The sequence below is a fragment of the Rhodopseudomonas sp. G2_2311 genome, from assembly GCF_047501505.1.
GTDB classification, from domain to species: Bacteria; Pseudomonadota; Alphaproteobacteria; order Rhizobiales; family Xanthobacteraceae; genus Rhodopseudomonas; species Rhodopseudomonas palustris_H.
Map to the genome: position 1 here is coordinate 1 of NZ_JAZDRK010000020.1, position 57,102 is coordinate 57,102.

Sequence of the window (57,102 nt, forward strand, 5' to 3'; positions counted from 1 at the left end):
CCCCACCCCTCCCCCGCAAGCGGGAGAGGGAGCGCGCTGTGCTCGGGGCAAGTCAGCGGCCAAAGTCAAATGCATCACGCCACCTGCCCATACGCCTTCATCACCTGCTCGCGCAGCACGGCCCAGATCTCACGATGCAGCGTGTGGAAGTCGTGGGTCAGGCGGATTTCGAAGATGTCGCGCGGGCGCGGCAGTTCGATGCGCCAATCGCCGACGATGCGCGAGGATGGCCCGGCCGACATGATCACCACCCGGTCGGCGAGCGCGATCGCCTCCTCCAGATCGTGGGTGACGAACAGCACCGCCTTCTTGTGCGCGCTCCACAGCTGCAGCAGCAGATTGCCCATGATCTGCCGCGTCTGCGCATCGAGCGGGCCGAACGGCTCGTCCATCAGCAGGATCTTGGGATCGCGGATCAGCACCTGCGCAAGCCCGACGCGCTTGCGCTGGCCGCCCGACAGCATATGCGGATAGCGCTGCGCAAACGCGCCGAGCCCAACCGTCTCCAGCCAGCCCTGCGCACGGCTCAGCGCATCGCTGCGCGGCGTGCCGGCGATTTCCAGCCCGATCGCGACATTGTCGATTGCCGTCTTCCACGGAAACAGCGCATCGGCCTGAAAAAGATAGCCGGCCTGCGGGTTGAGGCCGTCGAGCGGCGCCCCGAAGATCCGCACCGCGCCGGCGGCGGGACGCAGCAGCCCGGCCGCGACGTTGAGCAGGGTCGACTTGCCGCAGCCGGTCGGCCCGACGATGGCGACGAACTCACCATCGGCCACCGTCAGCGTCGCATGCTCCACTGCCGTATAGGTCCGCGCATCGGCGAGGCGGAACGCCACCGTGGCGTCCTGCAGCGCCACCGCCGCATTGTCCGTCTGATTCACGCCGTCTCCCCGCTTGCCTGCTCGCCGCGACCATTCAACGCCGCGCGCCGACATGCAAGTCTGGCTTGCGCCCTGCCGTCTCCGGCGGCCATGCTGCGACCATGACGAGCTCAGCTTCGCCGATGATCGCCTATGACCGGATCACCAAGAGTTTCGGCGGCGGCCGGATCAAAGCGATCGACGACGTGTCGCTTGCGGTGCAGCGCGGCGAATTGCTCGCCATCGTCGGCGGCTCGGGCTCCGGCAAAACCACGCTGCTGCGGCTGACCAATCGCCTCATCGACTCCGATGCCGGCGCGATTGCAATCGACGGCCGCGATATCCAAACCGCCGATCCGATCGCGCTCCGCCGCGGCATCGGCATGGTGTTCCAGAATGGCGGGCTGTTCCCCCACCTCACCGTGGCACGCAATATCGGGATCACGCCGAAGCTGCTGAACTGGTCGAAGACCGAGATCGCCGCTCGGGTCGATGAGCTGCTCGAGTTGGTGCGGCTCGATCCCGCCCAGCATCGGGACCGCTTCCCGCACGAGCTCTCCGGTGGCCAGCGCCAACGCGTCGGCGTCGCCCGCGCGCTCGCGGCCGGACCGGAGATCGTACTGATGGACGAGCCATTCGGCGCGCTCGATCCGCTGACCCGCGATGCGCTCGGTGAAGACTTTCGCGCGCTGCACGACCGGCTGAAGCTCACCACCGTGCTGATCACCCACGACATCACCGAGGCGCTGCTGCTGGCCGACCGGATCGCCGTGATGCACCGCGGACACCTGCTGGCGCTCGGCAGCGCAACCGAACTTGCAGACAGCCGAGACGCCTACGTCGCCGAACTCTTGCAGACGCCGCGCCGACAGGCGCAGCGGCTCGGCGCGTTGCTGCCGCGGGACGGCGCGGCATGAGCCTGTTCGCCGACCCGCGCTGGCATGACGCGATGAGCAATCTACCCGACTATCTCGGCGCGCATATTCGCGTCAGCCTGGCGGCTCTCGCGCTCGGGCTGATCATCAGCCTGCCGCTAGCGATCTTCGCCCGGCATCGGCCGGTGCTTCGCGGCGCCCTGCTCGGGGTTGCCGGCGTGGTGCAGACCGTACCTGGCCTTGCGCTGCTGGCGCTGTTCTATCCGCTGCTGCTGGCACTCGCGGCGTTGTCGATGAGCGCGTTCGGCGTCGGATTCTCCGCCTTCGGCTTCCTCCCAGCGGTGCTGGCGCTGGCGCTGTATTCAATGCTGCCGGTGCTGCGCAACACCATCACCGGGCTCGATGGCGTCGACCCGGCGCTGATCGAAGCGGCACAGGGCGTCGGCATGACCGAGCGCCAGGTGCTGACCATGGTCGAGCTGCCGCTGGCGCTGCCGGTGATCATGGCCGGCATTCGTACCGCCGCGGTGTGGGTGATCGGCACTGCGACGCTGTCGACGCCGATCGGCCAGACCAGTCTCGGCAACTACATCTTTGCCGGCCTGCAGACTCAGAATTGGATTCTGGTGCTGTTCGGCTGCGCCGCCGCCGCCGTGCTGGCGCTCGCGGTCGATCAGTTGCTGGCACTGGTGGAAACAGGGCTGCGGTGCGGCAGCCGCTGGCGGATCGGACTGGGGTCAGCAGGCATCGCCGCAATCGTGATCGTGACGTTGCTGCCGGCCGCCGCGGCGCGCAGCTCCTACGTGATCGGCGCCAAGACCTTCACCGAGCAGTATGTGCTCGCCGCGTTGCTGCAGCAGCGCCTCGAGGCCAGCGGCCAGACCGCGACGACGCGCGCCGGCCTCGGCTCCAGCGTGATTTACGACGCGCTCAAAAGCGGCGACATCGACGCCTATGTGGACTACTCCGGCACGCTGTGGGCCAACCAGTTCAAGCACCCCAGCATCGCCGCGCGCGATCAGGTGCTTGCCGACCTGAAACAGGATCTCGCCAAAGACGGCGTCACCCTGCTCGGCGAACTCGGCTTCGCCAATGCCTATGCGCTGGTGATGCCGCGCGCCAAAGCCGAGGCAATGAACATCCGTTCGATCGCCGACCTCGCCGCTCGCGCACCGTCGATGACGATCGCCGGCGACTACGAGTACTTCTCGCGGCCGGAATGGGCCAATCTGCGCAGCGCCTATGGCCTGGCATTCAAGACTGAACGGCAGATGCAGCCCGACTTCATGTATGCCGCCGTCGCCTCCGGCGACGTCGATCTCATCGCCGGCTACACCTCGGACGGGCTGATCGCCAAATACGACCTGGTCGTGCTCGACGATCCGAAACAGGCGATCCCGCCCTACGACGCGGTCCTGCTGCTCACGCCGAAACGCGCGAGTGACAGCAAGCTGCGTGCAGCCCTGCAGCCCCTGCTCGGCCGCATCGACATCGAGGCGATGCGCGCCGCCAACCTGCAGGCGGGATCAGGCAGCACACCGGACGTGGCGGCACGCGCGCTGTGGGAGCGCGTAAAACCACGCTGATCAACTCGCCGAGTGGTGCGCTACGTCTTCGGCTTCAGTCCCAGCCGTTTCGCAACGATCTTGTCGATCCAGCGCGGCGGCAGTTTGGTCGAGAGCCAGAACTGCAGCGGTCCTGGCGTGATCACGTCGTGCGCCTTGGGTGACGGCGCGGTCAGTGCGTCATAGACGTGCTGGGCGATCGTCTCCGGCGGCAGGCCGCTTTCGTCCATTTCAGGCAGCAGCGCGCGCAGCTTCTGCAGCGCCGGATAGAACGGTGAGTTCGCAAACCGCGACACGTCCTCCCGCTCGGCCTTGCCCCAGATCGGCGTCTTCACGGCGCCCGGCATGATCACCACCACATCGATGCCGAACAGCATCAGCTCACGCCGCAGCCCGTCCGACAGGCCGTTCAGCGCGTGTTTGGAAGCGGAGTACGCAGCCATCAGCGGATTGCCGAACTTGGCGGCGATCGACGACATCATCACGACCCGCCCCGGCTCGCCGCGCAGCGACCGGTCGGTGCCGAGCAGCGGCCCGAACGCCTGGGCCGCGAGAATCGGCCCGATCACATTGACCTCGAACTGGCGGCGGAATTCGTCGGCCGGCAGATCGAGCACAGGACCAGCCACCGCGATGCCGGCATTGTTGACGAGCCCGGCCAGCGTCTCGCCGTCCAGCGCCGCTCGCACCTCGTCCGCCGCGGCGCGGACCGCGGCTTCATCCGTAACGTCGAACACCAGCGGGGTGAAGCCGGACCCCAGTTCGACAATCAGCCGCTCGGCATCGCTGTGCTTGCGCACGCTGCCAAATACCCGAAATCCCTTGTCCAGCAGCATCCGCGCAATGGCATGACCGATCCCGGTGGACACGCCGGTGATGACGATAGACTTCATGGCTTGCTCCGTTCGAACGCCGGGCATCCTACCACAGCAAAACGGGACCGCGTCACCGCGATCCCGTTATATGACAGTTGGTAGAGCACGCCGCGAGGCTAAGCGCGCGGCGTGCCGAAGCTGCGTTACCGCCCCGCTTCCGCGACCTCGCCCTTGATGACATCGCCGAAGCGCTGCCAGCGTTCGCCCTTGAAGGTCATCATCTGGAACTGATCGATCGGCGCGAAATCGGTCGGCGAGGTGTTGACGGTGACGCCGGGCAACAGGCCGTCGAGCTGCACGCCCTTCATATTGGCCGCCTGCTTCATCAGGTTCTCGCGGGACAGATCGTCGCCGCACATCCTGAGCGCCTGCTCCATGGTCTGAGCGATGCTGTAGCCGGACAGCACGGTACTTTCCATCGCCTTGCCTTCGGGAATGTATTTTTCGACAAAAGCATGGAATTTCTTCATGCCTGGGTCGTCGTTCCACTGCGGATCGGTCGGATCCTTGGCGAAGGTGGCGGACACCAGATCCTGCGCGTTGTCGAGGCCGGCCGGCTTCAGCACGGTGCCGAGCGACGACGAGGCGTTGGGCACGATGTGCAGCGGCTTCCAACCGAGTTCGGCGACCTTCTTGATCGACTGCGCGGCAAACTTGCCGGTGGCGAACGAGAACAGCGTGTCGGCGCCGGAGGCCTTCAGCTTCACAATCTGCGAGTCGATGGTGGGCTCGGCGACTTCGTAGCTGGCATCGGCAACGAGCATCGCCGCGGCTTTGTCGCCGAGCCCTTCCTTCAGGCCACGAATGTAGTCCTTGCCGAAATCGTCGTTCTGATAGAGCACGCCGATCTTGGCGTTCGGCTTCTCCTTCAACAGATACTTGGCATAGGCAGTGGCTTCGGCCTGATAGCTCGGCAGCCAGCCCATGGTCCACGGAAACTGCTTCGGGTCGTTCCAGCGGGTGGCGCCGGTGGCGAGGAACAGCTGCGGCACCTTGCGGGCGTTGAGATACTTCTGGATCGCGACGTTCGACGCAGTGCCGACGTTGCCGACGATCGCCATCACCTCGTCGCTCTCGACCAGCTTGCGAGTCTGCTCGACCGTCTTCGGCGGCGAGTACGCGTCGTCATAGGAAATCACGTTGATCTTGCGGCCGTTGATGCCGCCTTCTTCGTTGATCTTCTTGAAATACGCCGCGTAGGTCTTGCCCAGGATGCCGTAAGCCGAGGCCGGACCGCTATACGGCACGGTGTTGCCCAGCTTGATCTCGGTATCGCTGGCACCGGGGCCGTATTTCTTCTGAGCAAGCGCCGGCCCTGCAGCCAGCATCGCGATCGCAGCCGCCAGGGCAGCCACGGAAGTTGTCGTCATACGCATTTTTGATCCTTCTTCTTGCGTTTCCTCGATACGGCAGACGCCGCGCGAAGCTCTCCCGTTGACCGGGGCTGTTGTGGCGCGTCAGCGACGCGGATGTTTCAGGTTGTATTCGCCGCGGCGGAGCCGCCCTGCTCCGCCAGTGCGCGAACGTCGGCCGCGGCGGTCTCGACGTGGCGGCGCACTAGGGTCGCGGCCACCGTTTCGTCACGCGCCTCGATCGCAGCCACGAAAGCGCGATGATCATCGAGCGAGCGGCGGCGGATCGTGTCGGACTCGAAGTAGCGCTCCCGCCAGCGCCGGCTCATCAGCATCAGCGGCGTCAGCGTCCGAACCAGAATGCGGTTCTGGCCGGCGGCGACGAGCGCGAGATGGAATTCGACATCGGCTTCGGCCATGTCGCCGCCGGCTTGGATTGTCGCCGCGTAGGCTTGCAGTGTTTGATGCAGCTTGGAGAGATCGGCGTCGGTCCGCCGCCGGCAGGCCAGCCGCAGCGCCTGCTCTTCGCAGATGATGCGGGCCTCGGTGACGTCGCGGGTGACTTGCGGATCGAAGGTCAGTCCGAGATCGGCCTGCAGCACCAGGGCCTCGAGCCCGCCATCCTCGACGGCGTTGCGCAGATAGATCCCCGATTTCGGCCGGCGTTCGGTGATGCGCATCGCATCCAGCACCGCCAGCGCCTCGCGCACCGAGCTGCGCGCCACTCCGAACCGCTCCGACAGTTCCCGCTCCGACGGCAGCCGATCGCCCTTCGCCAGCCGGTGATGCTGCACGAACTCGAGCGTCTTGCGGACCGTGTGCGACGTCTCGGAGTTGAGCGGAGTTGCCATAAGTGACCCTACCAATCTGGTCAGACCAGATCAAGCAGGCCGGGCTGCGGCGGATTGCACCGGCGCCAAACGAAAAACGGGACCGCGTCGCCGCGATCCCGTTGATGACCTGTCATTGCGAGGAGCGAAGCGACGAAGCAATCCAGTCTCTGCTCAGAGCTCTGGATTGCTTCGCTGCGCTCGCAATGACGCAGCAGAAGCTGCTTAGTTCTTCGACTTGTCGACCAGCGCGCCCTTCTTGATCCAGGGCATCATGTCGCGGAGTTTCGCGCCGACTTCCTCGATCGGGTGCTGCGCCAGCTTGGCGCGGGTCGCCTTGAACGAGGTCTGATTGACCTTGTTCTCGAGCATCCAGTTGCGGGTGAAGATGCCGTTCTGGATGTCTTCCAGCACCCGCTTCATCTCCGCCTTGGTCTCGGCGGTGATGATGCGCGGACCGGTGACGTACTCGCCGTATTCCGCGGTGTTGGAGATCGAGTAGTTCATGTTGGCGATGCCGCCTTCATAGATCAGGTCGACGATCAGCTTCACTTCGTGCAGGCACTCGAAGTAGGCCATTTCCGGCGCATAGCCGGCTTCGACCAGAGTCTCGAAGCCTGCCTTGATCAGCTCGACCAGACCGCCGCACAGCACCACCTGCTCACCGAACAGGTCGGTCTCGCACTCTTCCTTGAACGAGGTCTCGATGATGCCGGCGCGGCCGCCGCCGATCGCCGAGGCGTAGGACAGGCCGAGGTCATGGGCGTTGCCCGAGGCGTCCTTGTGGATCGCGATCAGGCAGGGCACGCCGCCGCCGCGCTGATACTCGGAGCGCACGGTGTGGCCCGGGCCCTTCGGCGCGACCATCAGCACGTCGAGGTCGGCACGCGGCTCGATCAGGTTGAAGTGGACGTTGAGGCCGTGGGCGAACAGCAGCGCAGCGCCCTGCTTCATGTTGTCGTGCAGATGCTCGCGATAGATGTCGGCCTGCAATTCGTCCGGCGTCAGCATCATCATCACGTCAGCCCACTTGGCGGCTTCGGCGACGTCCATGACCTTGAAGCCGGCGTTCTCGGCCTTCTTGGCCGACGCCGAGCCCTTGCGCAGCGCGATCGCGACGTCCTTGACGCCCGAATCCTTCAGGTTCAGCGCGTGGGCATGGCCCTGGCTGCCATAGCCGATGACGGCGACCTTCTTGCCCTTGATCAGGTTCAGATCGGCGTCGCGATCGTAGTAAACTCGCATCCTCGTTCCTCTTTCTCGGCGGCCCGTCCCGCCCGTGCTGGTATGATCGGGCCATGCCGGCCGACCGTTGAATTGCCGCTGGTTTTTAGGGGTCCGGGTGCCCGGACACAAGCCCGCGGCGGCGATTTGTGGCGGTTAGGACAGCATGGCTGCCGCGATGCGGAAAACCGCCAATCCTACGACTTTCGGCGCTCAGCCCACCTCCGGCAACGGCGGCCGGGCGCGGCCGAACAGCAGCATGATCGCAAGGCCCGCGACCACGATCAGCATCCCCGTGAGCCGCAGCGGCCCGAACGTCTCCCCGAACACCAGGCTCGACGCCCCCGCCCCGATGAACGGCACCAGCAATGCAAAGGGCACAACCTGGGCAGCGCTATAAGCGTGCAGCAGCCGCCCCCAGATCCAATAGCCGATGGTGGTCGATCCGACCGACAGCGCCAGCATCGCGCCCATCACGCCGGGCGACAGATGCGTCAGCGACTGGACGATCGCCGGGACGCCATCGCTGACCCAGGCCGCCAAGGCGAGCGGCGGCAGCGACGCCAGGCTGATCCAGGCAAACAGATCGAGCATCGGCACGTCGCGGGCGCGGCGCAGCAACAAATTGGTGAAGGCGAAGCTGATCGGGGCGGTCATCGTCACGGCGAAGGCCAGCACAGTGAAGTCATAACCCACCGTCAAACAGATCATCAGCAGACCGCAGGCGGCGACCGCAATGCCGGCCAATTGTGCCCCGGTGGGCCGCTCGCCCAGCAACACCGCCGCGAACCCGACCGTAAACAGCGCCTGGCTCTGCACGATCACCGCGGTCAGACCGGCCGGCACGCCGTGCGCGATGCCATAGGTCTGGGTGAGATACTGCCAAACCAGCAGCAGGCTGATGCCGATCCACACCGGCCACGCCAGTTTGGGTGGCGGCAACAGCAGGCACGGCAGCGCCGTGATGGCGAAACGCAGCAGGTTGAGCAGCGACGGAGACATTTCGGTCAGCGCGTAGCGCGTGAACACGAAGCCGAGGCCCCAGATCACCGCCACCAGAACGGCGAGCGCCGTATCGGCGGGCTTCATCGTCGTTTCCGTCCCCTCGTCCGGCACCAACCGCGCCGCGTTCCCTGGGTCGTAGCTGATCCGTTCGCACCCGGTAACCCGCCCCGCACGCGGAGCTGTATCCCGCGCAACGATGCCGCAGCCGGGAACGAAACATCGGGGCAGCCGGTTGGCGAATGGACGCCCGGCCAACACCCGCGCCGGGCGCTGCTATCGAAAGGACGATCCGGATATGACGCTGATTCCGCACAACACGCTCGTCGTCGTCGCTGATGGCCGCGGCGCCTTGCTGCTGCGCAACACCGGCAAGCCGGCCGACGTGACGCTGCGCCAGGAGCGCAAGCTCGAGCCGACCAACTTGGACGACGACGGCCCGTCGGGCTCGCGCCCCGAGGATCAGACCAAGAGTCAGACCGACGAGGCGACCTTCGCCAAGCAACTCACCAACACGCTGAACAAGATGAAGCTCGACGGCGAGTTCGACCAGCTGGTGTTGGTCGCCGACCCGCAGACGCTCGGGCAGATCCGCCCGATCCTGCACAAGACCGTCGAAGCCTCGCTGATCCGCTCGCTGGCGAAGGATCTCACCAACCACCCGCTTGATCAGATCGCCGAGGCGATCGCGGCGTAGCGGTTACATCCCCTCCGCGCCGCGGCCGATGGCGGCGACGCCGGTGCGGACCACTTCGACCAGGCCGAGCGGGCGCATCAGTTCGATGAACTGATTGATCTTCGACGAATTGCCGGTGATCTCGAACACGAAGCTCTCGGTCGAGGCGTCGATCACCCGGGCGCGGAAGGCCTCGGCGAGCCGCAGCGATTCGACGCGATGCTCGCCGACGCCCCGTAGCTTCACCATCGCAAGCTCGCGTTCGATCGAACGGCCGCTCAGCGTCATGTCGACGACGCGATACACCGGGACCATGCGGTCGAGCTGGTTCTTGATCTGCTGGATCACCATCGGCGTGCCGGTGGTGACGATGGTGATCCGGGACAGGTGCTTCTGCGCCTCGGTCTCCGACACCGTGAGGCTTTCGATGTTGTAGCCGCGGCCCGAGAACAGCCCGATCACTCGGGCCAGAACGCCGGGCTCGTTCTGCACGATCACCGACAGCGTGTGAGTCTCGTTCGGATCGTGGCGCTCTTCCATGAAGTAAGCGGATGCGGGCTGGGTCATGTCTGTTCTCAGGTTTGAGCCGAATTGTCAGTGAGCGTCATTGCCGGGCTTGACCCGGCAATCCATCATTCTTGCGAAGATCGATGGATGCGCGGGTCAAGCCCGCGCATGACGTCGTTGTTGAAGCGAAGCGCCTTGGATCACACCAGTGCCTTGCCGCCGGCGAAGGCGGCTGCGGTGGCTTCGTCGGTGGCTTCGGCCGGCAACAGCATTTCGTTGTGCGCCTTGCCCGACGGGATCATCGGGAAGCAGTTCTCCAGCGCGGCGACGCGGCAGTCGAACAGCACCGGCTTGTTCACCTTGATCATGTCCTGGATCGCGCCGTCGAGATCGGACGGCTTGATCACCTGCATGCCGACCGCGCCGTAAGCTTCAGCGAGCTTGACGAAGTCCGGCATCGCTTCGGTGTAGGAATGCGACAGCCGGTTGCCGTGCAGCAGCTGCTGCCACTGCCGCACCATGCCCATGTACTGGTTGTTGAGGATGAAGATCTTGATCGGCAGTTCGTACTGCACCGCCGTCGCCATCTCCTGGATCGTCATCTGCACCGAGGCGTCGCCGGCGATGTCGATCACCAAGCTGTCGCGATGCGCCACCTGCACACCGAGCGCCGCCGGCAGGCCATAGCCCATGGTGCCGAGGCCGCCGGAGGTCATCCAGCGCTTCGGCTGTTCGAAGCCGTAGAACTGCGCCGCCCACATCTGGTGCTGACCGACCTCGGTCGTGATGTAGGTGTCACGGCCGCGGGTCGCCTCGTACAGCCGCTGGATCGCGTATTGCGGCATGATGACGTCGTTGTTCTTCTTGTAGGCGAGCGAATTGCGCGCGCGCCAGGTCGCGACCTGCTGCCACCACTGCTTGATGTCGGGCTTCTTGGCCTCGGCCTTGAAGACGCCGAGCAGATCCTCGAGCACCGTGGCGACGTCGCCGATGATCGGCACGTCGACCCGGATGTTCTTGTTGATCGACGACGGATCGATGTCGATGTGGATCTTCTTGGCGTTCGGCGCGAACGCGTCGGTGCGGCCGGTGATGCGGTCGTCGAACCGCGCGCCGATGCACAGCATGACGTCGCAACCATGCATCGTCATGTTGGCTTCGTAGGTGCCGTGCATGCCCAGCATGCCGAGCCAGTTCTTGCCCGAGGCCGGATAGGCGCCGAGGCCCATCAGCGTCGAGGTGATCGGGAAGTCGGTGATTTCGACCAGCTCACGCAGCAGCCGCGACGCTTCGGGGCCGGAATTGACCACGCCGCCGCCGGAATAGATCACCGGACGCTTGGCGTTCGCCAGCAGCGCAACCGCCTTGCGGATCTGAGCGGGATCGCCCTTCTTGTTCGGCACGTAAGAGACGTGGACGTCGGCCTTGCGCGGCGGATGATAGGTGCCGGTGGCGAACTGCACGTCCTTCGGCACGTCGACCACCACCGGACCCGGACGGCCGCTGGTCGCGACATAGAACGCCTCGTGCAGCACCTTCGGCAGATCCTCGATCCGGCGCACCAGCCAGTTGTGCTTGGTGCACGGCCGGGTGATGCCGACGGTGTCGCATTCCTGGAAGGCGTCGTTGCCGATCAGATGGGTCGGCACCTGGCCGGTGATGCACACCAGCGGGATCGAATCCATCAGCGCATCGGCGAGCGGGGTCACCATGTTGGTGGCCCCGGGGCCCGAGGTCACCAGCACCACGCCCGGCTTGCCGGTCGAGCGCGCATAGCCCTCGGCCGCATGGCCGGCGCCCTGCTCGTGGCGGACCAGAATGTGTTGGACGTCCGACTGCTGGAAGATCTCGTCATAGATCGGAAGGACTGCGCCACCCGGATAGCCGAAAATGTGCTCGACACCGTGATCCTTCATCGCGCGGACGATCATCGCCGCACCGGTCATCTGGTTCGGATCGTGGCTATTGCTGTCGCTCATGGTTGGCTCCGGATGCGCCTTCGGGCGCTGTCGTTCGTGGTTCGGGATGGTTCAGGCAATAAAAAAGGGCCCGTCGAAGGCCCTCAGCGCACCGTCCGTTCGCGGGGTGGAGTCTATCCACCCCCGGCGGTGCGCCTGGGTACGATGACGAGAAGCAGGTCGGAAATTTTGTGTCGCATGTGGCCGGCTCGGCTTCCCAAAGGTTGCGCGGGACCATACCCCTCAAACCTTGAATGTCAAGGCGGGGGAAGACCCGTACGGATCAAACCTTAGCCGGATTTTGGGGTGGTCGCGAGCGGTAATAACAGGCAGGCGGGCATGCTGCGAAGTATGATGCGCGGGTCCGGTAAGCTCCGGCTGCAGCCGTCTGCGCAGGCGGTCGTGCCTGAACCTCCCCGCCAGCCTCCCCCCCCTAAGCGCGTCATTCCGGGGTCGCGCTACGCGCGCGCCGGAATGACAGTGTTCAGCAACGCGTCCGCCTCCTCCGGCCTCACCCATTTGAATTCCGGCAGCTGGTGCCGAAACCAGGTGAACTGACGTTTGGCATAATGCCGGGTGTCGGCGGCGCCGATCGCGGCGGCCTTGTCGAGGCCGATTTCGCCGCGCAGGTACCGGATCAGCGCCGGCACGCCGTGGGCTTTCATCGCCGGCAGCAGCGGATCGAGCCGGCGCTCAGCCAAGGCGGCAACCTCGTCCAGTGCGCCGGCCTGCAGCATCGCGACGAATCGGGAGTCGATCCGCGCGTACAGCGCCTCGCGATCCGGGGCCAGGAATACCGCCACCACGTCATCCGGCGGCAATAGCGGCTGCGAAGCCTGCTGGTGCCAGTCGGCCAATGGCCGACCGGTCGCCAGCACGACCTCCAGCGCCCGCGCGATTCGGGTCCGGTCGGCCGGCGCCAGCCGTGCCGCCGCCTCCGGATCGTGGCCCGCCAGCTCCGCGTGCAGCGCCTGCACCCCGTCCCGGTCGAGCCGCAGTCGCACCGCGTCCCGAACCTCGGCCGGCACCGGCGGCACCGCCGAAAGCCCCCGCGCCAAAGCCTTGAAATAGAGCCCGGTCCCGCCGATCAGGATCGGCAGTCGCCCGGCCGCGCGTGTTTCAGCCAGCACCGCAGCGGCGGCCTCGACATAAGCCCCGGCGGAGAAATTCACCGCGGCATCGACCGTGCCGTAAAGGCGATGCGGCGCCAGCGCCTCCTCTTCCAGTGTCGGCCGGGCGGTGATGATGCGAAGGTCGCGATACACCTGCATCGAATCGGTGTTGATGACGGTGCCGCCGCTCGCTTGTGCCAGCTTCAGCGCCAAGGCCGACTTGCCGCTGGCGGTCGGCCCTGCGATAAGCACGGCCGCCGGCCGCCGGCCGCGCCGTTCCGGACCTTCCGCTGTCATGTCGCTCGTCGCCACGCTCATCTGCAATCCGAACAATCCCGCGCTGGATTCGACCGTGATCGAGGGGGCGCGTGCGGTGCTGCCCCAACCCAACGAAGCGGTCTGGCTGCACGACGAGATCGCCGCCGACATCTTCTTTGCCAGCACCGAAGATCCCCTGGTGCTCGCCGACCGGCTCCGCGCCGCCCGCGGCGACCTTCCGGTCGACGTCGTGGTGCAGCCTGCCGCGACCCGGCGCAAGAAGCTTTTTCTCGCCGACATGGATTCGACCATGATCGGCCAGGAATGCATCGACGAGCTCGCCGGCTTCGTCGGGCTGAAGGACCATGTCGCTGCGATCACCGAGCGGGCGATGCGCGGCGAGATCGAATTCGAGCCGGCGCTGCGCGAGCGCGTCGCGCTGCTCAAGGGCCTGCCGCTCGAGGTGATCGGCCAGGTGCTCGACACCCGGATCACGCTGACGCCCGGCGGCCGCGCGGTGGTGCAAACGATGCGCGCCCATGGCGCCTACACCTGCCTGGTGTCCGGCGGCTTCACTCAATTCACCCATGTCGTGGCCGAACGACTCGGCTTTGCAGAACACCGCGCCAATGAGCTTCTCAGTCAGGACGGCAAGCTGACCGGCACGGTCGCCGAGCCGATCCTCGGCCGCGACGCCAAGCTGGCGACGCTGCTCGAGCTGCGCGAAGCCGACGATCTCGATGCGATCGACACGCTGGTGGTCGGCGATGGCGCCAATGATCTCGGCATGATCCAGGCCGCGGGTCTCGGGATAGCCTATCACGCCAAGCCTGCGGTGGCCGCAGCGGCCCACGGCCGCATCGATTTCGGCGACCTCACCGCGCTGCTCTATGCGCAGGGCTATCGGCGGGACGAATTCGTCGCCAATTGATCCCTTCCCTGTCTTGGTCCCAGGCTAACGCAGCAGCTCCCGCCGGTAGTGCTCGCGCAAATCGGCCAGCACGATTCCCGACGCCATCATCACCGCGTGGATGTGCAGCATGAAAGCTTCGGGCGGCGAGAAGCCCTCGATGCGTGCCAACTGCGCCAGAACCGCTTCAGCTTGAGCCCGATCCTCGCCGGCCCTATCGGCACGCAGCGCAATCGTGGTGATCCGCTGCGGGAGCAGGCTCGCGACCACCGCGCCGTAAGGCCGAACACCATCGGCAATTGTGTCACGCATGGCCGGCGGCAGCCGCTCCGGCACATACCAGTTCTCGGCTTCCGACAGCACACGATCGCCCCAGTGCAGCCAGACCCGGCGGCGGCGTAGCGTTTCGCCGGCCCGCGGCTGCAACGGTCCATCGTAGCAATCCGCCGCCACCGTCTCGTCGGCGAGCAGCGTGATCGCGATCGCCTCGGCCTCATAAGGATGATGGCTCCGGCACCACGCGATCAGCGCCGCAGTCGCGGTGTCATGCTCCCGCATGACCTTCAGGAACTTGTCGACGCTGCTCACGAACTCGGCCCAGCTTTCAACGAACGCGCCACGCAACAGGCCGTGGCATCAGCCGGGTATCGGTCTGTGGCGGCGATTCCACCATTCACCGATCCTCCAATGCGGCATCACGTCCTCTCGCCAAAACCTGCTCGCCAGGACTTGGCGCATTTGGTGGTCGCCGCATCGTGTCATCGTCAACAGCGCGTTAATCCGGATCGCGCGAACATCGTTCAAATGACGTACTTTGGCGTCCGCGATTACCTCAAAATCGTACCGATGTGGCTGCGCCACGCACCGAACTTGATCAATTGTCGAAAGGATCGGGGAGCGCTCACTTAACAGTTTGTCCAGCAACGCTGCCCATAGTCACGCTCGAAATTCCTCATCTGTGAGTTTGCGAGACATGGCAGAAGCTGTTGCTCAAGGGGCGTTCGGCAAGGTGATCTCGGTGCGCGGTTCCGGTGCGCGCGTCGGGCTGTTGCCGTCGAGCCGGCTGGTGCCCTCTGCCGTCCGCGCCACCGTGGGCCGCTTCGTCAGCATCCGGACCGCAAGCTCCACCATCATCGCGATCATCACCGAGGTATCGAGCGAGAACCTCGCCGAGACCGACGAGCATATCGCGGTCGCGTCGGTCGACCTGCTCGGCGAGATCCTACCCGGGCCGCTGCGGCCGAAGTTCCAGCGCGGCGTCACCAACTACCCGACCATCGGCGACTCGGTGGACCTGATCTCCAGCGACGACCTGCGCATCGTGTATGAGCCGACCGGCTCCGACCAGATCGATGTCGGCACGCTGCAGCAGGATCCGTCGGTGATCGCCTATGTCGACATCGAAGAAATGCTGTCGAAGCATTTCGCCGTGCTCGGCTCGACCGGCGTCGGCAAATCGACCGGCGTGTCGCTGCTGCTCAACGAAATCCTGAAGTCGCGCCCGGCGCTGCGCATCTTCCTGCTGGACGTCCACAACGAATACGGCCGCAGCTTCGGCGACAAGGCGCTGGTGCTCAACCCGCGCAATCTGAAGCTGCCGTTCTGGCTGTTCAACTTCGAGGAAATCGTCGACGTGCTGTTCGCCGGCCGTCCCGGCGTGCCCGAGGAGCTCGACATTCTCGCCGAGGTGATCCCCGTCGCCAAAGGCCTTTACGTGCAATACACCAGCACCGACCGGCTCGGCCTCAAGCGGGTCGATCCGAAGTCGATCGGCTACACCGCCGACACGCCGGTGCCGTATCGCCTCGTCGACCTGATCTCGCTGATCGACGAGCGCATGGGCAAGCTGGAAAACCGTTCCTCGCGCATCATCTATCACAAGCTGATCTCGCGCATCGAGACGGTGCGCAACGACCCGCGCTACGCCTTCATGTTCGACAACGCCAATGTCGGCGGCGACACCATGGCGGAAGTGATCAGCCATCTGTTCCGCCTGCCCGCCAACGGCAAGCCGATGACGATCATGCAGCTCGCCGGCTTCCCGGCCGAGGTGGTCGACTCGGTGGTGTCGGTGCTGTGCCGGATGGCATTCGACTTCGGCCTGTGGAGCGACGGCGTGTCGCCGCTGCTGTTCGTCTGCGAAGAAGCCCACCGCTACGCTGCCGCCGACCGCGCAATCGGCTTCGGCCCGACCCGCAAGGCGGTGTCGCGCATCGCCAAGGAAGGCCGCAAATACGGCGTCTATCTCGGCCTCGTCACCCAGCGCCCGGCCGAACTCGATGCGACGATCCTGTCCCAGTGCAACACGCTGTTCGCGATGCGGCTCGCCAACGACCGCGACCAGTCGCTGCTGCGCTCGGCGGTGTCCGACGCCGCCGCCAACCTGCTCTCCTTCGTGCCCTCGCTCGGCACCCGCGAAGTCCTGGCGTTCGGCGAAGGCGTGGCGCTGCCGACCCGGCTACGCTTCAAGGAAGTGCCGGCGCATCAGCTGCCGCGCAGCGAGGCTGCGATCTCGACCGTGCCGTCGGCCGCTGCGGGCAACGACATGCACTTCGTCAGCGCGGTGCTGGAGCGCTGGCGTGGCGCCACCTCGCATCGCGACGTGCCGAACGATCCGGGCATCACCGAGCGCCCGCTCGCACGGACGATGGATGCTCCGATGCTGCAACCCTCGCTCGGGCTCGATCCGGACCGCTTCTCGCTGCTGAAGAAGCCGCTGCGCTGAGACTTCAAAAGTCGAAGCTCGCCGAGACCAGGTAGGTTCGCGGCGCGCCGGGGCTGAGAATCCCGCGGCCGGTCGTGGCCCAGTAGTTCTCGCCGGTGACGTTCTGGACATTGGCCCGCAGGGTCACAGGAACTCGATTGATCTTGGTGGCGTAGCGAACGCCGAGATCAAGCGTGGTCCAGGCAGGAATGCTCTGGGTGTTGGCCTGATCGTAGAACTGCGACGCGGTGTGGATCACCCGGCCGGTCATCGTCACACCCCGGGCAGGCCCCGGCAGATCGTATTCGCCGTAGAGATTGAGCTGCATCGTCGGGACGCCAACAGCCGTATTGCCGTTGTAGGCGGGATTCGACGCTTTGGTCAGCACGCCTTCGATCCAGCTCACGCCGCCGACGACGCGCAATCCCTCGACCGGCTGACCGAACACGTTGAGTTCGACGCCGCGATTGCGTTGTTCGCCATTGAGCGCAAACACCCTGGTGGTCGGATCGAGGAAGCCACTCGGCTGCTTGATCTCGAAGCCGGCGACTGAGACGCCGACTGGGCCGAAGTCATACTTCGCGCCGGCCTCGACCTGCTTCGACACCGTCGCGGGGAAGCTCTGGTTGAGATTGACCGCATTGGTCGGCGGCGCCGTCGACGTCAGGCCTTCGATATAGTTGGCATACAGCGACAGCCGCTCGATCGGCTTGATGACCAGGCCCGCGCCCGGAGAAAACGCATCATTGCGCGCGTCGGACGTCACCAGGCCGGTCACCGGGCTCAGCGTCTTGGCGTCGATCCCCTGCCAGCGGCCGCCGATCGTCAGCTCGACGCGATCGTTCAGCACCGACATCGTATCGGCGATCGCGATGCTGCGGTTGAAGCGCTCCGCTGTCGTCGGCGAGGTCCGCGGCAGTCCGGCATCGCTGCGCGGCGGCGCGTACACCGGATTGTAGATGTTCGAGGTGATCGTCCCCCCAACCGGAATGTTGGTCAGGCCGGTATCTTGCCAGAGGCCGGACGCCGCGACGCCGACCCGGTGCTTCACCGGTCCGGTGTCGAACTGACCGCGCACGCCGACCTCGCCGGTGTTGCTGTTGGTCTGGAACGGGGTGAGCTGGATCACATCGCGGTAGTCGCCGCGCGCGTTGATGATCGACGGCAGACCGCCGAAATAGACCTGATGAAATTCGCTGTGGCCGTAAGCGGCATAGACGGTGAGCTGATCGGTCAGATCATACTCGGCGCGGATCGCGGCCGATTTGTTGTTGCTGTCGCGATATTCCCAGGGCTGCTGCTGATTGATCCGCAGATCCGGCGCTTGCGGGATCGGAAAGCCCGGCAGTACCGAGCGATTGCGCAGCGGCGAATTGAAGTCGACCTTCTGATAGCCAAGGTCGAGGCCGACCCGCAGGCGTTCACCGCGATAATCGAGGGCGAGCGACGTGACGCCGTATTCCTGCTTCTGGTTGTCGATCGGCGTGCTGCCGGACTGATACGCGCCGTTGAAGCGGATTCCCCACTCGCCATTGGTCCCGTAACGTCGACCGACATCGATTGCGTTGTAGCTCTGGGCGTTCGAGATGAATCCGGTCGTGAACCGCGTCAGCGGCACGTCACTGGCGCGTTTCGGAATCAGGTTGATCGTCCCGCCGATCGTGCCGAACGGCGGCATGCCGCTCAGCATCGTACTGGGGCCGTGCTGCACTTCGACGCGTTCGATCGGCTCGAGCGCGGGATTGAAGGAGTCGGCGACGCCATACAGTCCGTTGAAGGCGATATCCTGGGCGAACACCGGGAAGCCGCGAATGAAGAAGCCCTGGATGCCGCTATAGGCCGGCACGTTGGAGCGCACGGAGGGATCGTTGCCGAGCACATCGAGCAGCGTTCGCGACTGCTGATCGCGGATGAGCTTCTCGGTGAAGCTGGTGAGGCTGAACGGCGTCGACATCACGTCGCGGTTGCCGAGCAGACCGACGCCAGCGCCGCGCGCGACCTGATCTCCCGGAAAGCCAGCCGGCAACGTTGCCTGCAGAGCGCCTGCCGAAACCGGACGGGGCTGCGCTGCGGCGCTGGCCGGGTTCGGAGCCCGGCGGCTGGCGGTCGATCGGGACGCTTGCGACGGCCTGCGCTGCGGGGACGTCGCCGCGGCCCGGCGGCGTGACGTCTCGACGACGATGGCAGGTAGTGAACGTCCTGTCGCGCTCGCCGGAGCTTCCGTTGAAGCACCCGGAGCGGAAGCCGGCGCAGGAGCTTCCTGTGCAGCAGCCGCATGAGAGAGGAGGAGAACCGACGCACAGACAAACGACAGCGCTCCCGCTGCCGGGAAATTCAGGTCCTTCAACATGCCCCCCAAAACATCTTCAGTCGGTGATGCCGCCTTGTGCTCGGCTGTGCAGGTCACCAACGGCGCCATCCGATAAGCAAACGGCGGTAACGGGCACCACTAGAACCGTTCTAGCGTGCTGTTGAAGAAACCAGCGGCATGCGTCTGAACGTGAATTTCCTTTGATCTGAGCGAGGGTTTGCCCCCGAGATGCGAAGAAGTGTCGCATCTGCGCGCGCACTGATCGTCGTCTCAGATTGAGTCCAACGTGCGCGTGCTGGATCCGCCCATGACAACCTGATCGGCTCGAAGAACAGATCCGCAATCATCGCGTTATTCGGAACGGCACGACGCAAGCGGCACGGAGCTTCGACACGAGGGAGGATTGGCGTTGCTACCCTGGTGGGACATCCTGCTGCGTCTTGGCGTTGCCGCGATGGCCGGCGGGCTGATCGGGCTCAACCGCGACCTCAAGAACAAGCCGATCGGGATGCGTACGCTGGCGCTGGTCGCGCTCGCGTCCGCGCTGTTAGTGGCGCATGCCGACCATTCGGCGACGAATGATCAATTATCCGATCCGACCAGCCGTGTGATCCAGGGCATTCTCACCGGCATCGGCTTTCTCGGTGCCGGCGTGATCGTTCGCAGCGGCAACCGGCTGGAAATCCACGGCCTCACCACCGCGGCATGCACCTGGCTCGCCGCCGGCATCGGCATCGTCTGCGGTGCGGGACAGTGGTTGATCGTCGGCGTGGCGCTGGTGATCACCTTCGCGGTGCTGATCGGCGGACATTCCGCCGAGCGGCTGCTGCATCGCCTGCTCGGCGGCGCCAAGGACGAACACGGCCATAGCGCCGCGCCCGAAGATTGAAGCCGGCCTCAATCGTCGGCGGCGGGCCCGCACCAGCCCGGCAGATAGATCGCGTCTTTGCTCTTGGCGAGCGCCAGCGCTTTCTCAGCCGCATTCTGGAAGTTGGCATTGACGCTTTTGCGCGACAGGCGTCGGCGCAGGAAATCGGCCCACAGGAATTCGCTGAACGGCGTCGTGTCCTTGGCATAACCGCCGACGCGGCGGAGTTCGCCGGCGAGGCTGCGGAATGGATCGTCCTTCAGGCCGGCGACGGTCTTGGGAATCTCGCGGTAATGATGCCGCTCGCCCTTGGCATCGTACGGATAAACCCAGCGCCGGCTGTCGAGCACCACCCAGAACGCGTCGCGATCGACCATGGTGAGGTCGGCGATCACCGTGACCAATACCTCCTTGACGCCCTCGTCGTGGAGCGCCCGGGCCAAATGGTGATGATCGATCACGTAATGCGTCTTGCCGGGACCAAGTACCACCGGAATCATGTGATTGCCGAGCAGTTCGGCCTGCTTCTTTGGCTTGTGCTGGCGCCATCGCAGCCGCTTCTCCTTCACCTCGCGCATCCCGACCGTCATCTGAGTCGGACGCAGCGACAGGATCGGGATCGTATGCAGCAACGGTTCACGCGGATTGGTCATCGCTGGGCCTCCTGAATTGCCAGGTTCCCGCGGAGTATGGCACGGCCCTCCCCGCCCGCAACGCGGCGCACCGGAGGGCCAGACACGCCCGGCCGGCATGTTCCATCCGGTCTATTGCGGAGTTTTCCCGAAATCGTATCCTCACTAGGATGATCGGGTCGAACCCGTTCCGGGCGACGGCTGGACGGCAGCGATGAAGAATCAGCGCATCTCCCTCCCCGATGACGACCACCGCGTATTGCCGTTTCGGCCGCGCGACGCCGTTCCTGTGCCGGCCCCAGAAGATGGCGGTCGCCCCTCCGCAACCATTCTGCCCTTCCGGAGAGAGATGCCGCAGCTGGAGCACGATCCCGACGAGACCGGCCGCGACAACGCCCCGGACGATTTCCGCCACCGGATGCTGACCAACATCGCCGCTTTGGCGCTGACCATCACGCTGACCGTAGTCGGCATCTGGCTCGCAACCAGCATCGCCGATATGCGGCGGACTCAGGACTGCGTGCTGATGGGCCGGCACGACTGCGCTGCCATCGCAGCGCCGCGCTAGATTCGCCAAAGCTTCCCGCCGGTTGCCCAAAACCCGCGCAATGCGTGGATTTGCCCGCCATTGAACTCGGAGCAACGCTCCGTTATACGGGCAATCGCCTGTCACCAGGATGACGGCTGAAGCCGCCGTAAATCGGCCATTTCCGACATAATATCAAAGGCTTAAAATGACTTCCACATTCGATCGGGTGGCCACCATCATCGCGGAAACCTGCGACATTCCGCGTGAGACGATCACCCCGGAGAGCCATGCGATCGATGACCTGGGGATCGACAGCCTCGATTTCCTCGACATCGCGTTCGCGATCGACAAAGCTTTCGGTATCAAGCTGCCGCTGGAGAAGTGGACCCAGGAGGTCAACGACGGCAAGGCGACCACCGAGCAGTATTTCGTTCTCAAGAATCTCGCCGCCCGCATCGACGAGCTGGTTGCCGCCAAGGGCGCGTAGTGGCGCGGTTCGGAAGCCGCCCACGCCATGAACCTTGAATATTTCCACCTGATCGACCGAATCGCCGAGCTTCGCCTCGCTGACCGCAGCATCACGGTCGAGGCTCGGGTGCCCGAGACCAGCACGATCTTCGAAGGCCACTTCCCCGGCTACCCGCTGATGCCGGGCGTGCTCTTGATCGAGACCATGGCCCAGAGCTCGGGCTGGCTCTTGATCGCGCTGATGCAGTTTCAGCGCATGCCGTTCCTGGCCGCGGTCAAGGAAGCCAAGATGCGCACCTTCGTGACGCCCGGCGAGACCTTATCGATCGACGTCTCGGTGGTGCACGAGGGCTCCGGCTTCACCATGACCGAAGCGAAGATCAAGAGCGGCGGCAAGCTAGCGTGCAACGCGACGCTGACGTTCCGCCACGTCCCGTTTCCGCATCCCGACCTGCGCGGGCATATGGAAGCGATGGCGAAGCAAATCGGATTCCCGGAGCAGATGATCCATGGCTGACACCACCACGTCCCGCGCCGAACCGATCGAAGCCTGGATTACCGGCATCGGCCTCGCCAGCTCGCTGGCCGAGGGGCTCGACGCCCATTGGGATGCGCTGACCGAGCGCCGCGTCAACGTCGATACCAGCGGTTTTGCGCCGTACGTCGTGCACCCGCTGGCGCCGCTCAGCTTCGACAAGCAGATCCCCAAGAAGGGCGATCAGCGCCAGATGGAAGCCTGGCAGCGGATCGGCACCTATGCGGCCGGTCTGGCGCTCGAGTCCGCCGGAATCAAAGGCAACACCGAGATCCTGTCGCGGATGGACATGATCGTTGCCGCCGGCGGCGGTGAGCGCGACCTTGCGGTCGATTCCGCCGTGCTCAATGGCGAAGGTTACGGCACCGTGCCGCCCAATGCGCTCAACGAGCGCCTCATGAACGACCTGCGCCCCACCCTCTTCCTCGCCCAGCTCTCCAATCTGCTCGCCGGCAACATCGCGATCGTGCATGGCGTCACCGGCTCGTCGCGCACCTTCATGGGTGAAGAGGAAGCCGGCGTCGACGCCGCGCGGATTGCGCTGGCGCGGATTGCGGCCGGCCAGAGCGACATCGCGCTGATCGGCGCCGCCCAGAATGGCGAGCGCAAAGATCTGCTGATGCTTTACGAGTTCGGCGACTTCAATCTGAAGGACACCTACGCGCCGGTGTTTGCGCGCGGTCCCAAGGGCGGCTTCGCGCTCGGCTCGGGCGCGGCATTCCTGGTGATCGAGTCGAAGGCGCACGCCGAAGCACGCGGCGCCAAGCCGTATGCGCGGCTGAAGAACGTCGTCGCCGACCAGTCGCGCCGCCGCAACGCCGGCGACGTCACCGCGTCGCTGGAGAAGCTGTGGTCGAAGCTCGGCCCGCGCGACGGCACCACCGCGATCATCACCGGCGCAACCGGTGCCGAGCCGGTGACCGCCGAGGAAACCGCATTCCTGCGCAATCACTCCGGCACGCCGGTGCGCGGCACCGCAACGCCGTTCGGCCATGTGATGGAGGCGCAATTCCCGCTCGGCATCGCGCTCGCGGCGCTGTCGCTGTCGCGCGGCGCGCTGTATCCGCCGAACGACCCGACCGGTCTCGAAGTTGAAATGAGCAAGACCCCCGACCAGATTGTCGTGATCGGGGCGGGCCACTGGCGCGGCGAAGGCATGGCGCTGGTCGAAGCCGTTCGGTAAGGGGGACGTAATGACCGTGACGCGGGACAAATTCGGCAGGCCGATCGTGGTCGTCACCGGCATGGGCGTGGTCACCTCGCTCGGCGCCGGCAAGACCGACAACTGGACCAAGCTCACCGCCGGCGAATCCGGCATCCGCACCATCACCCGCTTCCCGATCGACGGGCTGAAGAGCACGATGGCCGGCACCGTGGACTTCGTCCCGGTCGAGCCGTTCTCCTCGGTCGTGCTCGGAGAAAAGCTCGCCGACCTCGCCACCGAAGAGGCGATCGCGCAGTCCGGCATCGGCCGCAAGGGCGACTTCCCGGGCCCGCTGTTTCTCGCGGTCGCGCCGGTCGAGCTGGAATGGCTGCCGCGCCAGGAATTGGCGCGCGCCACCGGCGCCAACACCGCGATCGATTACGACGCCCTGCTCCGCGTCAGTGGCGGCGGCGCATTCACGCAATATCACCGCCGCTTCCTGTTCGGCTCTGTCGCCGATCATCTCGCCGACACCTTCGGCACCAAGGGTTCGCCGATCTCGCTGTCGACCGCCTGCGCCTCCGGTGCGAGCGCGATCCAGCTCGGCGTCGAAGCGATCCGGCGCGGCGAAGCCGATGCGGCGCTGTGCGTCGCGACCGACGGCTCGGTCAACGCCGAAGCACTGATCCGGTTCTCGCTGCTGTCGGCGCTGTCGACCCAAAACGATCCTCCACAGGCGTCCTCGAAGCCGTTCGCCAAGAACCGCGACGGCTTCGTGATGGCCGAAGGCGCCGGCGCGCTGGTGCTGGAGAGCTACGAGTCGGCGGTGGCGCGCGGCGCATCGATCCTCGGCGTGATCGCCGGCTGCGGCGAACTCGCCGACAATTTCCACCGCACCCGCTCGAGCCCGGACGGCAAGCCGATCATCGGCTGCATCAACAAGACGCTCGCCGATGCCGGCATGAGCGTCGATCAGATCGACTACATCAACGCCCACGGCACCGGCACGCCCGAGAACGACAAGATGGAGTATCTCGGCATCTCCAGCGTGTTCGGCGAGCGGGCTTCGTCGCTTCCGGTGTCGTCGAACAAGTCGATGGTCGGTCACACGTTGTCGGCGGCCGGCGCCGTCGAAGCGATCTTCTCGCTGCTGACCCTGGAGCATCAGCGGATTCCGCCGACCATCAACTACGACGTGCCGGATCCCGCGATCCCGCTGGATGTGGTGCCCAATCAGGCCCGCGACGCCCGCGTCACCAGCGTGATGTCGAACTCGTTCGGGTTCGGCGGCCAGAACGCCTCGCTGATCCTGACCCGCGAACCGGCCTAACCGCCTGTGAGTCGCAGTTCCGGCCGCCGCGGTTGACGCCGCGGCCGCCAGCGGCGATACGCAGGGCGCAAGCCTCCAACCGTTCGGACGAACCCCATGCGCGCGCTCACCCTCGTTGCCGACCGCAATCTCGTGGTCGCCGACCTGCCGTCTCCCCCGCCCCCGGCGGCCGGCGAAGTGCAGGTCCGCATCGCCGCGGTGGCGCTCAACCACATCGACGTGTGGGGCTATCGGGGCATGGCCTTCGTCAAGCGCAAGCTGCCGATCGTGGTCGGCGCCGAAGCCTCCGGAACGATCGAAGCCGTCGGTGACGGCGTCACCGCATTCAAGCCCGGGCAGAAGGTCGTGATGTACGGCGCGCTGACCTGCGGCCACTGCAAAGCGTGCCAGGAAGGCCGCGACAATCTCTGTGAAAACGTCGGCGGCCTGATCGGTTTCCATGTCGACGGCTTTGCGCGCGAGCTGATGAACATCGCGGCGCGGCTGGTGATCCCGGTGCCGGACGGCGTCGATCTGCGCGACGCCGCCTGCGCGCCGATCGCGTTCTCGACCGTGCAGCACATGCTGTTCGATAACGCCAAGCTGCAGCCGGGCGAGACCGTACTGGTCCATGCCGGCGGCTCCGGCATCGGCACCGTCGCAATCATGATGGCCAAGGCGATCGGCTGCACGGTGATCACCACCGTCGGCGACGATTCCAAGATCGAAGGCGTCAAGAAGCTCGGCGCCGATCACGTCATCAACTATCGCCAGGACCGCTTCGAGCACGAGTGCCGCAAGATCACCAAGAAGAAGGGGGTCGACGTAGTGTTCGAACACGTCGGCGCCGACACCTTCAACGGCTCGCTGCTCAGCCTGAAGCGCGGCGGCCGACTGGTGACCTGCGGTTCGACCTCGGGCCCGACCACCACCCTCAACCTGATGCAGCTGTTCCAGCAGCAGTACAAAATCTTCGGATCGTTCGGCGCGACGATGAAGAACATCGCCGAAAGCCTCGACAAGATGGCGGCCGGCATGCTGCCGGTGATCGACACCGAAGTGCCGCTGGACGACGTCGGCGCCGCACTGAAGCGGATGGAAAGCCGTCAGGTGTTCGGCAAGATCATCGTCCGGTTCTGATGAAGGTCGCCCTGTATCGCGCCAAGCTGCGCGCCCAGCGCGCGGCCAAGGACGTCGTCGGCAAGATCGTCGGGCCTGTGGCGATCGGCGCGCTGCATCTGGCGCGGAAGTTCGATCCCGACAAGAGCGCCCGGCTGTTCGGCGCGGTTGCCCGCAAGTTCGGCCCGCGCTTTCCGGAGCAGCGGATCGGCCGCGACAACCTCACCGCGGCATTTCCGGAGAAGTCGCCGGACGAGATCGAGGCCATCCTCAGCGGCGTTTGGGACAATCTCGGCCGATCGGCCGCGGAGTTCGCGCATCTCGACTCGGTGTGGGACTACGACGTCGAGCATCCCGAGCGCAGCCGCATCGAAGTGACCGGCCGCTCCCTCGAGCTGTTCGAAAAGCTCCGCGACGATGGCAAGCCGGCGCTGATTTTCGCCAGCCATCTCGGCAACTGGGAGTTGCCGGCGGTCGCCGCCGTCGCGCACGGCCTCGACACTGCGGTGCTGTATCGCCGGCCGAATATCGCAGCCGCCGACCGCATCGTCGAAGAAATCCGCTCGGTGAAGATGGGGCAGCTCGTCGCCGCCGGATCGAGCGCGCCGTTCAAGCTGGCGCAGGCGCTGCAGGACGGCAAGCACGTCGGCATGCTGATCGATCAGCACTTCACCAAGGGTGTCGACGTCACCTTCTTCGGCCGCACCGCGAAGGCCAACCCGCTGCTGGCAAAGCTGCTGCGCCAGATCGAGTGCCCGCTGCACGGCGCCCGCGTCATCCGCCTCCCCGATGGCCGTTTCCGCGCCGAGCTGACCGAAGAGATAGAGCCGGTCCGCGATGCCGACGGCCGGATCGACATCCAGGGCACGATGCAGGCGTGCACCTCGGTGATCGAAAGCTGGATCCGCGAAACGCCCGAGCAATGGCTGTGGCTGCACCGCCGCTGGCGGTGACGATCCGTGTAGTCAGTGCTTAGTCGCGTCGACGCGCGTCCACTTATCCGAAATTCGCTTAGTTCGAGCAGGATCCGAATACGCTTAGACTCGGCCTGCGTGACGTCTTGAAGACGAGCTGCGCTGCTTGGCTCATCTGCCCCGTGCTCATACGCATTGGCGGAACCGTGCGGAACCTGCTGCGCTGCGGCGGGCCGTCAACTTGACCGATTCGGGTATTAACCTCACAGTGGCGCCCGCAAATCACTTTGCGGCCGTCCATCTGGATCGAGGAAATATATGGAACTTCCAAGGCGTGCCCGCGGTGATGAGCTTCTGGTTCCCGGCAAGATGGCGAGCCTCCGCGCACGCCTTCGCCGGCTGTCGGGGCAGCATGACCTGACGACCGTCATCGTCAGCGCGTTCGATCATCGCACCCGCGTGCTGCCCTTTGTGCTCGCCGACACCCGGATGGCACCCGGCGGAGTCCGGTCGATCGGTTCCGCGCTCGCCGACGTCGGTTTCGACAAGACCCGGATCGTGCTGCAGCAGTGGAACCGCAATTTCAGCCCGCTGCAAATGCGACTCGACGGCCGGATTCCGGACCTGTTCCTGGTCTCGAGCATGCATCTGCATTCCGCCGAATGCGATCGCCTGATCCGGGAAGCCTGCCAGATCGAGCCTGACAAACGTCCCCTGATCATGGTCGGCGGACCGCGGATTCGCTACGAGCCGTGGCACGTGTTCGGCGGCGGCGATCCGTCCTGGTCGGCCGATGTGGCCGTCACCGGCGAAGAATATGTCTTCCTCGAATTGCTCGACGTGCTGCTGTCGATGCGCGCGGCCGGCGAGTCGATGCGCTCGGTGTTCCAGCGTGCTCGCGATGGCGGCGCGCTCGATGAGGTGGCGGGCATCGTTTACGCACGTCGCGCCTCGCGTAGCGGTCCAATCGAGGAGCTGATCGACACCGGCGTGCAGCGACTGCTCGGCGATCTCGATGAGCTTCCCGATCCGGTGCATGGCTACAAGCTGCTGGAGGCGCCGAGCAACAGCGCGACGCTGGCCAGCCAGGCGTTGCCGATCAACCGCGTGAAGCGATACAGCCCGATCGCCAGCATCGTGATGACCGCGGGCTGCAAGTTCAGGTGCTCGTACTGCCCTATCCCCGCCTACAACCAGTCGCAGTTCCGCGCCAAGAGCGGTGAACGCATCGCCGAGGAGATCGGGCAGATCGCCAGCACTTTCGGCATCTATCACTTCTTCGGTGCCGACGATAACTTCTTCAACGATACCAAGCGGACGCTGGACATCGCCGGCACGCTGGCGCGCAAGCGCTCCGAACGGCCGTTCTGCAAGGTGCGGCTCGGCACCGAGGTTACGGTGCACGACACCGTCGGGATGCGCGATCACCTGCCGCTGATCCGCGATGCGGGCTTTGCGGCGGTGTGGCTCGGCGTCGAGGACATGACCGCGACGCTGGTGAAGAAGGCGCAGGACAAGGACAAGACCCAACTCGCCTTCAAGCTGCTGCGCGAGAACAACATCCTGCCGATGCCGATGATGATGCACCACGACAGCCAGCCGCTGGTGACCTGGAAGTCGAACTACGGCCTGATCAACCAGATCAGGCTGCTGCGGCAGGCCGGATCGATCAGCACGCAGGTGATGATGCTGACTCCTGCCCCCGGTTCGAAGTGGTACGAGAACGTGTTCGAATCCGGGATGGCGTTCAGCCGCGCCGGCGATATCCAGGTCGAGCCGCACATCATGGACGGCAACTACGTCGTCGCATCCAAGCACCCGCGGCCTTGGCTGAAGCAGCTCAATCTGCTGATCGCCTACACCTACTTCTTCAACCCGATCCGCTTCGTGAGCGCGCTGGTGTTCTCGAAGTCGGCCGACGTGTTCTCCAGTGCGGAGACTCGTCCCGCGCACGAGGTCGCGCATTTCTCGCCCGCCAAGCGGATGCGGCGTCGGGCCTGGCTGAAATTCCGCGCCCACATCGTCGATGCCGGCGCGCAGATCTACGGCATGATCGGGCTTGCGCACACCTATCGTCGAACCGCTGGCTGGGCGTGGCGGCTACTGCGCGGCGACATCGAGCGGCATGACCGCGCCCCGGTCAGTCCGATCCCGATGCGGGGCGTCGGCGACAAGCCATCGGATCACGCGTTGCCAGGGACGGTCGATCTACGGGATCTCGACCAGGTTGCTCTCCACGGCGCGCCAGCACCGAAACTGGCGAAGACTGCCTGATCGCTGGCCGCAGCGCTAAAACGAGTACTCCATGCCGACCGTGACGCCTTGAAGAAGCGTCGACTCGCGACAATCGACCCCGACCGCCGTCACGCTGCTGGACGTGGTTGAGGTCGCCTGCACTTGAGCCGGCGCCAACGCCACGCGGCCGAGCCACAACGCTTCGTATCCGAGCTTGACGGCGACGTGATCGCTCAGCCGATATTTCGCCGCGATGCCGCCCTGTCCAACGAAGGCGGCCGCGTCGGTGGCCGCGTACGTCGGGTAGAGCTGCTTCTGCATGCTGACCTGCGCGGCTTGCGTCGCATGGTTGTCGAACACGCCGGCCTTCAGCACCGCGTCGACCGAGACGCGTTCGATCTCCCACAAGGTCGCTCGCACGCCGACTTGAACGCCGTAGAGGTTGTTCGTCGTCGAACTCGTCCAGAACGGCGGATTGATCACGACCGGGCTGCCGGGGACCGGGACGGCATCGGACAGCCGGCTCGGCACTCTGAACTTCCACATCGGCTGGCCGAGATCGGCCGGATCCAGCGTCCCTTGCAGCTGATCGTGCAGTTGCAGCCAGCGAACACCTGCCAGCAGCGTCACGCGCGGCGTTATCTCCAGCCGCGCATTGGCCTCCAGGCTGTGCAGCCGGGTATCGTCCTGCCACGCCATTGCTTGATAGGCATAGTCCTGCGTCTGCCAGAACGTGCCGGGCGCTTTCATCACCAGCCATTGTCCCGGCGTTTCCGGGCCGACGCTTTTTGACGCCTTCAGCCCGACCACATTGAAGTAGGACAGCTCGACGCCATAACCCGACGGGTCTCGGTAGTTGACACCAATCCTCGGGCCGGCGGCCAAGCGCTGATTGAGCCGATTGCTGTTCAGCACCTCGGCACCGGGGACGTTGGTGGTGTTCGGGCCGGCCGGTGTCCACCACGGCACATCGCCCGGCACGAGCGAGACAAGCGATTGATTGCCTGTCCCGGCGCGGCCAAGCACCAATGCTTCGGCCGAAACAGTCCAGCGCGGAGCTCCACGCTCGCGAGGCTGATCGCCAGCGCTGGCGGTCCCCGTGACGCCCGTGAGGACAGCAAGACTGCACAGCCAAAGGACGGCCAGAGAACAGCCGCCACGAAGTCGCGCGAAGGATCGGATCGCCATGGGCATGAACCGATCCTGCGCCCGCTGAGCCCGATTCGGGCACTCGTGCGCCTACGCAGTTTGTTGAGGTATCGAGGCTCGGAATTACTCCCGTACCCGCAGGCGATCGATACCGAGCGTCAGCGCCCCGTCTTCACCCGCGTCCACAGCCGGTTGATCATGCGCTGCGTCGCGGGATCGCGCGCGGTGATCACGAACAGCCGCCCCTGGGTGTCAGCGTCCGGATAGATCGCCTTGTCGTTCAGCACCCTTGGATTGATGAAGTCCTTGCTGGTCTTGTTGCCGTTGGCATAGGACAGGAAATCCGAATTGCGCGCGGCGATGTCCGGCCGGTACAGGAAGTTGATCAGTTCGTGCGCCTCGGCGACGTTCTTGGCGTCGGCCGGAATCGCCAGATTGTCGAAGAACATCTGCGCGCCCTCTTTCGGGATCGCGTAGCCGATTTCGACGCCGTTATGAGCTTCGGCCGCGCGCGGCTGCGCCTGCTTGATGTCGCCCGACCACGCCACCACCAGGCAGATCTCGCCGGTAGCGAGCGCGTTGAGATATTCGGACGAATGGAACTTGCGCACCGAAGGCTGGACCTTGCCGACAACCTCGGCGGCCTTTTCCAGATCGTCCTTGTTGGTCGAATTCGGATCACGGCCGAGATAGGTCAGCGCCGCCGGCAAAATGTCGTCGGCGGAATCCAACATGTGAACGCCGCAGTCCTTGAACTTCGCCAGGTTCTCCGGCTTGAAGATCATCTCCCAGCTGTCGATCACGGCACCCTCGCCGAGAATCCGCTTCACCGCAGCGACGTTGTAGCCGATGCCGGTCGTCCCCCACATGTAGTTGACGGCGAACTGATTGCCCGGATCGTACAGCGCCAGCTTGTCAGTGACGAAGTCCCAGGCGTTCTTCAGGTTCGGCAGCTTCGACTTGTCGAGCTTCTGGAACACGCCGGCGGTGATCTGACGCTGCAGGAAATAAGCGGTCGGCACCACGAGGTCGTAGCCGGACTTGCCGGCGAGCAGCTTGGTCTCCAGCGTCTCGTTGGCATCGAAGGTGTCGTACACCACCTTGATGCCGGTCTCGCGGGTGAAATCCTCGAGCACGCCCGGTGCGACGTAGTTCGACCAGTTGTAGAAATTGACGGTGCGGTCCTGCGCCCAGCCAGGCAGCGTGAGCGACACCGACAGAGCGATCCCCGCGCCCAGAGTCAGCAGTCGCCGCCGCATCGTATCCCGCATCATGACATCCCTAGCGCCCGTGAACCGCATCCGACAGGCGCTCGAGGGCGGTGTCGAGCGTCTGATCCTTCTTGGCGAAACAGAACCGCACCACCGAGGTGACCGGCTCTTCCTCATAGAACGCAGACACCGGGATCGCCGCGACCTTGTAGTCGGTGACGATGCGTTTGCAGAACGCTTCGTCGGTTTCGTTGAGGCCGAGCGGCGACAGATCGACAGTGAGGAAATAGGTGCCCTGCGAGCGGATCACCGGAAAGCCGATGCTGGACAGCCCCTGCGCCAGCCGGTCGCGGCTGCGGGCCAGATCCTTGCGCATCTGCAGGAAGTAATCGTCGCTCTTGCCGAGACCGTAGGCGACGGCCGCCTGCAGGTTCGGTGCCGTGGTGAACGCCAGGAACTGGTGCACCTTGGCGGCAACGCGCAGCAGTTTCGGCGCGGCGCAGACGAAGCCGACCTTCCAGCCGGTGAGCGAAAAGATCTTGCCGGCGGAGCCGATCTTGATAGTGCGGTCGCGCATCCCGGGGATGGTGATCAGCGGGATGTGGCTGAGGCCATCGAACGTGACGTGCTCCCACACCTCGTCGCAGATCGCCACCGCGTCGAACTCCTGGCAGAACCGTGCCAGCAATTCGAGGTCTTCGCGCGGATAAACCACGGCGGCCGGGTTGAGCGGGTTGTTGAAGACGATCGCTTTGGTCTTGGCGTTGAACACCCGCCGCAGCGACTCTTCGGTGATGCGCCAATGCGGCGGTTCGAGCCGAACGAGCCGCGGAATGCCGCCGGCCTGCCTGATGATCGGCAGGTACGAGTCATACACCGGCTGGAACACGATCACTTCGTCGCCGGGTTCGACCACCGACAGGATGGCACTCGCCAGCGCTTCGGTCGCGCCGGAGGTCACCATCACCTCCGTCATCGGATCGAGTTGGACGCCGTGCCAGTGCGCATAGTGGGTCGAGATCGCCTGGCGCAGCTCCGGCAGCCCCATCATCGACGGGTATTGGTTATAGCCGTTGAGAACGGCATCCGCGGCGGTGCGACGGATATCCTCCGGCCCCGGATCGTCGGGAAAGCCTTGCCCCAGATTGATCGCGTCGTTGTCGCGCGCGAGCTGCGACATCGCCTCGAACACGGTGACCGGGAGATCGGCGAAGACCTTGTTGCTCATCGGACGGCGGTCATCGTACGGATCAACGGCCCGGCTTGGTCGGCAGACCGGCCGCCTTCCAGCCGAGGATGCCACCGGCAAGGTGGCGGGTGTAGGCGAGCCCCGCGGCCTGGGCGGCCATCGACGCCGTCACCGAGCGCTTGCCGGAACGGCAGGCGAACACGACCTGTTTGCCGGCCGGATCGGGGATCGCCTTAGGGTCGAAGGTCGAGAGCGGAACAACCACGGCGTCCGGATAGGCTTCGGCGGCGACCTCGTTCGGCTCGCGAACGTCCACCAGCAGATAGCGCCCGTCGGCGATGCCCTGAGCGACCTCTTGCGGCGTCAAATCTTCAACCTGGCCTGCCACTTTCTTCTCTCCCGCGATCGCACTGCCCGGATCCATGAGCGCAACAACGAGAACGAGGCTCGGCCATTGCGGCGCCAAGGTTGCGCCTAGCGCGAGGAAAATCAAGCTTCTCAACGAGATCATCGGCATGTTTGCTGGATAGGCGCAGCGGGCCGCGAAAGCACTGCCGCTTTTGGTCGAAGCCGGTCGCCCTGCCCTCGCGGCCAGCAGCTAGATGGTGACCTGGGCACCGACCTCGACGACCCTGCCGGTCGGAATCTGGAAGTAGTCGGTGGCGTCGTTGGCCGACTTGGCGAGAGCGACGAACAGCTTGGTCTGCCACCGCCACATTCCCGATTGCGCGGCCGGCTTCAGCGAGCGCCGCGACACGAAGAACGAGGTCGACATGATGTCGAACTCCCAGCCGAGCTTGCGCGCCAGCACCAGCGCCTTCGGCACGTTCGGCGTCTCCATGAAGCCGAACCGCAACGCCACCTTGCTGAACTTCTCGCTGATCCTCACCAGCCTGATCCGGTCGGCGGGGTCGACCCGCGGGGTGTGAACCGTCTCGATCGTCAGGATCACGTTGTGCTCGTGCAGCACCTTGTTGTGCTTGAGATTGTGCAGCAGCGCCGGCGGCACGAATTCGGCATCGGCGGTCAGAAACACCGCGGTGCCCTTGACGATGTGCGGCGGATGTTTCTCCAGGCTGCCGATCAGATCGTCGAGCGGCACCTCGGCCCGGCGCGACTTGATCATCAGCAGCGCGACGCCGCGCCGCCACGTCCAGATCACCACCGCCATCGACAGGCCGAACAGCAGCGGCACCCAGGCGCCGTCGAGCAGCTTCAGCAGATTGGCGCTGAAGAACATCGCATCGACCAGCACCAGCGGCACAATCACCAGCGCCGCAGCCGGCCAGCTCCAGCGCCACAGCTTCCAGATCACCACGAAGCCCATGATGCCATCGACCACCATCGTGGTGGACACCGCGATGCCGTAGGCAGAGGCAAGCCGGCTCGAGGTCTGAAACAACAGCACCAGCAGCAAGACGCCGATCAGCAGCAACGCGTTGACACGCGGCAGGTAGATCTGACCGGCATTGGTCTCGGAGGTGTAGCGCACTTCGAACCGCGGCAGCAGCCCGAGCTGCACCGCCTGGCTGATCAGCGAGAATGCGCCGGTGATCACCGCCTGGCTGGCGATCACGGTCGCTGCGGTCGCCATCAGCGTCAGCGGCAACACCAGCGCCTCGGGCACCATCTTGTAGAATGGGTTTTCCAGCGCAGCCGGATTCGACAACACCAGCGCGCCCTGGCCGAAGTAATTGATCAGCAGCGCCGGCAGCACGAAGCCGAGCCAGGCAGTCTGGATCGGGCGGCGGCCGAAATGGCCGAGATCGGCGTACAGCGCCTCGCCTCCGGTGACCGCCAGAAACACCGCGCCCAGCGTCACCAGCCCGATGGTGCCGTGGCTGGCGAGGAATTGCGCCGCGTACCACGGGTTGATGGCGGCGAGCACTGACGGATCGTCCATGATGTGCATCGCGCCCATCGCAGCAAGCGTGGCGAACCACACCAGCATCACCGGGCCGAAGAACCGCGCCACGATCGCGGTGCCATGGCTCTGCACGCCGAACAGCAGCACCAGGACCAGCACGGTCAGCGGCACGACGTAATGTTCGAGCGCGGGGGCCGCGATCTTCAGGCCCTCGATCGCCGACAGCACTGAGATCGCCGGCGTGATCATCGAGTCGCCGATGAACATCGACGCACCGATCACGCCGAGCACCAGGAGAAACAGGCTGCGACGGCCGAGCGCGCGGCGGCCGAGCGCCATCAGCGACAGCGTGCCACCCTCGCCGTTGTTATCGGCGCGCAGCAGCAGCAACACGTACTTGGCGGTGACGACGATCAGCAGCGCCCACAGGATCAGCGACAGCACCCCGAGCACCAGCACCCGGCTTGCCAGTGCGCCGCCAGCCGCGCCGGCGACCGCCTCGCGGAATGCGTACAAGGGAGATGTGCCGATATCGCCGAAAACAACGCCGATCCCGCCGAGCGTGAGCGCCCAAAAGCTGGTTTGTTCAGGCGCTTCGGTGGTTGCCGCGCTGAGGGCCATGGCTGCCGTAGAACGCTCGATCGCTGGATTTGATCCAAGAGCCGCGACGCCACGCCGGCAAACCCTTCAAAGATAACGCGCCCGCCGCCGTGACGTGCCTCAGGCTAGCGGGCCGACCGCGACCGATGCAACCACGGGATGCCGAATACCGAACCCATCGGATTCGGATGACGCGCGATGAAGCGGAGGTCCGGCTTGCAATCGAGGTGGCCGCCACAAGCGGCCGGGTGAAACGCTTACGGCTTCATGCCGGGCGGTAGCGCCGGGCTCTCGCGCATCAGCGTGATGGTCACGCGGCGATTGGCGGCGATCGACGGATCGTCGGGAAACAGCGGCTGGCTGTCGGCTTTGCCGGTCACGGCGAAGATGTGCGAACCGGGCAGCCCTTCCCGCTCCAGGATCTGGCGCACCGAGTTGGCGCGGTCCGACGACAGGTCCCAACCGTTATAGTCGCTGCGCTCCGGCAGCAGGCCGGACGAGGTGTGTCCCACAATGGTGACCCGCAACGGCGTTGCGCGCAGCGGCACCGCAAGCCGCTGCAGCAGCAAACGGGTGCGTTCGAATGGCACCTTGGAGCCGTCGGCGAACATCGAGCGACCGTCCTGATCCATGATCTCGAGGTTGAGACCCTGCTTGGTCTCTTCGAACATGATGTTCTTCGACAGCTCGGAGATTTCCGGCATGTTCTGCAGCGCCTGCCGCAGCGACGCCGAGGCGAGCGCGAATTCGCGGTCCTCTTTGGTATTGATGCCTTCGTCGCGCGTCACCTCGCCGGGTGACGGCTTGGCGGTCGACAGTTCCGGATTGACGTGCTCGGTGTTCTTGACCTTGCCCCGGGTCGGCAGACCGTCGTTCTCGATGATGCCGGAGTAGCGCGCGTCGTTCTGCACGCCGAACGCCTCGCGCATCGAGCCGGCGACGATCATCAGCTTGGCTTTGTCCTGGGTCGAGAACGCGACGAGCATCACGAAGAAGCTCATCAGCAGGCCCATCAGGTCGGCGAACGTGACGAACCAGCCGTGGCCACCGGCATGCTCTTCGGCTTTCTTCTTTTTGGCCATGGCGCCTTCCGACGATCGACTGAGGTCGGGTTAAGCCGGGACCGCTTCGTCTTCTTCCGAACGGTGCTTCTCGGGCAGGTAAGCCAGCAGCATTTCACGGACCAGCGCCGGGCTCTTGGAGTCGCGGATCATCAGGATGCCGTCGATGATCAGCGTGCGGTTGGTTTCTTCGTCGATCTTCTTGGTGTGCAGCTTGTCGGCGATCGGCAGACAGAACAGGTTCGCGACCAGCGCCCCGTACAGCGTCGCCAGAAGCGCGGTCGCCATGAACGGCCCCAGCTTCGACGGGTCGGACATGTTGGAGAACATCTGCACCATGCCGATCAGCGTGCCGATCATGCCGAACGCCGGGGCGCAGTCGCCGATGGCGCGGTAGATCTTGCTGCCCTCGTCGAGGTGCATCAGGAAGTTATCGCGGTCGCGCTCGAGGTTATCGCGAATGAATTCGATGTCGTAACCGTCGGCCACGTAGCGGATGCCTTTGGCCAGAAACGGATCTTCGGCCTCGACCTTTTCCAGGCCGACCGGACCGGACTTACGGGCGATCTCGGCGATGCTGGCGAGCTCATCGACCAGATCACGCGCCGACAGCCGGCTCATCGTGAAGGCGAATTTGGCGCCGAGCGGCAGACCGTGCAGGATCACATTGAGCGGGAAGCGGATCATCGTGGCGGTCAACGAACCGCCGAAGATGATGATCATGGCATGTTCGGAGATGAACATATGGACGTCGCCGCCCATCAGCATCATCACGGCAATGACTGCGATGCCGCCGACCAGGCCGGCTGACGTCATGATGTCCATTATTCACTCCGACGCGCACACACCAGCCGCGCGGCGCGAGCCGTCGGCACTGATCGTTCTGAGCAGCGGTTCCGAAACTATGCAGTCGCCATTAAAGACGGGTAAAGTATTCGGCGCTGCGCAAGCGCTAATGCGGCGAGCAACCCCGTAATATTACCAAGCATCTGTCTTCTGGGCGCACCGCCGCGGCGGTGATGGGCCGCGGTCGGCCGGAGAGCGTCCCTCGCCCCGAACTCAGTGAATCTCCGAGGCCTTCGCAAGCGCCTGCTTCAGCTTGTCGAGTGAGAACTCGGCGCTGCGGGCGACTTCCAGGATCGGGACCTCGCGCCGGCCGCAGAGCTCGGCCGCCTCGGGCAATTGCGCGGCCAAATGGTGCGGGATCACCACCGCGCCGTGACTGTCGGCATGGATCAGGTCGCCATCGCACACCGCCATGCCGGCCACCCGGATCTCCGCGCCGAAGCCGGTGACGTGAACGTGAGCATGCGATGGACCGACCGACCCGGCCAGCGCCTGGAAGCCCGGCGCCCATTGCGGCACGTCGCGGATCGAACCGTCGGTGATCACGCCGAGGCAGCCGAGCGCCTTGTGCACGGCGCTGTTGACCTCGCCCCAGAACGCCCCGAACCCGGCATCCGGCCCGTCGATGTCCTGGATCACGCTGATGCGGGGGCCGGCGCCGGAGCCGACATATTCGTAATAGGCCATCTGCTTGGCCCGTCGCTCGGCCGGCGGCAGGCTGGACGGCACGGTCGCGCGGATGGTCGCGGTGCGGGCATAGCCGACGATCGGCGGAAGCTGCGGGAACGGGCAGACCAGCGGGCGGGTGGTGAAGCCGATCGCGCGCCGCTCGGGGGCGACCACTTCCATCGCGTTGCAGATCGTGGGGGTGTCGTAGCGGGCCAGGGCTTCGAGCACGGCGGCCGGCACGGGACCGGAATCAGGTTGGCTCACGGGCGTCCTCCAGCGTCGCCAGACCCGACCGTCCGTTGGCGGCGGCCGTTCAACCCCGGCGACAGCCCTGCCCTATAGCGAGTTTCAGAATACCGCCCAAGGGGCAGCGCGTGACGCCACTGACCGTCCTGCGGTCAGTTCAGCCGCGCCGGGCGGTCGTCGTCGCGTGGGGCCGGATCGTTCACGACCAGGGTGGGCTTTTGGCCGGCGGGCGCGGGCTTGCCCTGCTGGGCTGTTGCGGCATTGCGCTGATGGTCGCGGTACGACCGCCAGCCGACCGGCAGGCTGAGCAGGTACAGCACCGAGCAGGCCGACAGGATGTGCCAGGGGTAGCCGATCAGCAGCGCGATGAACAACACCACCGAGACGAACAGCGGCAGCACCATCTCGGGCGCCACCCGCATCTTCACCGTCTTGCCGGAGAACACCGGCAGCCGCGACACCATCAGGAAGGCGATCAGCAGCGTATAGACCGCGGTCAGCACCGCCGGCGGCGTCGGCGCGCCGAGGAAGCCCATATAGACCGGCAACAGCACAGTGATGGCGCCCGCCGGAGCCGGTACGCCGGTAAAGAAGTTGGCGGCGAACGCCGGCTTGTTGGGATCGTCCATGGTGGCGTTGAACCGCGCCAGCCGCAGGCCGCCGCTGATCGCGAACACCATGGCGGCGATCCAGCCGACATTGCTGAGGAAGTGCAGCTGCCAGAAGTACAGGATCAGGCCCGGCGCGACGCCGAAATTGACGAAATCCGCCAGGCTGTCGAGCTCGGCACCGAATTTCGACTGGCCCTTGATCATCCGGGCGACGCGGCCGTCGATGCCGTCGAGCACCGCAGCGAACACGATCGCCGCGACCGCCAGCTCCATCCGCCCCTCGGTCGCCAGCCGGATCGCCGTCAGGCCGGCGCAGATCGCCAGCAGGGTGATGACGTTCGGCACCAGCAGGCGCACCGGAATCGGCCCGAACCGGCGACGCGGCGTCTCAGGGGAATTCAGATCGAAAGGCATCGGTTTCGCTCTCGTCTCGGAACCACCATCCTGCTCGGCCATCATGGCAACCTTCGGGCCGGCGGCCCCGATGTTAGTCGGTCCGGTACGTCCGTCCAGCGTCGCCGCCCTTGAGGTCGGCCAGGATGGTCTCGCCGGCGATCGCGGTTTGGCCTTCGGCGACCAGCGGCTTGGTGCCCTCGGGCAGATAGACGTCGAGCCGCGAACCGAACCGGATCAGGCCGAAACGCTCGCCGGCGACCAGCGGCTGGCCTTCACGCACGAACGACACGATCCGGCGGGCGATCAGACCGGCGATCTGGATCACGCCGATCTGGCCATGCTCGGTCGACAGCACCATCGAATTGCGCTCGTTGTCTTCGCTGGCCTTGTCGAGCTCGGCGTTGATGAACTTGCCGGGCGAATACACGATCCGCTCGATCCGGCCGGCCACCGGGCTGCGATTCACGTGGCAGTTGAACACGCTCATGAAGATCGAGACGCGCGGCAGCGGCTTGGCGCCCAGCCCCAGCTCCGGCGGCGGGATGATGTCGACCACCATCGAGACGCGGCCGTCCGCCGGCGACACCACCAGACCGTCGCGCACCGGGGTCGTCCGGGCCGGGTTACGGAAGAAATAGGCGCACCAGATCGTCAGCACGGTGCCGATCCAGCCGAGCGGCGACCAGATCCAGAACAGAATCAGCGTCACCAGCGCAAAGGCGCCAACGAACGGATAGCCCTCCCGATGGATCGGCGGGATCTGGGCGCGAACGGAATTGACGATGGACATCGGACGTCCCCTAACTTCGAAAGCCTAGTGCGTGGCGCTGCAACACGATTACTCCGCCGCCGCCGAAGTTGCCAGATCGTCGTCGATTTCCGGCTTACGAACCGGTGAATCATCGTCGCCGATCAGCGCCAGCCGCTCGCGCGCCTCTTCGGCCTCGCGCTGCCTGTTCCACATGCTGGCGTAAAGCCCGCCAGCCGCCAACAGCTGCGCATGCGTGCCGCGTTCGGCGATCCGCCCCTGATCGAGCACGATGATCTCATCGGCTCCGACGATGGTCGAAAGCCGGTGCGCGATCACCAGCGAGGTGCGGTTTTGTGCCACACGCTCCAGGGCGCCCTGGATTTCATGTTCGGTGTGGCTGTCGAGCGCCGAGGTCGCCTCGTCGAGCACCAGAATCGGCGGGGCCTTGAGAACCGTTCGCGCAATCGCCACCCGCTGCTTCTCACCGCCCGAGAGCTTCAGCCCGCGCTCGCCGACTTCGGTATCGTAGCCCTTCGGCGACGCCTTGATGAAGGCGTCGATCTGCGCGGTTTTGGCCGCCTCCTCCACCTCGGCGTCGGTGGCGTCCCAGCGGCCGTAACGGATGTTGTAGCGGATGGTGTCGTTGAACAGCACGGTATCCTGCGGCACCATGCCGATCGCCGCGCGCAGCGAGGTCTGGGTGACGCTGCGGATGTCCTGACCGTCGATCAGGATGCGGCCGCCCGAGACGTCGTACAGCCGGAACAGCAGCCGCGAGATCGTCGACTTGCCGGCGCCGGACGGGCCGACGATCGCCACCGTCTTGCCGGCAGGCACTTCGAAATTGAGGCCCTTCAGGATCGGCCGCGCCGGATCATAAGCGAACTTCACGTCCTCGAACCGCACGGTGCCGGCTTCGACCGCCAGCGGCTTGGCGCCGGCGCGATCCTCGACCTCCGGCTTGCGCGACAGCACCGCGAACATCTTCTCGATGTCGATGATCGCCTGCTTGATCTCGCGATACACCATGCCCATGAAGTTCAGCGGCTGATACAGCTGAATCATCATCGCATTGATCATCACGAAGTCGCCGACGGTGTTGGTGCCGTTGCGGACGCCCGAGGCGCACATCAGCATCGTCGCGGTCAGGCCGAAGGTGAAGATCACCGCCTGCCCGGCATTGAGAACCGCCAGCGAGGTATAGGTCGCGACGCTGGCGTCCTCGTAGTGCCGCATCGACTTGTCGTAGCGGTTCGCCTCGCGCTCCTCGGCGCCGAAATACTTCACCGTCTCGTAGTTGAGCAGCGAGTCGATCGCCTTCTGGTTGGCGTCACTGTCGGAATCGTTCATGCGGCGGCGAATGCCGATCCGCCACTCGGTCGCCTTGTAGGTGTACAGCATGTAGAACACCACGGTGACCATCACGACCGCGACGTAGCGCCAGTCGAACTGCCACAGCAGCACCGCCATCACCAGCGACAGCTCGATGATCGTCGGCACCAGCTGCAGGATCACCATCCGCACGATCACTTCGATGCCGAGCCGGCCGCGCTCCAGAACGCGGGTCAGACCGCCGGTCTTGCGCTCGAGGTGAAACCGCAGCGACAGATCGTGCATGTGCACGAAGGTCCGGTACGCCAGCTTGCGCACCGCGTGCATCGCGACCTTGGCGAAGATGCCGTCACGCCACTGCGTCAGCACCGCCATCAAGGCACGGACCAGGCCGTAGCTCGCAGTCAGCGCCAGCGGCGACGCGATCAGCCACAGCGTCCAGTTCGACGGCTCGATCGGTGCGGTATCGGCACCGGTGAGCGCGTCGGTCGCCCATTTAAAAGTGAACGGGACGATCAGCGTCGCCGCCTTGGCGGCGATCAGCAGCACGATCGACCACACCACCCGCATCTTCAGATCGGACCGGTCACCGGGCCAAATATACGGCCACAGATGCATCAGGGTGCCGCCGAGCGTCGCCTTCTGTGCGATCTTATCTTCTGGAATCGCGACAGGAGAGCCGCTGCTCGAATGCGAGTGTGGGTGAGCCATCAAAGCTGCCTGAAAAGGTCCGCAGAGCCGAATCCATGCTCGCGAACGACATCGTCCATCGGGTCCGCCTTCATATAGTGTTTCGTTCCCGCCGTGCACCCTGAGATGCGATTCTTTGCGTCATAACAGACTGTTGCAACGGCATGGCGGTGGCCGTCTTGACGCTGTCATCCCGCGGTGCCACATCCGCCACCATGAGCAAGATCAAGACCGTCTGCGTCTATTGCGGCTCCGGCCCCGGCAGTAACCCCCGCTTTCTCGAAGCGGCGACAGCCTTCGGCAAGGAACTCGCCGAACAAGGCGTCGGGCTGGTGTACGGCGGCGGCGCGATCGGTCTGATGGGCGCGGTGGCCAACGCGGTGCTCGATCACGGCGGTACGGTCACCGGCATCATTCCCGGCTTTCTCAGCGCCAAAGAGATCGCGCTCGACCGCGTTTCCGAACTGATCGTTACCGAAGACATGCACGAGCGGAAGCGGCTGATGTTCGAGCGCTCGGACGCCTTCGTAGCATTACCAGGCGGCATCGGAACGCTCGAAGAACTCGTTGAGCAGATGACCTGGCAGCAGCTTGGCCGTCACACCAAGCCGATCCTGATCGCCGACATCGACGGCTTCTGGCAGCCGCTGCTCGAACTGCTGGCGCACATGCGGACCACCGCCTTCATCCGTCCCAACCTCGCGGTCGAGATACTGAAGGCCGACAAGGTCGAAGACATCCTGCCAAAGCTGCAAGCCGCCTCGGCGCCGCAGCCGACGCGTGCGATGCCGCCGGAGATTGCCGATCGGCTCTAACTTTCGCACTGCTGTTTTGAGCCGATGCTAACCATAGCCGCAGCCGTTTTCTCTGACGGTGCGCGCAAGGCGATCATTCGCTTCGTCTGATAAACATTCACGATCTAAGTGGTAGGCCCGAGTTGAGGCGGCGCAGGGTCGCGCCTAGCGTCGCACCGCAACAAACCTCGAGTCGAGTCTGCCATGTCTCATTCCCGCGGCCGCGCCGCCAAGACCCTCGCTGTTCTCGCCGCGTCCGCGCTGGTCGTGATCGGAGGCGCGGCGCTGTGGATCATCCAGCCGCCCGCCGTCGACGCCAAGCTCAAGGCTCTCGACGCCAAGGCCGATCCCGAGTTGATCAAGCGCGGCGAGTACATCGCGCGCGCCGGTGACTGCGTCGCCTGTCACACCGCGCCAGGCGGCACGCCAATGGCCGGCGGCCTCAAGCTCGACACGCCATTCGGCAGCCTGTGGTCGACCAACATCACACCCGATCGCGCGACCGGCATCGGCAGCTGGTCGTTCGGCGAGTTCGACCGCGCGATGCGCAAGGGCGTCGCGGCGGATGGCCACAATCTCTATCCGGCGATGCCGTATCCGTCCTATGCCAAGATCAGCAGCGACGACATGGTGGCGCTGTGGGCGTATCTGACCCAGGGCCTCGCACCGGTCGCACAGGCCAATCGCGCGCCGCAGATGAGCTTCCCGTTCAACATGCGGATCGGGCTGGCGTTCTGGAACGTCGCCTTCCTCGATGCATCGCCGTTCAAGCCGGAGCCGAACCAGGACGCGGCGTGGAATCGCGGCGCCTATCTGGTGCAGGGCCTCGGTCATTGCGGCGCCTGCCACACCCCACGCGGCATCGCCTTCCAGGAAAAGGCGATGAGCGATGCCGGGGCGAACGGGCGCGACTATCTCGCCGGCGCCAAGGTCGAACACTGGAATGCGCTGAACCTGCGCGGACTGTGGACCGTGCCTGACACCGTTCAGATGCTGAAGACCGGCCAGAACCGTTTCGCCACGGCGGCGGGCGGCATGACCGACGTGATCCGGCATTCGACCCAGCACATGACCGATCAGGATCTCACCGCGATCGCGACCTACCTGAAGGCGCTGCCGACCGATCGGCCAGCGCCCGCGATGGCCGTGGCCGAAGTGCCGGCGTCAACCTACTCCACGCCCGGCGGCCTCGGTTACACCCAGTTCTGCGCCGACTGCCATCGCGCCAACGGCGCCGGTGTCCCCGGCGTATTCCCGCCGCTCGCCGGTAATCCGACGATCGCCGCCAAGGATCCGGCGACGCTGGTGCACATCACCCTCACCGGCTGGGAGACGACAGCGACCACAGCGCATCCGCGGGTGTGGACGATGCCGTCGTTTGCGCGCCTGAACGATCGCGAGATCGCCGACATCCTCAGCTTCGTGCGCGCCAACTGGGGCGGCAACGCCAGTGCCGTCACCGCGGAGCAGATCGCGGCAGCTCGCGCCGCGCTCGACCCCAAGATCGATACGTCTCGGTTCGAGACGCCGCGGATCGCCGATATCCTGTCGCAGCCGAACGCCGAGCAGCTGGTGCGCGGCATGCGGCTGAACGCCGAAACCCACACGCTGCTGCCGGACAATGTCGGCAACGACCTGAATTGCAGCTCGTGTCACCTCAACGCCGGCACCGTCGCCGACGGCAGTCCCTATGTCGGCGTCGCGGCGTTCTTCCCGAGCTACGCGCCGCGCGCCGGCCGCGTCATTACGCTGGAGGACCGCATCAATGGCTGCTTCCTGCGCTCGATGAACGGCAAGCCGCTGCCGGTCGACGGCCCCGACATGAAGGCGATGGTGGCGTATTTCGACTGGATGCAAGGCTCGACCAAGCCGGAGGACAAGGTCGCCGGCCGCGGTGTCGGCAAGGTCGATCAGTCGCTGGTGCCGAACCTCGACAACGGCAAGGAGATCTACACGGCGCGTTGCGCAGTGTGTCACGGCGACAATGGCGAAGGGCTGAAGGATGCCGCCGGCCGCGTGGTGTACCCGCCGCTGTGGGGGCCGCGCTCGTTCAATATCGGCGCCGGCATGGCCCGGACCTACACCGCCGCCGCCTTCGTCAAGCGCAACATGCCGATCGCGAGCCACAACAAATTCCCGCTCGGCCAAGGTGAGCTGTCCGATCAGGAAGCGGTCGACGTCGCGGCGTACTTCACCCAAATGGAACGGCCGGACTTCCCCGGTAAGGTGAAGGACTGGCCGAAGGACCCGAAGCCGAAGGACGCGCGCTACTGATCGCAGCGGCGCATCGGCCTCCCATCAACGTCCCCCGACCACCGGGCCGGGGTCGAAGATCTTGCCGGGGTTGAGGATGCCCTTGGGATCGAGCGCCTGCTTCAGCGTCCGCATCAGAGCGATCTCGTTGGCGCTGCGGCTGACGTAGAGATACGGCTTCTTTTCCAGGCCGATGCCGTGCTCGGCCGACACCGAGCCGTTGCAGGCGGCGAGCGGCCGATACACCAAGGCTTCGACCTTGGGCCGCAGCGCCAGATACTCCATCGGCTTGACCTGCACGACGACGTGCAGATTGCCGTCGCCGAGATGGCCGAAGATCCACAGCCGGTGCTCGCCGATTTCGCTTTCCAGCGTCTCCCGAAGCGTTTCGGCATAGCCTTCCATCGCGGCGATCGGCAGCGAGACGTCGAACACGATCGGCAGGCCACCTTGCAGCACCTGGCCGACATCGTCGCGGAGCGCCCAGAACGAGCGGCAATCCTCATCCGATTGCGCGATCGCCGCATCCGCGATCAGGCCGGATTCCAGCGCGGCCTCCATCGCTGCGGTGAAGCGTTGGCTGTCGAGGTCGAGATCGGAGCCCTGGCTTTCGACCAACACGTAGTAAGCATGGTCCTGCCCGACCGGCGGCCGGCCCTTGGCTGGCGGGCTGGTGACCAGCCGATAGAACGACTGCCACATCACTTCAAAGGCCGACAGCGTGCCGCCAAGCGCGCGGTCGCAGTGCTTCAGGAACTTCGCCACCGCATCGAAGCTGTCGAGGCCAACGAACGCCATGTTGGTGGCGAGCGGCTTTTCGCGCAGCCGCAGCACCAGCCGCGTGATCACGCCGAGCGTGCCTTCCGAGCCGATGAACAGCTGCTTGAGGTCATAGCCGGCGTTGTTCTTGATCAGATGGTTGAGCGACGACAGCACGGTGCCGTCGGCGAGCACGACTTCGAGGCCGAGGATCATCTCGCGGGTCATGCCGTAGCGGATTACGCGATTGCCTCCGGCATTGGTGGCGGCGTTGCCGCCGAGCGTGGCGGTGCCGCGCGAGCCGAGATCGAGCGGAAACGCCAGATCGTGCTTGTCGACCTCTTCCTGCAGCGCCTGCAGCGGCACGCCGGCCTGGACCACCGCGGTGCGCTGCTTCGGATCGATCTCCTCGATCGTGCGCATCCGCTCAAGCGACAGGATCACTTCGCTGGGTTCGGCATCGGCGCCGTGAACGAGGCCGGTCAGGCCGCCGTGGGTGACGACGTGAACGCCATTGGCATGGCACCAACGCAGGATCTCCGACACCTGCTGCGTCGAAGTCGGCCGCACCAGCGCCGCGGCCTTCAACGTATCGAACCGATAGGTGCCGGCGGAGCGCTTCGACAGCTCGGCGGGCTCGAGCACGCCGCCGTCGCCGACGATGGTGCGGAGTGTGCCGACGATATCCAGGGTCATCGGCCGCTCCCTCAGATCAAGGCTTCGATCAGCCGCGGGCCGCGCTGACTCATCGCCGAAGCGTATTGCGCGGAGAACTCCTCGGCGGTGGTGGCCCGGCTGGCTTCGACGCCGAGACCTTCGGCGATCTTCATCCAGTTCATCTCCGGATTGTGCAGATCGAGCATCGACAGCGCATTGGCGCCGGCGCCCGAGGCACCGACCCGCTGCAGCTCGATGTTGAGGATTGCGTAGGAGCGGTTGGCGTAGATCACCACGGTGACGTCGAGCTGCTCGCGCGCCATCGTCCACAGCGCCTGCATGGTGTAGGCGGCGCCGCCGTCGCCATGCGGACACACCACCTTGCGGTCGGGCGCAGCGATCGCCGCGCCGATGGCGAGCGGCAGCCCCTGCCCGATCGAGCCGCCGGTCAGCGGCAGATGGGTGTGCGGCCGCGCCTTCGGCAGGATCATCTGGAACGGCAGGCCGGACGTGTTGGCCTCCTCGGCGTAGATCGCGTGGTCGGGCGTGAGATGCGCGATCGCCTGCGCGACGCCGAGCGAATTGAGCTTGCCCTTCGGCAGCTCGGGCAACACCAGCTGCGTCCGAGCGGCAGGCTCGGCCGGCGCGCCCACCGCGGCGGCGAGATCCTTCACCGCCTGCGCGCCATCTTCATGCGGCTGCGCCAGATAATCGATCAGGCAGCCTTCCGGCGCGCCCCAGCTCGGCTTGCCGGGATAGGCGAAGAACGACACCGGCGGCTTCGAGCCGACCAGGATCAGTTGCTCGACGTCTTTCAGGAACGCGGTGATCTGCTCCGAGAAATACGGAATGCGTTCGAGCGGCACGCGGCCGGCGCCGAGTTCGGTCTGCGGCGCGAAGGTGTCGCACAGCAGCCGGACGCCGGTCTTCGCGGCAACCCGGCCGGCCGCCTCCAGCGCCTCGCCGAGCAGCGCCGATCCGCGCAGCAGCAGTACCGACTTCTTGCCGTTCGAGAGCAGCTTGGCGATCGCCTCGACGGTGTCGGCCGCAACCTTGGCCGGGCCGATCTCCGGCAGCTTGTGCGCCGCGCGCGCGGCCGGGTTCCAGGCCACGTCCGCCGGCATGATCAGCGTGGCGATGCCGCCCGGCGCCGCGCTAGCCGCCTGCACCGCGCGCGCCGTATCGCTCGCCACCGCGCCGGCACTCTTGGATTCGTGGATCCAGCTCGATACCGGCCGGGCGAAGCCGGCGATATCGGAGGTCAGCGGCGCGTCGTATTGTAGGTGATAAGCGGCGTGATCGCCGACGATGTTGACGATCGGTGTCGCGGCGCGGCGGGCGTTGTGCAGATTGGCAAGGCCATTGGCGAGGCCGGGGCCGAGATGCAGCAGGTTCACCGCCGGCTTGCCGGCGATCCGGCCGTAGCCATCGGCGGCACCGGTGACCACGCCTTCGAACAGGCACAGCACCGGCCGCATCCCGCTGACCGAATCCAGCGCCGCGACGAAGTGCATTTCCGAGGTGCCAGGATTGGCGAAACATACTTCGACGCCGCAATTTACCAGCGTCTGAACGACCGATTGCGCCCCATTGATTCCGTCCACGAGCATTCCCCCTACGGCCGGCGTGAATCCGCCAGGCTACGACCTGTTTGGGGGATATGTTGTCAGCGCGGCGCGGCGATGACAACCGCGCTCAGGGCATTGTTCTCTCGTCATTGCGTGGAGCGAAGCGACGAAGCAATCCAGCTCGATGCACGGAGCTGGATTGCTTCGCCTTCGGCTCGCAATGACGGGGAAAGGACTAGGCAGAATTATACCGGCGCGTTCGACTGCACCAGCTTGTAGACGACCGAATCCATCAGCGCCTGGAACGACGCGTCGATGATGTTCGGCGACACGCCGATCGTGGTCCAGCGCCGGCCGTCCTCGTCCTCGCTCTCGATCAACACCCGAGTGACGGCCTCGGTGCCGCCATTGAGGATACGGACGCGGTAGTCGACCAGCTTCAGGCCATCGATGTACTTCTGATACTTGCCGAGGTCCTTGCGCAGCGCGACGTCGAGCGCGTTGACCGGACCGTTGCCTTCCGCCGCCGAGATCAGCGTCTTGCCGTCGACCTCGACCTTGACGATCGCCGTCGCCACGGTGACCTGAACGCCGTGCGAGTTGTAGCGCTGCTCGACATTGACGTCGAACTTGTCGACGCGGAAGAACTCCGGCACGGTGCCGAGCGTGCCGCGGGCGAGCAGATCGAACGAAGCATTGGCGGACTCGTAGGCGTAGCCGGCGGCTTCCCGCTCCTTCAGTTTCTCGACCAGTCGCGACAGGCGCGGATCATCGCGGTCGAACTGGATGTTGGTCCGCGCCAGCTCGGCGAGCACGTTGGACTTGCCGGCCTGATCCGACACCAGCACCTTGCGGTGATTGCCGATCGACTCCGGCGGCACATGCTCATAGGTCTGCGGATCCTTCAGCACCGCCGAGGCGTGAATGCCGGTCTTGGTGACGAAGGCGCTGCCGCCGACATAAGGCGCGTGCGGATTGGGCGCGCGGTCGAGGATGTTGTCGAGCGCGCGCGACACCTGCACCAGGCTCGCCAGCTTGTCGTCGGAGACGCCAATCTCGAACTTGTCGGCGAACTCCTTCTTCAGCTTCAGCGTCGGGATCATCGAGCACAGATTGGCGTTGCCGCAGCGCTCGCCGAGGCCATTCAGCGTGCCCTGGATCTGCCGCGCGCCGGCCCGCACCGCGGCGAACGAGTTCGCCACAGCCTGCTCGGTGTCGTTGTGGGCGTGGATGCCGACATGCGCGCCGGGGATGTGCTTGACCACTTCGCCGACGATCGCCTCGACCTCGTCCGGCATGGTGCCGCCATTGGTATCGCACAGCACGACCCAGCGTGCGCCGGACTCATACGCCGCCTTGGCACACTGCAGCGCGAACTCCGGATTGGCCTTGTAGCCGTCAAAGAAGTGCTCGCAATCGACCAGCACCTCGCGGCCCCTCTCTTTCGCCAGCGAGACGCTGTCGCGGATCGAGGCGATGTTCTCCTCGTTGGTGGTCTCGAGCGCGACCCGGACCTGGTACTCCGACGACTTGGCGACGAAGCAGATCGCATCCGCCTTGGCGTCGAGCAGCATCGCGATGCCGGGATCGTTCGACGCCGAGCGGCCGGGCCGCCGGGTCATGCCGAACGCCGCGAAGGTGGCGCGCTCGAGGTTCTGCTCCGCGCCGAAGAATTCGGTATCGAGCGGATTGGCGCCCGGATAGCCGCCTTCGACATAATCGATGCCGAGATCGTCGAGCAGCGAAGCGATCAGCTTCTTGTCGTGCAAGGTGAAGTCGACGCCGTTGGTCTGGGCGCCGTCGCGCAGCGTGGTGTCGTACAGATAGAGACGTTCGCGGCTCATGAGGAGGCTCCGGGCGCGGCGGCATCCGCCAGCGACTTTGTCATCGTGGTGTTGGCGAGCCATTCGCCATTGATCGAAACGGTGTTGCGTTGCTTGGCGACGTAGCCGCGCTTGGCGAAGAATTCGGCGGCGTTGTCGCTGGCATCGACGTTGAGGATCAGCGCGCCGCGCGCACCGGCGAGTTTCTCCAGCGCGTCGATCAGCGTCGCGCCGACGTCGCGGCCGACGTAATCGGGATGCACGAACAGCATGTCGATGTGATCGGGCACCTTCAGCGAAGCGAAGCCGACCGGCACGCCCTGCAGGGTCGCGATCAGCGTCAGCTGACCAGCCAGACGCGCGGCGAACTTGGCTTCGTCGTCAGCCGCCGAGGCCCATGCCTCCCGCTGCTCCTCGCTGTAGTCATCGGCGGCGAGTTGCTCGATCGAGGCCGCGAAGATGGCCGCGGCGACCGCGGCATCTTCGGGCAGATACGGCCGCAGCGCGGGCCCTGCGCGCGTGCTCATCACCAGAACCCGTACAGCTTCAGCACCAGCGCAGTGGCGCCGGCCAGCAGCGCGATCTTGATCGCGATGTAATACAGCCAATGCTTCGGAAACGGCGTATCAGGCCGCCCGGTCGGCTTCTGCTCGGTCATCGCGCGATCTCCAATGCGGTCGTGGTCTCTGTCGTCATGGCGGCGAACGCGCGGGCGCTACCAGGAGCAGCGCCGACGCTGCTGTGAGCTGCGCCGAAGCTGCAATGAGCTGCAACTAACCGCCTCTCGTTCGTCATTCCTGGATGCGCCCGCAGGGCGCAGGCCCGGAATCCATACTCCCGGCGGTGGTTATGGATTCCGGGCTCGCGCTGCGCGCGCCCCGGAATGACGGGGTGAGGCAGTGCATCACCACACACACTCACATCATGCGCGGGCTCGACCCGCCTGCGGGGCCGAAGCCCCTTCGGCGCGGCGAAGGCCCGCGCATCCATCATCGAAACAATCGCCGCGTGGTTTATTCGATGGATGGCCGGGTCAAGCCCGGCCATGACGACCATGGAAAAGACACTCACCGCGCGATCTCCCAGGTCGTCACCGGCTTGCCGTCGGCGTCCTTGCCGTCCTTCAGCACCACGCCCATCGCGGCGAGTTCGTCGCGGATGCGGTCGGACTCTTTCCAGTCTTTATTCGCGCGGGCGGCGGTGCGGGCTTCGATCAGTTGCTGAACCTTTGATGATGCCAGCCCTGTAGATAAGGTCGGCCTCCCCGACTCAGGACTGCCAGTTACAAGCACTTCCGCAAATAGGTGATCGGTTTTTCGCCCCTGGAGATATTCACGCCCAATCGGGACCCCGAGAATGCTAAGTCCCGCATTCAATGCGGCAGCATTCTTCACCTTGAAGAGCGCGCGCAACGCTGTAATTGCAGCTGAAGTATTGAGATCGTCGGCTAACGCCGTGACAATCTCTTCAGATTCGCGGACATCACCATCGGAATTGGCTTCGAGAAAGCTAAACCAGCGATTTAACTCGCGCGTGGTCTCAGTGAGACTACTTTGAGTCCAATCGATCGGCTGCCGATAATGTGTCTTCAGCATGTTGAGCCGAAGGACCGACGGCCCCCAGTGGTCGCGCTGATCTGCAATGGTCAGAAAGTTGCCGAGGCTCTTCGACATCTTCTCGCCTTCGACCTGCAGGAAGCCGTTGTGCATCCAGGTCTGCGCCATGCGCGAGGTGTGGAACGCGCAGCAGCTTTGCGCGACTTCGTTCTCGTGGTGCGGGAAGACCAGATCGATGCCGCCGCCGTGGATGTCGAAGGTCTCGCCCAAGTGCTTCCACGACATCGCCGAGCACTCGATGTGCCAGCCCGGGCGGCCCGGCGTGGCGATGCCGGCCGGCGACGGCCACGACGGCTCGCCGGGCTTGGACGGCTTCCACAGCACGAAGTCGGTGGCGTCGCGCTTATACGGCGCGACATCGACGCGGGCGCCGGCGATCATCTCGTCGAGCGAGCGGTTGGCGAGCGATCCGTAGCGCGGCAGCACGCCGTTGGCGGCATTCATCGCGCTCGGCGAGAACAGCACGTGGTCCTGCTCGACATAGGCGAAGCCGCCGGCGACCAGCTTTTCGATGATGCTGCGCATCTCGCCGATATGCTCGGTGGCGCGCGGCTCGACCGTCGGCCGCAGGCAGCCCAGCGCATCGACGTCGTCGTGGAATTGCCGCTCGGTCTGCTCGGTGACCTTGCGGATCGCCTCGTTCAGCGGCAGGCCGGGATAGTCGCGCGCGGCGCGGTCGTTGATCTTGTCGTCGACGTCGGTGATGTTTCGGACGTATTTGACGTGGGCCTCGCCATACAGATGGCGCAGCAGCCGAAACAGCACGTCGAACACGATCACCGGCCGGGCATTGCCGATATGGGCGAAGTCGTAGACCGTCGGGCCGCAGACATACATCCGCACATTGGCCGGATCGAGCGGCGTGAACGGCCGCTTGTCCCGCGTCAGCGTATCGTAAAGGCGTAATTCCATGGATACCCGTCCCCTGCGGCCGGGCGTCCAGTGCTCTCGATAGGAGAAAAGACGGCCTCAGCCAGCGTGTCAGCTAGCTAATAATCTCGCAGCGAATGCAAATGGCGAGGAAACCGTTCATCGCCGCACCATGGCGACCGCCCTCGAAGCCGTCAAGTCCGTCGATCGCCGGAGGACATCGTTCTTTCCGGCTGCGAATCGAGCGGGCGTCCGCGCGGGTCCACCGAAGGCGAGCTACGCTCGCGTCATCCAAGCGCCGCCCCCAGCCCCCGCAAACCGCCCTGCTCGGCCGATTTTGGCCATGATCGGCGCCTAGCCCACGCTCCGGCCACTATGGTTAACGTTTTTTAACCCTTTTCAGGGTACGGACGGGGGTCATCCCTCGTTCCTGGTGCACCATGAAACTGATTCCTGCCCTCTTTGCCGGCGCAGCGCTGTTTGCGGCGACGGCGGCTTATGCCGACAGCCGGGTCTTCATCGTCGCCAACCAGCCGGACGGCTACGGCATCGACCTGTGCCTCGCCCGCGGCGAAAAATGCGGCGCGCCGGCGGCGGCGGCCTACTGCCAGTCGCGCGAATTCGCCCATGCGGTCGCCTATCGCCGGGTCGACCCGGACGAAATCACCGGCGCGGTGCCGAAAGCCAGCAGCTCGGCCTGCGCTCACGGGGTCTGCAACGAATACGTCGCGATCACCTGCCAGCGCTGAAAAGCCACGCCGGATCAGCGGGGATCGCCACAGTGACGCCCCGGAAACGACGTGACCCTGCCGAAAGAAGCGGCTAAGAAATGGTCAACGTCGCGGTTACAACGGGATCGTTCCGCGGCCCCGATCGCGCGGATTTGCTGGATGTGATTCGGCGGATCGCCGGCATCACCCGCTCGGATTCCTGAATGCCCGACATGTTCGATAACGCCACCCGTTTCCGCTGGCTGGCCGGTGCCTTGATCGTCGCCGCCGCGTCGCTGACCTCCGCAGCGTTCGCCCAGCAAGGCTATCCGTCGTCGCAAGGCTACAATCCGCCGGGCTACCAGCAGGCGCCCGCCGCCGGCCAACCCGGCAGCCCCGCCGCCAATCCGATGTGCCCGCGGCTGGAAGCGCAGCTCGCCTCGATCGACCGCGGCAGCATGGACCCGGCCCGCGCCGACCAGATCCGCCGCTTCGAAGACGCCGCCGCCCGCCAGCAGGCCGAGCTCGACCGCGTCAGCATGCAGGCGAAGCGGATGGGCTGCGAAAGCTCCGGGTTCTTCTCGCTGTTCAGCGGCCAGTCGGCGCAATGCGGTCCGGTCAACAGCCAGATCCAGCAGATGCGCGGCAATCTCGACCAGATGAATTCGTCGCTGGAGCGGCTGCGCAGCGGCGGCCCGGGCGGCAACGATCGCGAGAACCAGCGCCGCTCGGTGATCCTGGCGCTGGCGCAGAACAATTGCGGCCCGCAATACGCCGCGGCCGCGCAGCAGAGCGGCGGCCTGCTCAACAACCTGTTCAACGGCGGCAACGCCGGGGCTCCCGGCGTCGGCGTGCCGGGCACCGACTACGGCAGCACCGAGGGCGGCACCTATCGCACCGTCTGCGTCCGCACCTGCGACGGCTATTACTTCCCGATCTCGTTCGCCACCGTGCCGAGCCGGTTCGGCGACGACGAGCGCACCTGCAAGAGCCTGTGCCCGGCGTCCGAAGCGTCGCTGTATGCCTACCGCAATCCCGGCCAGGACATGAACCAGGCGGTGTCGATCAACGGCCAGCCCTACAGCTCGCTGCCGAACGCTTTCCGCTATCGCCAGGAGTTCAACCCGTCCTGCACCTGCAAGCCGGCGAACCAGACCTGGGCCGATGCGATGAAGGGCGTGGACGACCGCTCGGCCGCCGAGCACGGCGACATCATCGTCACCGAGGAGAGCGCCAAGCGCATGGCGCTGCCGCCGGCCCAGCGCGCCGCCGCCAAGAACGGCGCCAAGGCCGCTCCGGCGACCAACAACACGTCCGCCTCCCCGCCGGCGGCCGCATCGAACGACCCCGGCAAGATCCGCAGCGTCGGCCCGACCTTCCTGCCGAAGGCACAGTAACAGCCGTTCCACTCAAGCAGGCGTGGCCGCGCTTAGCGCGTCGCTTGTCCAAGCCAAAAGAGGCCGCCGTTTCGGCGGCCTCTTTTGTGTGAAGTCTCAGGCCGGGCTGGCCAGCGGCTTGCCCTTCTCCACGATGTAGTTGACCATCAGCCGCGTCTTGCTCGACGACGGCTTGCCGCCGGCATGTGGGGTGTTGGGCGGCACCTGGAACGCGTCGCCGGCCTTCGCCGTCTTGGTGGGCTGCCCTTCGATCGGGAGTTCGATTTCGCCCTCCATCACGTAGGTCGACTCGATACCTGGATGGGTATGGCGGCCGACGGTCGCTCCGGCATCGAGCGTCACGTCCATCATGATGGTCTCATAGCCCGCCGCCGGGCCATCGGTGCGGCTCAATATCTTGCGCGTAACGCCGTTCGCCGTGGTCGCGGCCGCACCTTGCGCGAACGCTTCGGTCGCCCCGAACCCCGCGATGCTGCAGATCGCACAACCTGCGACTGCCGCAAATCCTCTCCGTGTGAACATAGTAACATCCTCCCGTTGCTGAGCCCGTCTGCGCGGGCGTTCGGGAAGTCTGGCAGAACGACGGGAGGTTAGAAAGGAAGTTCTACCAAGATGGTAGTAGCCGCGGCTTCAGAGCTTCTTGATATCCCCCAACGACGATTTACTCGTGATATTTGTCAAGGGCTGGCGGCTGCCGGTGATATCCGGCGCTGGGGAAACTACAAGGCGTCACGCTCACTCCGCTCAAATGACAATCGTCGCGCATACAGTCGCCGCGGACGCCACACCGTTCACGCTTGCCAGAGCATTCACCCAAATACCTCGTCCGTTAGTACGCCAATTCGGAATAATGAATCCAGATTCCAAAATTGCATATTTACTATTGCCAACCCTTCGAAAACTGAGACAAATAACTATCCCCTCGACAGAGTTCTCCTACATCTAAATGGAGAGCTGTGCGATGTCCGATAAGCTTCTTGTGACTGCGTGGGGATTAGCGTCAGCGCTGACGGTCAACTGGCGATCGCTGCAGCCGTTGTCATTGTCATCATTTTGGTCGCAACGCTCTGGGGTCGACGGGTGTGAGTTGCGGCATCGACAGGAAGTCACTGTAACTCGTCACGCTGCAATTACAGTAATTTGGAGCACCCAACCGCACAACAGTTGGCCAATCTCTTGCTGTCATCTAGCAAAACTGGCGGGGCAGGACGCCCGGCGCTCCTCGATATCGGTTCGACGCTGGTACTGCTACATTCGGCGTCCAGTTTTCAGCCCAAACTGTAGTCGACGGGATCTCAGATCAGAAGCTGTCCTGCTTCATCCATCCCCCTACCCCTCGAACGCCTCACTCGACGCTCGTCCACTCCGCGTCACCAGCGTCTCGTCCGGTGCGGGCAGCGCTTCGGCCTTGTCCCGAAAACGGTTGGTGATCGGGTAGCGGCGGTCGCGGCCGAAATTCTTCCGCGTGACCTTCACGCCCGGCGCCGCTTGGCGGCGCTTGTATTCGGCGATGTTGAGCAGGCGGTCGATGCGGACAACGGTGTCCTTGTCGAAGCCTTCGGCGACGATGCTGGCGAGCGGCTCCTCGCGTTCGACCAGCCGCTCCAGGATGGCGTCGAGCACATCGTAAGGCGGCAGCGAATCCTGGTCGGTCTGGTTTTCGCGCAGCTCCGCGGTCGGCGGGCGGATGATGATGCTTTCGGGAATCACCTCGCCGTCCGGGCCGAGCGCGTCGTCCGGCTTCCAGCGGTTGCGCAACGATGACAGCCGGAACACCTGCGTCTTGTAGATGTCCTTGATCGGGTTGAAGCCGCCGTTCATGTCGCCGTACAGCGTGGCGTAGCCGACGCTCATCTCCGACTTGTTGCCGGTGGTCACCACCATCGCGCCGGTCTTGTTGGAGATCGCCATCAACAGCGTGCCGCGGGTGCGCGCCTGCAGGTTCTCCTCGGTGATGTCGCGTTCGAGGCCTGCGAACGGCTTCGCCAGGATCGCCTCGAAGCCTTCGACGGCTTGCGCGATCGGCAGCACCTCGTAGCCGAAGCCGAGCGCGCTCGCGAGCCGGCCGGCGTCCTCGAGCGACACTTGCGCAGTGTAGCGGAACGGCAGCATCACGCCGCGGACCTTGTCGGCGCCGAGCGCATCGACCGCAATCGCCGCGCACAGCGCCGAGTCGATGCCGCCGGAGATGCCGAGCAGCACGCCGGGAAAGCCGTTCTTGCGGACGTAGTCGCGCAGGCCGAGTACGCAGGCCGCGTAGTCCGCCTCGTCGCCTTCGATCACCGGCGCGACCGGGCCGTCGCAGCGCCAACCCGCCGCGCCCTTGACGAAGCTCAGCGTGGTGATGCTCTCAACGAAGCCGGGCAACTGCGCCGCCAATGTGCGATCGGCGTTGAGCACGAACGACGCGCCGTCGAACACCAGCTCGTCCTGGCCGCCGACCTGATTGACATAGACCAGCGGCAGATCGCTCTCGGTGACCCGCGCCACCGACACCGACATCCGCATGTCGTTCTTGCCGCGCGCGTAAGGCGAGCCGTTCGGCACGACCAGCAGTTCCGCGCCGGTCTCCGCGAGGCACTCCACCACGTTCTCGTAGTCTTCGGACTCTTCGAGCCAGGTGTCTTCGCAGATTGGCACGCCGATCCGGACGCCGCGGATCGTCACCGGACCCGACACCGGCCCGCGGGCGAACACCCGCTTCTCATCGAACACGCCGTAGTTCGGCAGATTGACCTTATAGCGGATCGCCGCGATCCGGCCGCCGTCGAGCAGCGCGCAGGCGTTGTACAGCTTGCCGTTATCGACCCAGGGCGAGCCGATCAGCATCGCCGGCCCGCCGTCGGCGGTTTCGCGCGCCAGATCCTCGATCGCGGCGCGGCAGGCGGCCTGGAACGCCGGCTTCAGCACCAGATCTTCCGGCGGGTAGCCGGCGATGAACAGTTCCGGATAGACGACGAGATCGGCACCATCGGCCGCGGCACGTCGGCGCGCCGCGCGCGCCTTTTCGGCATTGCCGGCGATATCGCCGACCGTCGGGTTGAGCTGGGCGAGCGAGATCGTCAGGCGGGCGGCATTTTCGGTCATAGCCGAGATGTAGCGAGAGCCGGCAGGCTTCGCAATCGGCCGGTCAGAGCAGCCCGATCCGCTCGGCGAGCGCGAACAGCCAGAACAGGCCGGCGATTCCCAGCGCGACGCCGACGGCTGCGGAGCCCATGTCCTTGACCCGGCCGATCTGCGGATCGTGTTCCGTGGTGAGCCGGTC

51 protein-coding genes (1 of these 51 only partly in view) are annotated in these 57,102 nt (G+C 65.3%); 18 read left to right on the forward strand and 33 right to left on the reverse strand.

What is annotated here, in order from left to right:
• Positions 1–74: 74 nt before the first annotated feature.
• Positions 75–935, reverse strand: a complete 861-nt coding sequence (locus tag VRZ08_RS20630) for an ABC transporter ATP-binding protein (protein WP_414533728.1) — start codon at positions 933–935, stop codon at positions 75–77.
• A gap of 47 nt (positions 936–982) precedes the next feature.
• Here VRZ08_RS20630 and VRZ08_RS20635 point away from each other — a divergent pair, with 47 nt between their 5' ends.
• Positions 983–1,777, forward strand: coding sequence for an ATP-binding cassette domain-containing protein (locus VRZ08_RS20635; protein ID WP_414533729.1), 795 nt, complete (start codon positions 983–985; stop codon positions 1,775–1,777).
• The gene (locus VRZ08_RS20640; RefSeq protein ID WP_414533730.1) at positions 1,774–3,321 is read left to right on the forward strand and encodes an ABC transporter permease/substrate-binding protein; all 1,548 of its coding nucleotides are present in this window, start codon (positions 1,774–1,776) and stop codon (positions 3,319–3,321) included. The genes VRZ08_RS20635 and VRZ08_RS20640 overlap by 4 nt, the downstream gene beginning before the upstream one ends.
• 20 nt (positions 3,322–3,341) lie before the next feature.
• Here VRZ08_RS20640 and VRZ08_RS20645 read toward each other — a convergent pair whose 3' ends face one another.
• The 5 genes from VRZ08_RS20645 to VRZ08_RS20665 form a co-directional block, all read right to left on the reverse strand.
• Positions 3,342–4,193 (reverse strand): SDR family oxidoreductase, encoded by an 852-nt coding sequence (locus tag VRZ08_RS20645; protein ID WP_414533731.1) that lies wholly within the window; start codon positions 4,191–4,193, stop codon positions 3,342–3,344.
• A gap of 125 nt (positions 4,194–4,318) precedes the next feature.
• Positions 4,319–5,551: an ABC transporter substrate-binding protein gene (locus VRZ08_RS20650; protein WP_414533732.1), complete on the reverse strand. Its 1,233-nt coding sequence runs from the start codon at positions 5,549–5,551 to the stop codon at positions 4,319–4,321.
• Between the two features lie 98 nt (positions 5,552–5,649).
• Entirely contained in the window at positions 5,650–6,378 is a 729-nt protein-coding gene (locus tag VRZ08_RS20655) for a FadR/GntR family transcriptional regulator (RefSeq protein WP_414533733.1), read from the reverse strand.
• A 204-nt stretch (positions 6,379–6,582) separates the two neighbouring features.
• Positions 6,583–7,602 (reverse strand): ketol-acid reductoisomerase, encoded by a 1,020-nt coding sequence (ilvC, locus tag VRZ08_RS20660; protein WP_107355196.1) that lies wholly within the window; start codon positions 7,600–7,602, stop codon positions 6,583–6,585.
• Positions 7,603–7,794: 192 nt separating this feature from the next.
• Positions 7,795–8,670 (reverse strand): EamA family transporter, encoded by an 876-nt coding sequence (locus VRZ08_RS20665; RefSeq protein ID WP_414533734.1) that lies wholly within the window; start codon positions 8,668–8,670, stop codon positions 7,795–7,797.
• A 211-nt stretch (positions 8,671–8,881) separates the two neighbouring features.
• On the opposite strand from VRZ08_RS20665, the gene VRZ08_RS20670 reads away from it, so the two are divergent.
• Positions 8,882–9,280, forward strand: coding sequence for a host attachment family protein (locus tag VRZ08_RS20670; protein WP_263991390.1), 399 nt, complete (start codon positions 8,882–8,884; stop codon positions 9,278–9,280).
• 3 nt (positions 9,281–9,283) lie between these two features.
• On the opposite strand, the gene ilvN is transcribed toward VRZ08_RS20670, so the two are convergent.
• The 3 genes from ilvN to miaA all read right to left on the reverse strand — a co-directional run bounded on the left by ilvN (position 9,284) and on the right by miaA (position 13,133).
• The gene (gene ilvN, locus VRZ08_RS20675; protein WP_107343983.1) at positions 9,284–9,826 is read right to left on the reverse strand and encodes an acetolactate synthase small subunit; all 543 of its coding nucleotides are present in this window, start codon (positions 9,824–9,826) and stop codon (positions 9,284–9,286) included.
• 140 nt (positions 9,827–9,966) lie between these two features.
• On the reverse strand, positions 9,967–11,745 hold the full coding sequence (locus VRZ08_RS20680) for an acetolactate synthase 3 large subunit (RefSeq protein WP_414533735.1): 1,779 nt from the start codon (positions 11,743–11,745) through the stop codon (positions 9,967–9,969).
• A gap of 437 nt (positions 11,746–12,182) precedes the next feature.
• Positions 12,183–13,133, reverse strand: coding sequence for a tRNA (adenosine(37)-N6)-dimethylallyltransferase MiaA (gene miaA, locus VRZ08_RS20685; RefSeq protein ID WP_414533782.1), 951 nt, complete (start codon positions 13,131–13,133; stop codon positions 12,183–12,185).
• On the opposite strand from miaA, the gene serB reads away from it, so the two are divergent.
• Entirely contained in the window at positions 13,132–14,025 is an 894-nt protein-coding gene (serB, locus tag VRZ08_RS20690; protein WP_414533736.1) for a phosphoserine phosphatase SerB, read from the forward strand. The genes miaA and serB overlap by 2 nt on opposite strands.
• Positions 14,026–14,049: 24 nt before the next feature.
• Here the strand turns inward: serB and VRZ08_RS20695 are convergent, their stop codons facing one another.
• Positions 14,050–14,592, reverse strand: a complete 543-nt coding sequence (locus VRZ08_RS20695; RefSeq protein WP_414533737.1) for a hypothetical protein — start codon at positions 14,590–14,592, stop codon at positions 14,050–14,052.
• A gap of 385 nt (positions 14,593–14,977) precedes the next feature.
• Between VRZ08_RS20695 and VRZ08_RS20700 the strand changes: the two genes are divergently transcribed.
• Positions 14,978–16,729 (forward strand): ATP-binding protein, encoded by a 1,752-nt coding sequence (locus tag VRZ08_RS20700; protein WP_107355188.1) that lies wholly within the window; start codon positions 14,978–14,980, stop codon positions 16,727–16,729.
• A gap of 4 nt (positions 16,730–16,733) precedes the next feature.
• Here VRZ08_RS20700 and VRZ08_RS20705 read toward each other — a convergent pair whose 3' ends face one another.
• Positions 16,734–19,127 carry a TonB-dependent siderophore receptor gene (locus VRZ08_RS20705; protein WP_414533738.1) on the reverse strand — a complete coding sequence of 798 codons (2,394 nt, stop codon included), beginning with the start codon at positions 19,125–19,127 and terminating at the stop codon, positions 16,734–16,736.
• Between the two features lie 301 nt (positions 19,128–19,428).
• Here VRZ08_RS20705 and VRZ08_RS20710 point away from each other — a divergent pair, with 301 nt between their 5' ends.
• Complete coding sequence (locus VRZ08_RS20710) at positions 19,429–19,908, forward strand: MgtC/SapB family protein (RefSeq protein WP_414533783.1); 480 nt, start codon at positions 19,429–19,431, stop codon at positions 19,906–19,908.
• Positions 19,909–19,916: 8 nt separating this feature from the next.
• Here the strand turns inward: VRZ08_RS20710 and VRZ08_RS20715 are convergent, their stop codons facing one another.
• Positions 19,917–20,540, reverse strand: a complete 624-nt coding sequence (locus VRZ08_RS20715; protein WP_107355186.1) for a ParB-like protein — start codon at positions 20,538–20,540, stop codon at positions 19,917–19,919.
• A 193-nt stretch (positions 20,541–20,733) separates the two neighbouring features.
• Here VRZ08_RS20715 and VRZ08_RS20720 point away from each other — a divergent pair, with 193 nt between their 5' ends.
• The 8 genes from VRZ08_RS20720 to VRZ08_RS20755 all read left to right on the forward strand — a co-directional run bounded on the left by VRZ08_RS20720 (position 20,734) and on the right by VRZ08_RS20755 (position 28,811).
• Positions 20,734–21,087 carry a hypothetical protein gene (locus VRZ08_RS20720; RefSeq protein WP_263991385.1) on the forward strand — a complete coding sequence of 118 codons (354 nt, stop codon included), beginning with the start codon at positions 20,734–20,736 and terminating at the stop codon, positions 21,085–21,087.
• Between the two features lie 166 nt (positions 21,088–21,253).
• Entirely contained in the window at positions 21,254–21,535 is a 282-nt protein-coding gene (locus VRZ08_RS20725) for an acyl carrier protein (protein WP_011157577.1), read from the forward strand.
• Between the two features lie 27 nt (positions 21,536–21,562).
• Entirely contained in the window at positions 21,563–22,033 is a 471-nt protein-coding gene (locus VRZ08_RS20730) for a 3-hydroxyacyl-ACP dehydratase FabZ family protein (protein WP_107343972.1), read from the forward strand.
• Positions 22,026–23,234, forward strand: coding sequence for a beta-ketoacyl-ACP synthase (locus tag VRZ08_RS20735; protein ID WP_414533739.1), 1,209 nt, complete (start codon positions 22,026–22,028; stop codon positions 23,232–23,234). Before VRZ08_RS20730 ends, VRZ08_RS20735 begins: the two co-directional genes overlap by 8 nt.
• Before the next feature lie 10 nt (positions 23,235–23,244).
• Positions 23,245–24,525: a beta-ketoacyl-ACP synthase gene (locus VRZ08_RS20740; RefSeq protein WP_414533740.1), complete on the forward strand. Its 1,281-nt coding sequence runs from the start codon at positions 23,245–23,247 to the stop codon at positions 24,523–24,525.
• 96 nt (positions 24,526–24,621) lie between these two features.
• Positions 24,622–25,644: a zinc-binding dehydrogenase gene (locus VRZ08_RS20745; protein WP_013503178.1), complete on the forward strand. Its 1,023-nt coding sequence runs from the start codon at positions 24,622–24,624 to the stop codon at positions 25,642–25,644.
• Positions 25,644–26,576 (forward strand): lipid A biosynthesis lauroyl acyltransferase, encoded by a 933-nt coding sequence (locus VRZ08_RS20750; RefSeq protein WP_414533741.1) that lies wholly within the window; start codon positions 25,644–25,646, stop codon positions 26,574–26,576. Before VRZ08_RS20745 ends, VRZ08_RS20750 begins: the two co-directional genes overlap by 1 nt.
• 330 nt (positions 26,577–26,906) lie before the next feature.
• Positions 26,907–28,811, forward strand: coding sequence for a B12-binding domain-containing radical SAM protein (locus VRZ08_RS20755; RefSeq protein WP_414533742.1), 1,905 nt, complete (start codon positions 26,907–26,909; stop codon positions 28,809–28,811).
• Between the two features lie 15 nt (positions 28,812–28,826).
• Here the strand turns inward: VRZ08_RS20755 and VRZ08_RS20760 are convergent, their stop codons facing one another.
• From VRZ08_RS20760 to VRZ08_RS20810, 11 genes are all read right to left on the reverse strand, one after another.
• Complete coding sequence (locus VRZ08_RS20760) at positions 28,827–29,966, reverse strand: hypothetical protein (protein ID WP_414533743.1); 1,140 nt, start codon at positions 29,964–29,966, stop codon at positions 28,827–28,829.
• A 113-nt stretch (positions 29,967–30,079) separates the two neighbouring features.
• On the reverse strand, positions 30,080–31,195 hold the full coding sequence (locus tag VRZ08_RS20765) for a polyamine ABC transporter substrate-binding protein (RefSeq protein ID WP_414533744.1): 1,116 nt from the start codon (positions 31,193–31,195) through the stop codon (positions 30,080–30,082).
• Between the two features lie 7 nt (positions 31,196–31,202).
• Positions 31,203–32,360 carry an aminotransferase gene (locus VRZ08_RS20770; protein WP_107343964.1) on the reverse strand — a complete coding sequence of 386 codons (1,158 nt, stop codon included), beginning with the start codon at positions 32,358–32,360 and terminating at the stop codon, positions 31,203–31,205.
• A 22-nt stretch (positions 32,361–32,382) separates the two neighbouring features.
• On the reverse strand, positions 32,383–32,709 hold the full coding sequence (locus tag VRZ08_RS20775; protein ID WP_164634743.1) for a rhodanese-like domain-containing protein: 327 nt from the start codon (positions 32,707–32,709) through the stop codon (positions 32,383–32,385).
• 210 nt (positions 32,710–32,919) lie between these two features.
• Positions 32,920–34,809: a potassium transporter Kup gene (locus VRZ08_RS20780; RefSeq protein ID WP_414533745.1), complete on the reverse strand. Its 1,890-nt coding sequence runs from the start codon at positions 34,807–34,809 to the stop codon at positions 32,920–32,922.
• A 236-nt stretch (positions 34,810–35,045) separates the two neighbouring features.
• The gene (locus VRZ08_RS20785) at positions 35,046–35,870 is read right to left on the reverse strand and encodes a flagellar motor protein MotB (protein WP_107355177.1); all 825 of its coding nucleotides are present in this window, start codon (positions 35,868–35,870) and stop codon (positions 35,046–35,048) included.
• Between the two features lie 30 nt (positions 35,871–35,900).
• The gene (locus VRZ08_RS20790) at positions 35,901–36,674 is read right to left on the reverse strand and encodes a motility protein A (RefSeq protein ID WP_107343961.1); all 774 of its coding nucleotides are present in this window, start codon (positions 36,672–36,674) and stop codon (positions 35,901–35,903) included.
• Positions 36,675–36,908: 234 nt separating this feature from the next.
• Positions 36,909–37,628, reverse strand: coding sequence for an RraA family protein (locus tag VRZ08_RS20795; protein WP_414533746.1), 720 nt, complete (start codon positions 37,626–37,628; stop codon positions 36,909–36,911).
• A 134-nt stretch (positions 37,629–37,762) separates the two neighbouring features.
• Positions 37,763–38,635, reverse strand: coding sequence for a CDP-diacylglycerol--serine O-phosphatidyltransferase (gene pssA, locus VRZ08_RS20800; protein ID WP_264076292.1), 873 nt, complete (start codon positions 38,633–38,635; stop codon positions 37,763–37,765).
• Between the two features lie 73 nt (positions 38,636–38,708).
• Positions 38,709–39,407 (reverse strand): phosphatidylserine decarboxylase, encoded by a 699-nt coding sequence (locus VRZ08_RS20805; RefSeq protein WP_104513087.1) that lies wholly within the window; start codon positions 39,405–39,407, stop codon positions 38,709–38,711.
• Positions 39,408–39,455: 48 nt separating this feature from the next.
• Positions 39,456–41,411, reverse strand: coding sequence for an ABCB family ABC transporter ATP-binding protein/permease (locus VRZ08_RS20810; RefSeq protein ID WP_199851807.1), 1,956 nt, complete (start codon positions 41,409–41,411; stop codon positions 39,456–39,458).
• Between the two features lie 194 nt (positions 41,412–41,605).
• On the opposite strand from VRZ08_RS20810, the gene VRZ08_RS20815 reads away from it, so the two are divergent.
• Complete coding sequence (locus tag VRZ08_RS20815; RefSeq protein WP_414533784.1) at positions 41,606–42,205, forward strand: TIGR00730 family Rossman fold protein; 600 nt, start codon at positions 41,606–41,608, stop codon at positions 42,203–42,205.
• Between the two features lie 183 nt (positions 42,206–42,388).
• On the forward strand, positions 42,389–44,458 hold the full coding sequence (locus tag VRZ08_RS20820; protein ID WP_414533747.1) for a c-type cytochrome: 2,070 nt from the start codon (positions 42,389–42,391) through the stop codon (positions 44,456–44,458).
• A 24-nt stretch (positions 44,459–44,482) separates the two neighbouring features.
• On the opposite strand, the gene VRZ08_RS20825 is transcribed toward VRZ08_RS20820, so the two are convergent.
• From VRZ08_RS20825 to cysS, 7 genes are all read right to left on the reverse strand, one after another.
• Positions 44,483–45,892, reverse strand: a complete 1,410-nt coding sequence (locus tag VRZ08_RS20825; RefSeq protein WP_414533748.1) for an FAD-binding oxidoreductase — start codon at positions 45,890–45,892, stop codon at positions 44,483–44,485.
• 11 nt (positions 45,893–45,903) lie between these two features.
• A complete protein-coding gene (locus VRZ08_RS20830) occupies positions 45,904–47,463 on the reverse strand; it encodes an acetolactate synthase large subunit (protein ID WP_414533749.1) in 1,560 nt (519 codons plus the stop codon).
• Positions 47,464–47,666: 203 nt separating this feature from the next.
• The gene (gene cimA / locus VRZ08_RS20835; protein ID WP_414533750.1) at positions 47,667–49,265 is read right to left on the reverse strand and encodes a citramalate synthase; all 1,599 of its coding nucleotides are present in this window, start codon (positions 49,263–49,265) and stop codon (positions 47,667–47,669) included.
• A complete protein-coding gene (locus VRZ08_RS20840) occupies positions 49,262–49,771 on the reverse strand; it encodes a GNAT family N-acetyltransferase (protein ID WP_414533751.1) in 510 nt (169 codons plus the stop codon). The genes cimA and VRZ08_RS20840 overlap by 4 nt, the downstream gene beginning before the upstream one ends.
• Complete coding sequence (locus VRZ08_RS20845; RefSeq protein ID WP_011157553.1) at positions 49,771–49,902, reverse strand: hypothetical protein; 132 nt, start codon at positions 49,900–49,902, stop codon at positions 49,771–49,773. The genes VRZ08_RS20840 and VRZ08_RS20845 overlap by 1 nt, the downstream gene beginning before the upstream one ends.
• A complete protein-coding gene (locus VRZ08_RS20850) occupies positions 49,899–50,315 on the reverse strand; it encodes a hypothetical protein (protein ID WP_414533752.1) in 417 nt (138 codons plus the stop codon). The genes VRZ08_RS20845 and VRZ08_RS20850 overlap by 4 nt, the downstream gene beginning before the upstream one ends.
• A complete protein-coding gene (gene cysS / locus VRZ08_RS20855; RefSeq protein ID WP_414533753.1) occupies positions 50,312–51,772 on the reverse strand; it encodes a cysteine--tRNA ligase in 1,461 nt (486 codons plus the stop codon). The genes VRZ08_RS20850 and cysS overlap by 4 nt, the downstream gene beginning before the upstream one ends.
• A 398-nt stretch (positions 51,773–52,170) precedes the next feature.
• Between cysS and VRZ08_RS20860 the strand changes: the two genes are divergently transcribed.
• A complete protein-coding gene (locus tag VRZ08_RS20860) occupies positions 52,171–52,479 on the forward strand; it encodes a hypothetical protein (RefSeq protein WP_414533754.1) in 309 nt (102 codons plus the stop codon).
• Positions 52,480–52,664: 185 nt separating this feature from the next.
• Entirely contained in the window at positions 52,665–53,837 is a 1,173-nt protein-coding gene (locus VRZ08_RS20865; protein WP_414533755.1) for a DUF2865 domain-containing protein, read from the forward strand.
• Positions 53,838–53,933: 96 nt separating this feature from the next.
• Here the strand turns inward: VRZ08_RS20865 and VRZ08_RS20870 are convergent, their stop codons facing one another.
• From VRZ08_RS20870 to VRZ08_RS20880, 3 genes are all read right to left on the reverse strand, one after another.
• The gene (locus VRZ08_RS20870) at positions 53,934–54,359 is read right to left on the reverse strand and encodes a cupin domain-containing protein (protein ID WP_414533756.1); all 426 of its coding nucleotides are present in this window, start codon (positions 54,357–54,359) and stop codon (positions 53,934–53,936) included.
• 807 nt (positions 54,360–55,166) lie between these two features.
• Positions 55,167–56,924, reverse strand: a complete 1,758-nt coding sequence (locus VRZ08_RS20875) for an NAD+ synthase (RefSeq protein ID WP_414533757.1) — start codon at positions 56,922–56,924, stop codon at positions 55,167–55,169.
• A 43-nt stretch (positions 56,925–56,967) separates the two neighbouring features.
• Positions 56,968–57,102, reverse strand: partial view of a diacylglycerol kinase gene (locus VRZ08_RS20880; protein WP_107346536.1) — the 3' portion only. Its footprint extends 219 nt past the window's final position; only the last 135 of its 354 coding nucleotides appear in the window; the start codon falls outside the window, past its right edge; its stop codon occupies positions 56,968–56,970.

What these genes read in the sequence shown, in the direction of transcription:
- VRZ08_RS20745 (WP_013503178.1), top strand. Translation starts at nt 24,622, where the DNA reads ATGCGCGCGCTCACCCTCGTTGCCGACCGCAATCTCGTGGTCGCCGAC.
- ilvC (WP_107355196.1), bottom strand. Translation starts at nt 7,602, where the DNA reads ATGCGAGTTTACTACGATCGCGACGCCGATCTGAACCTGATCAAGGGC.
- VRZ08_RS20870 (WP_414533756.1), bottom strand. Translation starts at nt 54,359, where the DNA reads ATGTTCACACGGAGAGGATTTGCGGCAGTCGCAGGTTGTGCGATCTGC.
- VRZ08_RS20670 (WP_263991390.1), top strand. Translation starts at nt 8,882, where the DNA reads ATGACGCTGATTCCGCACAACACGCTCGTCGTCGTCGCTGATGGCCGC.
- VRZ08_RS20750 (WP_414533741.1), top strand. Translation starts at nt 25,644, where the DNA reads ATGAAGGTCGCCCTGTATCGCGCCAAGCTGCGCGCCCAGCGCGCGGCC.
- VRZ08_RS20760 (WP_414533743.1), bottom strand. Translation starts at nt 29,966, where the DNA reads ATGCCCATGGCGATCCGATCCTTCGCGCGACTTCGTGGCGGCTGTTCT.
- VRZ08_RS20810 (WP_199851807.1), bottom strand. Translation starts at nt 41,411, where the DNA reads ATGGCTCACCCACACTCGCATTCGAGCAGCGGCTCTCCTGTCGCGATT.
- VRZ08_RS20665 (WP_414533734.1), bottom strand. Translation starts at nt 8,670, where the DNA reads ATGAAGCCCGCCGATACGGCGCTCGCCGTTCTGGTGGCGGTGATCTGG.
- VRZ08_RS20650 (WP_414533732.1), bottom strand. Translation starts at nt 5,551, where the DNA reads ATGCGTATGACGACAACTTCCGTGGCTGCCCTGGCGGCTGCGATCGCG.
- VRZ08_RS20705 (WP_414533738.1), bottom strand. Translation starts at nt 19,127, where the DNA reads ATGGCGCCGTTGGTGACCTGCACAGCCGAGCACAAGGCGGCATCACCG.
- VRZ08_RS20790 (WP_107343961.1), bottom strand. Translation starts at nt 36,674, where the DNA reads ATGGACATCATGACGTCAGCCGGCCTGGTCGGCGGCATCGCAGTCATT.
- VRZ08_RS20765 (WP_414533744.1), bottom strand. Translation starts at nt 31,195, where the DNA reads ATGATGCGGGATACGATGCGGCGGCGACTGCTGACTCTGGGCGCGGGG.
- VRZ08_RS20780 (WP_414533745.1), bottom strand. Translation starts at nt 34,809, where the DNA reads ATGGCCCTCAGCGCGGCAACCACCGAAGCGCCTGAACAAACCAGCTTT.
- VRZ08_RS20865 (WP_414533755.1), top strand. Translation starts at nt 52,665, where the DNA reads ATGCCCGACATGTTCGATAACGCCACCCGTTTCCGCTGGCTGGCCGGT.
- VRZ08_RS20785 (WP_107355177.1), bottom strand. Translation starts at nt 35,870, where the DNA reads ATGGCCAAAAAGAAGAAAGCCGAAGAGCATGCCGGTGGCCACGGCTGG.
- pssA (WP_264076292.1), bottom strand. Translation starts at nt 38,635, where the DNA reads ATGCCTTTCGATCTGAATTCCCCTGAGACGCCGCGTCGCCGGTTCGGG.
- VRZ08_RS20630 (WP_414533728.1), bottom strand. Translation starts at nt 935, where the DNA reads ATGTCGGCGCGCGGCGTTGAATGGTCGCGGCGAGCAGGCAAGCGGGGA.
- VRZ08_RS20825 (WP_414533748.1), bottom strand. Translation starts at nt 45,892, where the DNA reads ATGACCCTGGATATCGTCGGCACACTCCGCACCATCGTCGGCGACGGC.
- VRZ08_RS20755 (WP_414533742.1), top strand. Translation starts at nt 26,907, where the DNA reads ATGGCGAGCCTCCGCGCACGCCTTCGCCGGCTGTCGGGGCAGCATGAC.
- cysS (WP_414533753.1), bottom strand. Translation starts at nt 51,772, where the DNA reads ATGGAATTACGCCTTTACGATACGCTGACGCGGGACAAGCGGCCGTTC.
- VRZ08_RS20805 (WP_104513087.1), bottom strand. Translation starts at nt 39,407, where the DNA reads ATGTCCATCGTCAATTCCGTTCGCGCCCAGATCCCGCCGATCCATCGG.
- VRZ08_RS20730 (WP_107343972.1), top strand. Translation starts at nt 21,563, where the DNA reads ATGAACCTTGAATATTTCCACCTGATCGACCGAATCGCCGAGCTTCGC.
- VRZ08_RS20720 (WP_263991385.1), top strand. Translation starts at nt 20,734, where the DNA reads ATGAAGAATCAGCGCATCTCCCTCCCCGATGACGACCACCGCGTATTG.
- VRZ08_RS20820 (WP_414533747.1), top strand. Translation starts at nt 42,389, where the DNA reads ATGTCTCATTCCCGCGGCCGCGCCGCCAAGACCCTCGCTGTTCTCGCC.
- VRZ08_RS20770 (WP_107343964.1), bottom strand. Translation starts at nt 32,360, where the DNA reads ATGAGCAACAAGGTCTTCGCCGATCTCCCGGTCACCGTGTTCGAGGCG.
- VRZ08_RS20680 (WP_414533735.1), bottom strand. Translation starts at nt 11,745, where the DNA reads ATGAGCGACAGCAATAGCCACGATCCGAACCAGATGACCGGTGCGGCG.
- miaA (WP_414533782.1), bottom strand. Translation starts at nt 13,133, where the DNA reads ATGACAGCGGAAGGTCCGGAACGGCGCGGCCGGCGGCCGGCGGCCGTG.
- VRZ08_RS20875 (WP_414533757.1), bottom strand. Translation starts at nt 56,924, where the DNA reads ATGACCGAAAATGCCGCCCGCCTGACGATCTCGCTCGCCCAGCTCAAC.
- VRZ08_RS20645 (WP_414533731.1), bottom strand. Translation starts at nt 4,193, where the DNA reads ATGAAGTCTATCGTCATCACCGGCGTGTCCACCGGGATCGGTCATGCC.
- VRZ08_RS20640 (WP_414533730.1), top strand. Translation starts at nt 1,774, where the DNA reads ATGAGCCTGTTCGCCGACCCGCGCTGGCATGACGCGATGAGCAATCTA.
- VRZ08_RS20700 (WP_107355188.1), top strand. Translation starts at nt 14,978, where the DNA reads ATGGCAGAAGCTGTTGCTCAAGGGGCGTTCGGCAAGGTGATCTCGGTG.
- serB (WP_414533736.1), top strand. Translation starts at nt 13,132, where the DNA reads ATGTCGCTCGTCGCCACGCTCATCTGCAATCCGAACAATCCCGCGCTG.
- VRZ08_RS20725 (WP_011157577.1), top strand. Translation starts at nt 21,254, where the DNA reads ATGACTTCCACATTCGATCGGGTGGCCACCATCATCGCGGAAACCTGC.
- VRZ08_RS20735 (WP_414533739.1), top strand. Translation starts at nt 22,026, where the DNA reads ATGGCTGACACCACCACGTCCCGCGCCGAACCGATCGAAGCCTGGATT.
- VRZ08_RS20845 (WP_011157553.1), bottom strand. Translation starts at nt 49,902, where the DNA reads ATGACCGAGCAGAAGCCGACCGGGCGGCCTGATACGCCGTTTCCGAAG.
- VRZ08_RS20655 (WP_414533733.1), bottom strand. Translation starts at nt 6,378, where the DNA reads ATGGCAACTCCGCTCAACTCCGAGACGTCGCACACGGTCCGCAAGACG.
- VRZ08_RS20635 (WP_414533729.1), top strand. Translation starts at nt 983, where the DNA reads ATGACGAGCTCAGCTTCGCCGATGATCGCCTATGACCGGATCACCAAG.
- VRZ08_RS20740 (WP_414533740.1), top strand. Translation starts at nt 23,245, where the DNA reads ATGACCGTGACGCGGGACAAATTCGGCAGGCCGATCGTGGTCGTCACC.
- VRZ08_RS20840 (WP_414533751.1), bottom strand. Translation starts at nt 49,771, where the DNA reads ATGAGCACGCGCGCAGGGCCCGCGCTGCGGCCGTATCTGCCCGAAGAT.
- VRZ08_RS20715 (WP_107355186.1), bottom strand. Translation starts at nt 20,540, where the DNA reads ATGACCAATCCGCGTGAACCGTTGCTGCATACGATCCCGATCCTGTCG.
- cimA (WP_414533750.1), bottom strand. Translation starts at nt 49,265, where the DNA reads ATGAGCCGCGAACGTCTCTATCTGTACGACACCACGCTGCGCGACGGC.
- VRZ08_RS20815 (WP_414533784.1), top strand. Translation starts at nt 41,606, where the DNA reads ATGAGCAAGATCAAGACCGTCTGCGTCTATTGCGGCTCCGGCCCCGGC.
- VRZ08_RS20860 (WP_414533754.1), top strand. Translation starts at nt 52,171, where the DNA reads ATGAAACTGATTCCTGCCCTCTTTGCCGGCGCAGCGCTGTTTGCGGCG.
- VRZ08_RS20830 (WP_414533749.1), bottom strand. Translation starts at nt 47,463, where the DNA reads ATGCTCGTGGACGGAATCAATGGGGCGCAATCGGTCGTTCAGACGCTG.
- ilvN (WP_107343983.1), bottom strand. Translation starts at nt 9,826, where the DNA reads ATGACCCAGCCCGCATCCGCTTACTTCATGGAAGAGCGCCACGATCCG.